This is a genomic window from Dyella subtropica (assembly GCF_026283965.1).
GTDB classification, from domain to species: Bacteria; Pseudomonadota; Gammaproteobacteria; order Xanthomonadales; family Rhodanobacteraceae; genus Dyella_D; species Dyella_D subtropica.
Map to the genome: position 1 here is coordinate 1 of NZ_JAPDPD010000021.1, position 57,671 is coordinate 57,671.

Consider the following 57,671-nt stretch of genomic DNA (forward strand, 5'->3'; position numbering starts at 1 on the left):
CAAGCCAAGCTCAACGCCGTGGCTCGACAGTTGAATGCGCGTCCGAGAAAGACCTTACACTTCGAAACACCGGCCGAACGGTTTCATCAATCTGTTGCAACGACCGGCTGAATCCGCAGTCGAAAGCAGACACTCACCCTGCCCCCGATAACGCACTCTAATCGCGCATGGATTCAATAGGCTGCTCGGCCGTTTCCTCAGGTAGCACGTGCCGGCATGGTCGATCATCCTTATCTCGGATGCGCTGCGGAATGGACGGCGCTTCCGAATCTTCAATGTCGTCGACAATTTTCAGCTGCGAAGCGCTAGCCATCGAGGTGGATCTAAATCTGCCGGCGACGCGCCTGAGCCGGGCGGCTGAACGCATCTGAACAATGGCCAAGGACAGAACTTTTCTAGTCCCTCCATTGCTACAGAATTGTTGTGCGCAATGCACGCCCTGTTAGCACTTATGCCTGCAGGACTCGCAGCGCGTTGCGCATCTCCCGCGCGCTGATAGCTCCGAGAGCGCTTCGCGGGCCCCTAACCTGCTGCCTTCAATGCAGCGCCGAGGAAGCGTTCGACGATCTCCGGCAGCATCGGGTCCACGGCGAGCGTGTAGTGCGTGGTGTTCGGCACGATGGCGAGCTGGTTTGCGGGCCGCAGGGAGCCATCGATCCCGGCATCGCGCTGGCCGCCTCCCAACGCCTTCCAGAACTCGACCATGTGTTCGGGCTGGATGGCGTCAGCGTCGGCAAAGACCAGCAGTGTGCGTGCCTGAAGCTTGGCAACGTCGGCGCTCCAGTCGAAGGGGCGTTTGGTCAGGTCACCAACCTTCCTGAAGAGGTTGGTCCAATCGACATTGGGATAGGCCGCCCCTAGCGGCGATGCCTTGACGCCAGGGCCGAACGTGGCAGCGTTGGCCTTCAACTGTTTGAAGGCCGCCACCCCCTCCGGATAAAAGCCGTCCTGCCTCATCGTCGCGGACACGAGCACGAGCCGGTTGACCACGTCCGGATGGCGGATAGCGGTCTGCAGCGCGACGCTGGCGCCCAGCGAGTAACCCATGACGTCGGCCTTGCCGAGGTTCAGATGGCCGATCAGGGCGGCAATGTCGTCGCCCAGCGTTTCACTGCGCAGTGGCCTGTCCGTGTCTGGCGTGCGCCCATGTGCCTGGAGATGGACGGCGATCACCTGCCGGCGCTTGGCCAGTTCGGCCAGATTGCTCCCGAAGCTGTCTGGGTTGATGCCACCGTGGAGAAGAATGAGTGGCTTGCCGGCGCCATGCACGCTGTAAAAGAGATGCTGGCCATTGACGTCGGCAAAATGCTCGTTCGAACTGGTGAGAGTCCCCTTGGCTTGAACGGGAAGGGCCGCAGTCAGCACTGCGGTCGCCATGGCGGTCTTCAGGAAATCGCGTCTGAGCATATCGTCCTCACGTGGCGCCGAATGGGCCAGCGCGGTGGTGATCGTGTGTTGCATCGCCATCCCTTCCATACGGCGGTAGCGGCGGTGTGGTCACGATCCGTCTGCGAGCAACTCATCCAGCTGTGCGAACTGTTCGGGCAGGCCTTCCGCCGAACCGGCGAGGGCTTCGTCGAGGGCCGCTTCTGTGGGGTAGAGTTCGTGAAAGGTGACCAGCGTGTTGCCGGCATTTTCTTCGAACGTTACCGTGGTCAAGGCGCCCTGGTCGCTATCTTCGTTCGTCCATACAAGACGCCTGTGCGGCGTTACTTCTCTGTAGGTGCCGAAGAACGCCATCGGTTGATCGAAGGCCGGATGGCTGAACACGAGGCGATACGTGCCCCCGGTGCGAATATCCATATCGCACGAGACCAGCGACATGCCCACCGACTTCGGAACCCACCACTGCTTGAACAATTCGGGTTTGCTCCACGCTTCGAAGACGATGCGCGCGGGGGCATTGAACGTTCGCCTCACGACGAGTTCGCGGTCGGACTTGCGCTCCACAACGGTGCGGTTCATGGCGGCGGAACTACCTTCTTTTGCTTCTGGCATTTGCCTTCTCCTTGCGTTTCAGGTGTTCGACAAGCTTGTCCAGCGCATCAAAGCGTGCGCTCCATAGTTGGCGGTGCTGCTCGATCCAGGCGGCCTCTTCTTCCAGTCGGCGCTGTCCGAGCTTGCAGGTTCGTACGCGCCCGACCTTCTCCGTAATCACGAGCCCCGCCTGCTCCAAGACGCTGACGTGCTTCTTCATGCCCGTGAGGGTCATGTGAAACCTTTGGGCAAGGTCGGTGATCGAGGCGTCTGAACCCCCGAGCTGCTCCAGCACGCCGCGTCGGGTGACATCGGCGAGTGCGGCGAACGTTGCGTCGAGGCGGGCTTGATAGTGAACCATGTGGTTCACTGTAAGGCGCGCATGGCTGGTTTGCAAGCGGATGACCCCACGGGCGCAAATCGCACGCAGCTGCTCGATCGCTCCGAGCCCAAACTGCGCATGCCGAGCGCGGGCAAAGTTCCGACTGGCGGCTTTGTGGCAGCCAGATCAAGACGTCGGAAGACCCCTCAGGGTTGAAAGCAGTCGCTGGCCCTACCCCCGATAACTCCCTCTAATCACCTGGTTGCTATATGCGACCTTCCCGTCGATCGCGTCGGGCTCCTTCGGCGCCGTCGCGTCTGGTCGCTGCACACGCCCTTCTCAAGTGCCAATCAGAATGATGGCCCCCCTGCCCGGCCTGAGGAGTCATAGTTGGCGCTATGACGAGCAACTCCGGATCGCGGCGAAAGACGCCGGAATTATTTGATGGTCCTTGTGAGACACCACACTTGCCGCTGGTTGTAAGTTTTCAATCAAGAGCTCGGTTTTTTGGATGTCAGCTGCCAAATGGCGTTTTCTATCCTGGCAGCTGACATCCGAATCGAACGTTTTCAGAACGCGTAGGTAAGGCTGAGATGGGCAGCCTGATCGTTGACGCGTGAGGCAAACTGTCCGTTGTAGGTCGCATCCAGCGAGAGGTGGGATGTGGCGAGGAAGCGCAAGCCCGCCGTGATGGCCATGGCGTTACGCGCCACAGGCGTGCCTTGGACGGTGAATGCATTGCTGCCGCTGACCAACTGCATGGTGGCCGCGGGGGTCGTATCACCCCATGCGTGTTGCCAACCCAGGCTGGCATGGGCCTGCACCGCGCCTTGTGGATCAACTTGCACGGCGCCGCGCAAACCCAGCGTGCCGTAGGTTTGCGTGCTGGTGTGCGCATTGCCGCTGAGTGCTGCTGCAGTACCCGATTCGGAGAAGGCATCGGTGTGCAGCCGCTGTGCCGCCAGATCGACAAACGGTGCGAGCGTGCCGCGGCCAAGCGTGAACACGTAGCTTGCATCCACATAGCCTTGCGCCGTGTTGGCGTTATATCGGGTGGTATTGGCGCCGGCCACGTTGCGGAAGTCGACGTGGCGATCGGTGCTCAGGTGCTGCCAGCCGTAGAACGCACCGCTCATCAGTTGAAAGCCCCCCACTTGCAGGCTGCCATAGACACCGGCATGGCGGGTGTGCGCGTGCGCGGTCGAGTCCAGCGAACCGACACTATCGGAAAGATTACCCGTGCCGATCAAGGCGCCTACACGCGCAACGTCGCCGATAGGCGCATCTGCACCCAGCAGCATGCCGCCACCGTTGGCGTCGAGCGTGGACACGTTGCCATCACCTTGATGACTGCTGCCGCGAGCCATCGCCGCCGTCCACACGGAAGTACCGTTGTCCATCCGGCCTGACTGGCCGCCGGTTTCCTGCGTCCAGTCCAGCAGGTGCTCGGTGACGGCGTCGCGCACATCGTGTTCGTCGTCCATGATGGCGGTGCGGACCGAGGCATGGATTTCGCCGCTCATCTGATCGAATGCGATGCGAGCCGTGTTCGCATCCGCCAGTAGTAGCTCGTCGTAGATGGCGTTGCCATAGCTCAGCGTATTGAGGCTCGTGGCCACGGCGATCTGGTTTTGCGTTTGCGCCACGGCGCTGAAGTTGATGTTGTTTCGTTGCAGGGCCAGCGTTACATCGTTGGCGGCGTAACTCAGCGTCGGCGTCAGAAAGGTGAAGTTGCTGCTGGCGGATGCGAACTGCCCACTCACGCCGCCGGCTGCGCTGAGAATGGTGTAGCTGGTGTGCGGCAGCCAGTTGCCGTTGTCGGCCAGCACCAGCGCACTGCCCGCCAGGCTGGCGGTACCGCCCACGCTCAGCAGACTGGCCTGTCCGCCGGGTGTCGCTTCTACCCGCAGCACACCGTTGGCGGCTTGCGTGTAGTTGCCTTGCACGGTGAGCGTACCGATCGAGCCGCCGGCCCATACGGTGCCGCCGTTGGTCACGCTGCCGCCGATGGTGCCATGGCCACGCAAGGTGCCTCCGCCATTCACCGCGACGTTGCCGCCAAGATAGGCCGACGTCGTGGCGGCGTCGCCGACTTCCAGTGTGCCGTTCTGCACCGTGGTGGTGCCGGTGAACGCATTGCTCTGACCATCCAGCACCAGTGTGCCGGTGCCGGCCTGGCCGAGCGAACCACTGCCGGAAATCACGCCCGAGAAGGTCACTGCGTCGCTGCGGTCGAACACCAAGGCAGCGTTGTCGCTGACACCGCCATTGATCCAGCCGCTGGTACCGCCGTTGCCCACCTGCAAGCTGCCTGCGTCGATGGTGGTAGCGCCGGCGTAGCTGTTGGCGCCGGTCAGCGTCAGGTTGCCGGTGCCCTTCTTGGAAAGGGAGCCGTTGCCGGAAATCGCGCCGCTGAAACTCACCGCATCGCTGCGATCAAAAACCAGTGTGCCGTTATTGACGACATCGCCAGTCACCGAACCCGACGTGCCGCCATTGCCGATCTGCAAGGTGCCAGCGTTGATGGTGGTGCCGCCGCCGTAAACGCTGTTGCCGGTGAGCACCAGGGTGCCCGCGCCGGACTTGCTCAGTGCGCCGCTACCGCTCAATGCCTGGGTGGCCGTGAAGGTGTTCGCGGCATCGGTGATATCCAGGTCGCCACCGTGGGTGCCGAGCGCTATCGCGCGTGCCGTTCCGCCGAACGCATGGCCGGTGATGCCCAGCGAGCCGCCGTTGATGGTCAACGCACCTGTTGCTGCACCAAGGTTTGCCTCGCTGGATACCGACAGCGTGCTGTTGTTGATCGTAGTGCCTCCGCCATAGGTATTGGTGCCGGCCAGCGTTACGTTGTCGCTCGACAGCACCAGTCCGCCGTTGCCCGCGATCACGCCGGCAAAGCTGCTGGTGGTGTTGCTCAAGGTCAACGGCTTGCTGCCCAGCACAACCACGCCGTCGCCGCTCAGATGACTCAGCGACACGCCCGTCGTGCTGGCGGATACATCCAGCGTGCCGTGGTCGATGATGTTGCTGGACGTTGTCAGGTCACCCGTCAGCGTCAGCGTGGCGCTGCTGTTGATCGTGGTGGCTCCGGTATAGGCATTGGTGCCTGAGAGTGTCTCGTTGCCGCTCGCCAGGGTGACGCCTCCATTGCCGCTGATGACACCGCTGAAGTTGCCGCTGGCATGGGTCAGGGAAAGCGTCTGACTGCCGAGATTCACGCTACCGCTGCCGCTCAGCGACGTGATCGATGCACCGCTGGAGGTGCCACCGATATCGAACGTCGCACCGCTGGCTACGCTTACGTTGCTGGAATTTGCGATGCTGCCGCTGCCTGACAACGCCAGCTTGCCCGCGTTGATCGTTGTAGTGCCGGAGTAAGGGTTGACGCTCGTGAGCGTCAATGTGCCCGAGCCCATCTGACTGAGCGAACCGCTACCCGAAATCACGCCGCCAAAGCTGACCGCATCGCTGCGGTCGAACACCAGCGAGCCGTTGTTGGTGACGTTGCCGCCGATCCCGCCCGTCGTGCCGCCATTGCCGATTTGCAGGCTGCCAGCGCTGATCGTCGTGCCGCCGGTATAGGTGTTGTTGCCCGTAAGCACCAGGGTGCCGAGATCCGTTTTCACCCATCCATCGTTGCCACTGATGACGTTGCCGATGGTGGCCGTCATGTTGCTGCCGGCACTGCTGCCGTCGCCCACGCGGATCACCGGTGCGCGGCCGTTGCTGCCGATGAGGGCCAGCGAGTCGCCGGTGAGGGTGTAGCCGCCAACATCGAACTGCATGCCGGCAGCGGCGACCTGGCCTGCGCGGTCATCCACCGTCACCGTGCCCGACGTGCCGCCAAACACCGCAAAACCAGGTTGCGGCTGCATCGCTACGCTGGGCACGCTGCCATCGCTGCTGGTCCACACTTGCGACGTGACGGACCATGTGCCGCTGCCGCCGCCCATCTGCGTCGCGGAGGCTTGGCCGTTCGCGTTCCACATGGCGAGCGTGAGGCCACTGGTGTCGACCAGGTTGATCTGCTTGCTCGCGGTGAGGTTCTGCACTTGCAGCGTTTGCCCCGCGGGCGTGCTGCCCAGCGTGATGCCGCCGTTGCTCTCGCTCAGCGTGCCGCCGTAGGTGAACACGTTGTACAGGCCAGGCCCCATGCCGCCGGCATCGGTCACATTGAGGATGGCGCCGTTGAGCGTGAGGTCGCCACCGACCTTCACACTGGTGCCGTTGCCATAGACCTGGAAACTCGGAGCCGGTGCACCGAAGGATTCGTTGAGCACGCTGTTTTGCGCGGCGGCGAAGTTGCCGTTGACGGTCAGTACGCCGAATGCCGTGCCGGGCGTGACGATGCCTCCGGACTGCACGTTGACGTTACCGCCGATCGTGCCGAGGCCAAGTAGCGAAGCGCCGCTGTCGACGATCACATTGCCGCCCAGTGTCGCACCATTACCGGCGGCGCTGCCTACGATCAGGCTGCCGCTTGCCACCGTCGTGGTGCCGGTGAAGGTGCTGCTGTTGCCGTCCAACGTCAAGGCGCCGGTGCCTTGCTGCACGATCGCGCCATGGCCTGAGATCGAACCGGTATAGCTCACCGTATCGCTGCGATTGAACACCAGCGTCGCGTTGTCGGCGATATTGCCGATCAACGAGCCGCTGGTGCCGCCGTTGCCGATCTGCAAAGTGCCGTTGCTGATGGTGGTGACGCCGGTGTAGGTGTTGTTGCCCGTCAGCGTCAACGTGCCGGTGCCGATCTTCGTCAGGCTGTCGCCCGAGCTTTGTCTCGGGTCAATGAGACTGTCGCTGATGACGCCGCCGATGGTGTCGTTCTGGTTCAAGCCGCCAAGGGTCAAGGTCAGCGGAAGAGGATTGCTGTTGGCATCGTCGTTGGTGCCCAGCAGTACGTCGCCGCCACCGGACAGCGAGCCGATCGAGAGTGCGCTGGCGTCGCCGGAGATACCGGTGACAAACACCGCGCTGCCGGCGTTGTTCACCACCGTGGCACTGCTCATGTCATCGTTGCCCAAAAAGCCGAATATGCCGCCCGTATAGGGGAACGGACCGCCGGCCCCGCCCGATCCGATGCTGTTGCTGACGTTGGTCAGCACGGCATTGCCGGAGTTGGCGTCTTCCACCATCACGATGCCACTGTTGTTGATGTGGGCATCGCCGATGGAAGCGCCGCCGATGGTGCCCTGTGCACCGTTTGCCATGTTGAGCGTGGCGGAGCCGAGCGTACTGTTGTTACCGAAACTGATGTTGCCGCGGTTATCGACGGTGATCGTGCGCGAACCCGCGCTGACGATGTTGCCGCTGGTGCCGATAAAGTCGAGTGCGCTGGACGAAGCCACCTCGACACTCCCGCTGCCCAGGGCCCCGGTTGCTTTCACTTCGGCGACGGTCACGCCCCCGTATGCGTTGCCGATCTTGGTGCCGCCCTGATAGTTGTTGTTGCTGTTGGTCAATATCAGGGTGCTGCCGCCAGGGCTCATGAAATTCAGGCTGCCGCTGCCGCTGATTTGGCCGTCCAGTTGCACGCTGTCGTTTGCCTGGGTGGTTATGGTGTTGCTGCCGGCACCCAGCGCCACCGCTGCGGAGACAGCGAGGCTGCTGGCGTTTGATTGCAGCGTGCCGCCGTTGAGATCGAACGCCGCCGTGCTGCCCAGCGCCTGCGCGTTCTCGCCGATCAGCGTGGCTCCGGTATTGATGGTGGTGGTGCCGGTGTAGGTGTTGCTGCCGGAGAGGTGCAGCGTGCCACCGTTCAGCGTGAGATTGCCGGTGCCGTTGATGGCGCCGTTGAACGTGTTGCTGCCGTTGGCATTTGTCAGCGTAAGCGTCTGTCCACCCAGGTTGACGCTGCCGCCGCCTGCAAAGGTGGTGATCGAGGTGCCGCTGTTGGTGGCGCTGATGTCGAACGTGCCGCCGTTGTTGATCGTCACGCCGCGCGGGCTGGTAATGCTGCCGTTGCCCGACAGCGCCAGAGTGCCGCCGTTGATGGTGGTAGAGCCCGCGTACGTCTGGGTGCCGGTCAGTGTTTCGGTGCCGCTCGCCACGGCGAGCGAACCGTTGCCGCCGATCACGCCGCTAAACGTATCGGCCGCGTTGGTCAGCGTCAGCGTTTGCGATGGGGTGCCGGTGTTCACGCTGCCGCTGCCCTGCAGCGAGGCGATCGAGCTGCCGCCGTTGGTGCCGATGATGCTGAAGGTGCCGCCGCTGAGCACCTTGAGCGTGGAGCTGGCGAGGCTGCCGCTATTCAACAGGTCGAGTTCGGCGCCTGCGTCGATCGTGGTCGTTCCGCTGTAGGTGCTGGCGCCGGTGAATTGCGTTATCCCTTTGGCCAGGGTCAGCCCGCCGCCGCTACCTTGGATGACACCGTCGAACCTGCCGGCATCGGTGAGCGTGAGGGTCTGGCTGCCAAGGTTCACCGTGCCGCTGCCTTGCAGCCAGGGAATCGAGACGCCCTGCGTGTCCTTGCTGATGTCGAAGCTGGCGCCGCTGTCCACTTCCACGTAGGGCGTGTTGGCGATGCTGGCACCGTCGGCGAGCGACAGCGTGCCTTGCTGGATGATCGTGTTGCCGGAGTATGTGTTGGCCGCGCCGAGCACCAGGGTGCCGTAGTCGGTCTTGACCAGGCCGGCGCTGCCGATCAGTGCGCTGTTGATGGTTGCCGTGGTGCTCGTGCTGGCCGCGGTGCCGTCGCCCACGTTGATGATGGGCCCAGGGCCGCTCAGGCCGATCAATTGCAGTGCACCACCGCTCACTACATAGCCGTTGCTATAGAACTGCATGCCGGAAGCATTGACGGCGCCAGCGCTATTGTCGACCGTCACGGTGCCTGGCGCGCCGCCGAAGACTGCAAAGCCCGGCTGCGGTTGCATGAGCGCGTTCGGTACGCTGCCATCGCTATTGGTCCACATTGGCGAGGTGACGGACCAGGTGCCGCTGCCGCCGCCCATCTGCGTGGCGGAAGCCCGGCCATTCACGTTCCACATATTGAGCGTGTAGCCGGTGGTGTCGATCAGGTTGATCTGCTTCTGCGCAGTAAGATTCTGCAGTTGCATCGCCTGGCCGGCAGGCACGCTGCCCAGCACGATGCCGCCGTCGCTCTCGTTCAACGTGCCGCCGTAGGTGAAGAGGTTATAGATGCCGGGCCCCATGTTGGAGCTATAGGCATTGAGCGTAAGGCCGTTGAGCGCAAGGTTGCCGTTCACCTGCGCATTGGGGCCGCTGCCGAAGGTCTGGAAGTTGGCGCCGGGTGCGCCGAGAAACAGATTCAGCACACTGCCTTGCGCGGCAGTGAAGTTGCCGTTCACGGTCAGCGTACCGGTCAGGCTGCCCGGCGTGACGTTGCCGCCGGTTTGCACTGTGACGTTGCCGCCGATCGTGCCGAAGCCACCGAGCGTGGCGCCGGCATTCACGATCACATTGCCGCCTAGCGTGGCATTGCTGGCAGGGGAATAGCCCACCTGCAGCGTACCGTTCGCCACCGTGGTGGTACCGGTAAAAGCGCTGCTGTTGCTGCCGGCCAGGACCAGTTTGCCGGCACCTTGCTGGATCAGGTTGCCATTACCGGAGATGGCATTGCTGTACATCACCGCATTGCTTTCGTTGAACACCAGCGTACCGTTATCGACGATGTCGCTGGCGATCGTGCCGTTGCCGCCGCCATTGCCGATCTGCAGGTTGCTGTTATCGATCGTTATACCGCCGCCGAAGCGGTCGGTTCCGGTAAGCAGCAGCGTGCCCGCGCCGGACACGGCAAGGTGACCGTTGTTGTTGATCGACTGGCTCACGGTGAATGCGTTGGCGGCGTCGGCAATGTCGAGCCCGCCGCCGTTGCTCGTGAGGTTGATCGTGCGATTCGTGCCGGTGTACGCGTTGCCGGTGACTTGCAGGGTGCCGCCATCGAGTGTGACGGCGCCCGCCGCGGCGCCGAGGTTGCCGTCGCCGGATACCGACAGGGTGCCGCCGCTGATCGTGGTGCCGCCGCTGTAGAGATTGGCGGCGGTGAGCACCAGCGTGCCGCCGTCGGTTTTCCGCAAGCTGCCGGGCGCGGTGCCGTCGCTGATGACGCCGGTCATGGTGCCGGCCTGGCCATTGGCGACATCGAAGGTGGTCCCGCCACTCAAGGCGAACGTGTTGCCGAGCGACAAGCCGTCCGCAGCGAAGTTGAGTCGGGTGCCGGTCGCCATGCGCGTGCCGCCGGTGCCGAGCGCGTGATTGCTACCTGCGGCCAGTGCGCCGGCATTGATCTGCACGCCGCCGCTGAAGGTGTTATTGCCGCTGAGGGTCAGCGTGCCCGTGCCGATCTTAGCCAGGCTGTCGCCGGCGCTTTGTCGCGCGTTGTAGTTGTCGACAATCGCACCGCTGATGCTGTCGTTCTGGTTCAAGCCGCCCAGGGTGAGCGTAAAGGGAACGGCATTGAAATTGGCGTCGTAGTTGCTGCTGAGATAGACGTTGCCGCTGCCGGACAGCGATCCGATGGATGGCGTGATGGGCGCGTTTTGAAATCCCTGGACGTACACCGCGCCGTTGTTCACGAACGTCGCGTTGGCGGCGTTGCTGGTGCCTTCCAGGGTGATCATTCCGCCGCTATTGGCGGTTACCTTGGCGGAGCCGGCATCCGAGCTATTGAAGATGGTGTTGCCGCCATTGCTGTTGGTGATGGTGGCATTGCCGCCGTTCCCTCCTTGGAAGGAGGCGGAAGTGTAGGTGCCATTATTGACAATGGTCGCATTGCCGGCCGTGGATCCACTGAAGAACATGACGTACGAGCTCTTGCCCGTGTTCGTGATGTGGGCGCTGCCCGCATCGCTGCCCGCGGAGAAAGTAGCGGAGCCACCGCTCAGCAGATTGATGGTGGCAAGGTTCGCTGAGCTGTTCTGGTCAAATTCGAGGAAGCTGGTAGGGGTTGTGAGATTGATCGTCTGCGAACCGGCACTGACTTGGCCTTGGCCATAAGCGTCTAAGAACTGCAGGCTCCCGTTGCGGCCAACGGTCACGCTACCGCTACCCAAAGCGCCAGTCACGGATGCCTGGACGATCATTTGACTGCCACTGGTTGAAACGATTGTCGTGCCGCCCTGGTACGTATTGTTACCGTTATTCAGAACGATGATTTGAGTCTGATTGAGGTTTTCGATCGTCAGAGGGCCATTACCGGTGATCCGCCCTTGGAAAGTCGTGTCGTTTGAACCCGGATTATCGAAGGCGACGGTTCCACCGCCGCCGGAGACGGTGATCGGCAATAAACCAGGCAGGGAGAGACCCATCAGGTGCAGCGTGCCGTTGTCGAAATACAGGCCGTTGCTGTAGCCGAGCGTCGTTGCATTGCTGATGTACAGCGTGGCGCCACCGCCGATCGTCGTTGCGCCACGGTAGGTATTGGCGCCCGTGAGCCTCTCCGTGCCGGCTTCCACTGCAAGGTTGCCGGTGCCACTGAGCACGCCGCTGAAGGTGCCGCTGGCATTCGTGAGGGTGAGCAGCTGACTACCCAGGTTTACGTTGCCGCCGCCATCCAGCGAATCGAACTGTGCATTGCTGGCGCCGCTGACGTCGAGGGTGCCGCCGGCGGCGATGTTGACGTCGCTGGAATGGAAGATGCCGCCCGCCCCCCAGAGCACCAGCGTGCCGGCATTGATGGTGGTTGCGCCAAAGATCGGGTTGTACGCGGTGAGGATTTCCGTGCCGCCGTTGAGTGTCAGCCCGGCTCCGGGGTTGCCGCTGATCGCGCCCGAAAACGTGCCGTTGGCGTTGGTCAGGGTAAGCGTCTGGTTGCCGATGTTTACGCTGCCGCTGCCGGACAGCGAAGTGATCGACGTGCCGCTGTTGGTCCCGCTGATGTCGAAGGTGGTGCCGCTACTGACGTTTACGCCACTGGAATGGGCAATGCTTCCGCTACCCGTCAATGCCAGCGTGCCGCCATCGATGTTGGTGTTGCCGCTGTAGGTGTTGACGGCGGTAAGTACCAGCTGGCCGCCGCTGGTTTTCTCCACCGTGCCCGGCGAGCTGCCATCGGCAATCACGCCGCTGACGGTATCGGTTTGCCCAGTGGCCACGTCGAAGGTGGGGTCGCCGTTCAAGCTGAAAGCGTTGGCGATCGAAAGCCCATTCGCAGCGAACGACAGCGTCGTGCCCGGCGCCATGTTCACCGCGCCGGTGCCGAGCGCCTGGTTGCTGCCTATGGCGAGCGTGCCTGCATTGATCTGTATGCCGCCGGAGCTATTGCTGTTGCCGGAAAGCATTTCCCTGCCACCGGCCAGCACCAGGCTGCCGCTGCCACTGAGCGCGCCGCTGAAGCTGCCGCTGGCGTTGCTAAGCGTGAGCGCCTGGTTGCCCAGGTTGACCGTGCCGCTGCCATCCAGCGTAACGATCGATGCACCATGGGTGGTACCGCTGATGTCGAAGGTGGTCGCAGGCACCATCAGGTTCACATCGCTGGACTGCGCAATGCTGCCGGCGCCTGACAAGGCCAGCGTACCCGTCTCGATGCTGGTGCTGCCGGTGTAAGTATTGGCGCCGCTCAACGTAAGCGTGCCGGTTTGGTTGGTGCCGCCGGTGATGACTAGCGGTGCGCTGCCGGAAACAACACCCGAGATGCCAAGTGCGTTGTCGTTGCTGTTGATCGTCGTCGCGCCGTTGACGATCAACGCGCTATTGCCGAGCGACCCACCGTCGAGATTCAAGCCGCTGGCGCCGGCGATGATCGTTGCGCTCGCATTGCTGGTGACTTCTACGGCACCGTTCAAGACCGAGCCGGCATTCAGCGTGAGCGAGTTGCTGCCGCTGGTGAACAATACGGCGTCGCCATTGCTGCCATTGGCTCCGCTCGTGTTGTAAGCGGCGCCGCCACTGCCACCGCGGCCGCCGCTGATCGTGCCGCTATTGATGAGCGTCAGGTTGCTGCCAGCAACCCCATTACCGCCGCCGCCACCGCCGCCGCCGTTGGTGCCATTGCCGCTTGCGCCATTGACGTAGTAACTGCCACCGCTACCCGCGCCGCCATTGCCACCGTTGCCGCCGCTGATGCTGCCGTTGTTGGTCAGCGTGACATGGTTTGCATTCACGCCCGTACCGCCCGCGCCGCCACCACCGCTGCCGCCGACCCACGTCGAGCCCACGGGGCCTTTGGAGCCGATGCCGCCGTTGCCGCCATTGCCACCGACGATGCTGTTGCCGGTGGCGTTGGTCGTCGACGTGTTGATGGCTTCGCCCAGACCGCCACCACCGCCCCCGCCGCCGCCGCCATTGTTACCGCCGCTGAGGTTGGCCAAGGGGCCCAGCGCGCCGCCGCCACCGCCGCCGCCTTCGGTTGCGGTGGCCGCGCCGCCGCCCGCGCCGCCGGCACCGCCACTGACGTTATTCACCACGAGACCGCCGCTGCCGCCGCTTCCCGCGGGGCCGGATCCATTGGCGCCGCTGTCATTGAAAGCGCCGCCGGCGCCGCCGTCATTGATGCCGCCATTGCTGCCCGCGCCGCCCGGGGCCGTGATGACGTGATTGGTCCAGTACGAACCATCCGTTCCGTTTGCGCCGTTGGCACCTTGCGTGGTGGTGGCCCAAACGTCGGGAGCGGCGAGGCTGGTGCAAAGCGCCAGTACCGCGAGGCACGCGAGCGTCAGCGGGCGCCGGCGCGGCGGCGCGGCTTCGGTGTTGCCGCCGGCGCCGCCATGCGGTGAATGCACCAGCTCCGAAGCTACCTGCAGCGTGCCGAGCGCATGGTTCCAGACCAGGCGGAAAATGCGATTCATGATCAGTCTCTCGATGTTGTTCGCGGCGCCGCGGTGCGGCACACGTGGGGCGAAGAAGAAGGAAGCGGGTGGAATCAGGCGATGCGCATGTGGTGCGCGCACAGGCCATCGATGCGCAGGAACGCAAGTGCAAAAGCACGTTCCTCGATGACGTCGCGGATCACTTTCGGTGCGCGCTGGCGTGGCTCATCGGCGATGAGCGTCCGGTATTTGCGCCAAGTACTGATCTCGCCAGGCGTGTTGCAGGCACCAACGCGAAAACGCGCGCTTGACTGCAACCACACGGCAACCGGGCGCGGCAGGCCCGGGACGAAAAGAATGCGTTTAGCCATGGCCCCTGTATCCGATGGCGACGAAATGTTGTGACTCACATCACGCTTTGTGGCGGCGCGGGAAGCTTAATGGTGTATTTGGCAGATGCAAGTGCCGCTGCCCGTAAGCTGAGACGCCTGGTCAAGCGGACTTTTGATGGAGGCAAAGCTTGCCGCTTTGCGTCGGGTATGCCCGTTCGCAGTGCGACAGCTTGCTGTTGGCTTGGGCCTTGGAGCGTGGCCACGGCCTGGGCTGGCACGGAATGAAGTGGGCACGGCGATCCATGTATCCCCCGGTGGATAGCAATAAGTCGGCTATCGTGAGGACAGCGCGGAACGCTGTATGTAGAACAAAAACGCTACACGTATCGTTGCCAATCGCGCCGCAAAATTACGTTCTTTAGGAATCCTGGACTTTTCATGGAATTACCGGCTGCCGGCCAAGCCGTGCCCCTGATCCACGTGGCCATCGTGGAGGACGACCTGGGTTTCAACAGGGCGCTTACCGAAGCAATCGAGGGGGCGCAAGATATCCGGCTTGCCGCTACCGCTGGCACGCGTGCCGAAGGGTTAAAGCTGTTACAGGGGGCGCCGACCGATGTGTTGCTGGTAGACCTGGGCTTGCCCGACGGCTCCGGCATCGATGTCATCAAAGCCGCCGTGCAGCAATGGAGTAGCTGCAGCATTATGGTCAGCACCAACTTCGGCGATGAAACCCACGTCATCCGCTCGATCGAGGCCGGTGCATCCGGCTATCTGTTGAAGGACAGTTCCCCCGCCAGGATCGTGGACGAGATTCGCAGCCTGGCCAGTGGCGGCAGCCCCATCAGTCCGATCATTGCGCGGCAGGTGCTCGTGCGATTCCGGCAAATCGGCGTAAGGGAAACGGTGCGAAGGGAAACGGAGCGACCGACCACGCCGGACGAAACGCCGCAACTTCTGTCCGCGCGCGAGAAAGAAGTGCTGGAACTCATCACCAAGGGTTTCATGACCCATGAAATCGCCAAGCTGATGGAGCTATCGCCCTTCACGGTGCGCAGCTTCGTGCGACGCATCTATACCAAGCTCAAGGTCACCTCCAAGGCGGAAGCTATCTATGAAGCGAGAAGCCTGGGGTTGTTGACCGATTAGCGAGCGCTATCCGTCCACTGCATGAGATACCGTCCTACGTCCTTACACCTGGCAGCACGCCGCGCTGCCCCTGACCCCGCCCATCGCTTTGTTGCGCCAAGCCTGCACGAAAACAAACGCAACGCTCGTCCACACCACCTGGCTCAGGCTCCCTGTCCCTGCTTTACCCAGTGGCGCGTTGTGCCCGCTCGACGTAATCAGTCAATGGCCGATAACCTGGCTGAAAAGCAATGATCCAAGTGGTCTGCGTAGCCGATCCGTCCTTATCGATACGTCACTCGTCATCTTCCTTCCAATAAATACGGGTCACCTCCGGCCACCGATTGCCGAATCGGTCGTACCCTACCCTCGATAACCCTCTCTAATCACCCGGTTGTTATATCCGACCTTCCTGTCGGTCGCGTCGGGCTCCTTCGGCGCCGTCGCGTCTGGTCGCTGCACACGCCCTTCTCGAGTGCCCATCAGGACGGTGACACCCTTGCCCGGCCTTTCGTCACGAAATCACCACGCGACGGGCGATAAAACGACCGCTCCCCACAATCAACCAAGAACGTTTATTGCGTGTCCGCCCGCTCGCCCGGGCGGCTTGACAGCTTTTGCCTGCCCCTAAGTCGAAACGCCCTCAGTAACACACGTGCAAACCACCATCAGGAGAAATGGTCATGAGTAAGCGCGCATCTCAGAGAGGCACTCGCACTTTTCATTTACTCGGAAGAGTCATCGCCTGCATGGCGTTGGTTGTGCTCTTGTCGGCAGCCTGCGTTCAACCACCGTGGTTCGCAACCTGGTATGCGGCGCCGCAGAACTACAACATCCTCTTTCCCGGCATCACCGTTCCGCCTCAAAGTATCTCGAATCAGTCAGTCCGCCAGATTGTCCACACATCGCATGGCGGGAGCCTGATCCGCGTCAAACTGTCCAATTTCTTCGGAACCACCCCCGTCACCTTCGGAGAGGCCCGGATTGCACGCAGCACGGGCAATGGTGGCGTCGACCTCGCCACCGATCACAGGCTTCGATTCGGCGGCGATAGCTCCGTAACGCTCGCGCCCGGCGAAGAACGATGGAGCGACCCGGTCTACCTGCAGGTACCGACGCAATCGGATCTGGCGATCAGCCTGTACGTACCGCTGAACACGCCCGTCGTCACCACCCACACGATCGGCATGCAAACCAATTACCTCTCCCCGGGCAATCAGGTAGGCGCCGCGACGATGGGCAGTTCCACGCCCAGCGACTCTTACTACTGGCTCAGTGAGGTCGATGCCTCGACGGCTGGTGCCCCGGACGGCGTCACCGACCTGGCAGCGCATCCATACAAGGTCGTCGTGGCGTTCGGTGATTCGATTACCGACGGATACGGCTCCACCCCGAATGCCAACCACCGCTGGCCCAACTACCTCGACAATCGCGTGCAGGCCGCTGCTGATGACCTGGGCCGTGTGAGCGTGGTCAATGCCGCCATCGCCGGCAACCGCTGGATCTACGACGGCGTCGGCCCTGCCGGCGTAACGCGATTCGCCCACGACGTTGCCGGTGTTTCGGGCGCGACCCACGTCTTGATTTTGCTGGGCATCAACGACATCGGCATCGGCGAGCTCATTCCGCAGCAAAACGTTTCCGCCGATCAGATCATCGCGGCCATGCAGGCCACCATCGCCCAGGCGAACGCCAGCGGGATCAAGATATACCTTGCGACAATAACCCCTTACAACGGCGCCTCGTATTACGACGCCGCAGGGGAAATGAAGCGCGAGGCCGTTAACGCCTTCGTGCGCTCGGAGAACGGCGCCGACGGCGTACTCGATTTCGATCGGATCGTGCGAGACCCGTCCAATCCCACCGCCCTATTGCCCGCTTATGACGCCGGCGATCATTTGCATCCCAACGACGTTGGATACCAGGCGATGGCGAACTCCATCGATCTCGGCGTGCTCGAAGACTGATACTCGACAGCAACAAGCGACTGACGATGGAGGGCGGCGCCTGTGTTGGCGGCGACCGCCCTGCTCGCCATAGGTGCGGCCGCCATCGGTCGGCGCGAAGCGCGAAAATAAGGGGGCAGAGACATTTGTTCACGCCATTTTTTCAAAAAAAATATCTCTGACCCCTTATGGCTAGCTATTGCTTGCCGGCCGAGATAGCCGCACCCAATGGCGCTTGCGGGGACGATGGTGTCGGCTCCGCACTGCTGACTTTGGCAGGTCCAGTTGGACGCAGCCGTATTGAATTGACGATGCTATCGAATAGCTTGATGGCTTGATCATCTGTGAGCGTCGGCTGGACGTGTGATCCGCCCCCTTGTCCGTTTCCGGATGAAAACTCCAGATGCAAGGTAGGCTTAAACGAGTCATGTACTGCACCCAAGGCCTCCCACGTGAAATCATGTATCTTGAATCCCTCTTCGGTGGGCAATACGTCCAGCACTTCCTCGCCGGCAAGGCTACCCACCGAGTGCTTACCTTTTCGCAAAGTTCGCATCTTCCCAGCTATCGATGCGAGTTCTGCTGGCAAAGGGTTATTGTCCACACGTTGGATCAAGGTTTTGTCACCGGCCTTACTGACAGTCTGGCTATAAACGGAAACCCACAGATCAGGCCATTCCTTCAAGTTAATTTGAACCCTGGCCTCTTCAAATGGACTGTCTTTACCGTCGTTGGCGACAAAGCCGTCTTTAATGCAAAAACCCGGATCTGATGGAATTTCATCCTGCTGACGGGCGCGTAAATGCGGAAGCAGGTCATGCTGCAGACTTGAGACCACCGAGTCGATATTTTCTGGATCAAAACCGGTTTGCGTCATAGAAAATAGAACATTTTTATCCAACCGATGGGCGTCAAATCCATAACCAAGACTGCCAAACGCGTCTCGCGACGCCAGGAATATCTGCGTATCTGACGATGGTGATATTGTTTTTGTTAACTGATAAATATGCTTCAATTTCTTTGTCTTAATTTCGCTTTCACGCTGCGACATTCTTTCTGAAAAGCCCTTTGCGTCAATTTCCGTGCGCTCAGATTCAATCGGTCCGAACATGAATTCAGATTGCTGCCCCAGCTCTCTTATTTGACTACCTTCCGGTAAATCGATCACGAATCGACCAAAACAGATGCTGGATACTTTATTCATCAAAGGCTCCTTGGCATGAACAGTCAGGATGCAGAAGCCAGCGAGGATTGCGAAGCTGAGTCTGACGAATCGGTGGGGGCGCCGGGAGTGGAACATGTCTCTCCTTTACTTTGAGGTAGGTTTGGAACAGGAATCGCGTCCTGAATAATTTTCCAGGGGTAGGACTCATCGATAGCGGCGATGGCGTCGCCGACTGCAACGCGTTACCCGTTGACGAGGACCACGCTTTGGGCCGAGGCAAGTAGGCATGCCGAAACCGCCCGGGCACGCGCAGTCCTTCCATCAGGGACGCTCGGGTCATGGCTGGCGCTGAGCCATGCTTGCGGGATCGATTTGCAGCAACTGAAGGGTCTGGACAACCACATACCGTTCGCCAACTACGTGGCCCTCATGCGGTCGGGTCTGGAATTGGCCTGGGACCCCGTACTGGCGCTGCACTTCGGCGGGGCATTAGAGATGGCCTAGGCTCAGCTCGCAAAAAAAAAGCCCCATCCATGGGGCCTGCAGTCGTCCGTAACCGCTATGTCCTGAGTCCGGGGCGTCGGCAAGGAAGCCTGACTAGCCGGACCGAAGTAGTTTGGGACTTGCGGCTAGCGATCTGTAGAGGTGAAGAGCGCATCAATGTGTAGGAAAATTCCTACAGGACGTGATCGGGTGGGCGAGGCATCGAAGTCGCCACTAAAGTGCGAGCCATGCATATTCGAGCATTTGTGGAAACCAACTGGCCCCAAGTCTGGCCTATCGTGCGTGACGTCGTACAGGCGCTGGAGACATTCCCCTTCGACCCGGCCATGACCGCGACGCAGGCGCACAGCATCTGGATCGAGGTACCGCCGGGGCTGACCGTCGTCGCGGTGGATGGCGACCGCGTCCTTGGCACCGCCAAGATGGGAACCAACCGCCCCGGCCCGGGATCGCATGTGTCGACCGCCAGCTTTATGGTCGCGGCCGATGCCCGTGGACGCGGCGTGGGCACCGCGCTATGCCGGTTCGCGCTGGACTGGGCGCGGGAATGCGGATATGCGGGAATGCAGTTCAACGCCGTCGTCGAGTCCAATCGCTCGGCCGTCGAACTCTATCAGCGGCTTGGCTTCCACATCGTCGGCACGGTTCCCGGCGCTTTCTCGCACCCCACGTTGGGCCGCGTCGGGCTCCATGTCATGTATTGCGCGTTCTAATTGACACGGAATCAGGGCCAGCCGGCGTTTCAGGTAACCACAATCAGCGAATGTTGTTCTCCACGTAGCGCCTTATTCGCGCCACGTACGATTGGTAGATCCGTTCCATTATCGCCAAGTGCCGTTCGGTAACTTCGCCGACGACACGGCCCGGAATACCCTGGACTATTGATTCGCCGTCCGAGTCAATAGACTCATAAACGCCCTGCTCCGGCCTGGCCGGAGGGCATGCCGTCCCGTCGTGCCATTGATCGCCAGCCGCTGTGTTTCATGCGGCACCAAGATCACGCCAGTCACCGTTCTGGCTGCAGGCCGCGCAGGCGGCCGCCGTCAACATTCCCTGTTTCGAAGCATTGCCACCAGCCGGTCTGCGGGCAGATCGCGCCAGTCGAGATAACCTCACCCAATGGCGCTTACAGGGACGATGGTGTCGGCTCCGCACTACTGACTTTGGCAGGGCCAGTGGGACGCAGCCGTATTGAATTGACGATGCTGTCGAATAATTTGGTAGCTTCGTCATCGCTCAAGGTAGGGCGCCGAGGATGCCCGTTCAGCGGAGTGCCACTTTCGTATTCGAGTACAAGATCGGGCAACAAGACTTTGCCTTTTGTCCCACTTGCCTCCCATCGAAACGAATGTTGCCTGATACCTTCATCTGCCGGCAATAGCTCCAGAATTTCTTCGCCCTTACGGTCACCAACATCATGCTTACCTCGTCGCAGCGTTTTCAGCTGCCATGAGAGTAGTGAATGACCGCCGATTCTCTGCAATAGTGTTTTCTCACCATCTTTATTTACGGTAGAGGTGCTTACCGTAATGACGAGATCGGGCCAGCGCGGGAAAAGAAAGCTCATGCTCGCATTCTCATATTGATCCTGTGATGCATTATCGGAAATGAACCCATCTTTTATACAAAACCCAGGCTCTGATGGGATTTCTCCAGGATGGCGATTCCGCAACCAAGGAAGCAAATCATTCTTGAGTCGACCAGAGACTTCGTTAAGAAACACAGCTTCGTCAAAATTTTTCTGCTTCAGAGAAAACAAGCGATCATGGTCCAATTTATATGCTTCAAAGCCATAATCTTTGTCGCCATAGACATTTTCAAAGGTCACCATGACCCTGCCTGTCGGCCCGACAGAGTAGGCCTCTTCCAACGACCTGCCTTTGTCTGGATTGATAGCTTTGAGCGTGGCCTCACGCTTTTCCATTTGATCCGCAAAGGCTTTCGGATCGATCTGAGTCTTTTCTGACTCAATTCGTCCATATATAAATTCGTTATTTTGACCATTGATTTCAGCGTCTTTCGGCACGTCAACCAAGAAGCGGCCTACACAGTAGGTTTTTGTCTCACTCATCATGGGTTCCTTGGCGTAAGCGGCCAGGAGGCCGAAGCCGGCGAGGATTGCGAATCCGATTCTGGCGAGTCGCTGGCAGGAGCCGGGACGGGAGCTGGACATGTTTCCCCTTTTGTTCTGTGGTAAATCTTTGGCAGGTGCGGCATCCATTCGGTGCGACTGTGATCAGCAAGCCACTGCCATCACGACTTCCATTCCTCGGTGTAGGCAAAGCGCGTGGGTCGCAGCGACATGTATTGCACGACGCGTGGTCGCCGTGAACGATTGGGACTGCTGCCGTGCGGCAGCAGGTGATGCCAGATGATCATGTCGCCGCGCTTTGCGGCAATCGGCTTCATCGTCAAGGTGCGCTGCGCATGATCACGCGCATTCACGCCTTCGGGAATGCTTTTCAGCCACTGCTTCAGCGTGCGATGAAAGCCCGGTACGCAGCTGAATGCCCCCTGGTCTTCATCAACATCGGCGAGATACAGGATGCCCTGCAATTCAAAGCAGTGCGGTTCGGCGAGCGTGGCATCCCAGTGCAAATGCGGTCCGGGAAACCGCCAGTTGTCGCGCTCCGGCGGATTGAATCCGCCTTGGTCGATGGTTACCCAAAGATCCTCGCGCCCCCACAGTTGGGCATGGGCCTTATGAATACGTGGCGCGCGACGATTGGCCACCAGCGCCGGATGCCGCAGTAGCGGCACCCAGATGGAATGGCCCAGCGATTCGCGATACCAGGACTCCGGGTCGTCGCGGTCCATCCCTAAATAATCGTAGACGGCCATCTCCGCGATTTCCGCCGCTTCCGGGCTGATCGCGTTGCGCAGGATGACGTAGCCATGCTCGTGCCAGTGTGCAAGGTCGTCCGCGCTCAGGCCTTCGACGCGGTCGAGATGGCCGACTTCGGCGCCGACGCTCTCGCCTGCCAGCGCACGCCGCAAGCGATTCAGCGAGGCTTCGTTCAATTCGCCGCCATTGCGCTCCCATACCCAGGCTTCGAATTGCGCATAACTCGGCTGCTCCTGATGCAAATAGCGCAGGGTTTCCAGCACGTTAAGACGCAAGCCAGCCAGCAAGGTCTTCACGACATCCTGCGGCAGCCGCGCAGTAGATCCTGGCGCGCACGCGCAAGCCCAGTAGGTGTGCAACTCATCGATACCAAGACTCGTGACCGCCTCGACCATTGCGCTCCTCACTACCTCGAATAATTTCCAGCCCCGGGCGTCTCGGCGACGCTGTACGGAATGATGAGGCGTTTCGTGTCTGCGGGGAAGGTCAGCGCCAGCAGCCACTTTCAGGGGTGGCCCCAGGCCAAAAGCCACGGCGGTTTCTAAACTCAAGTGCATCACTTGAACGGAGCAGCCGATGGGACAGCGCTATGAGCACCTGAGCGCCGAAGAGCGTGGCACGATCATGGCCATGAAGCAGGCCCAAGCCCTTGGCTCAGCCGGAAATATCTCGCTCGAAACCTTGCCCAACGGCCTCAGGAAAAGCTTGCCGACGCCGCCAGAATGCCGCCTCGGGCCACCGCGTCTCCATCGCGTAGAACTGCAAAAGATGATGACGATACGTGCGATGGATGCGGTACAGATGTTCGGCATAGCTCTCCACCGCGCCGCTGTCGCCGCTGTTCGCCGCCATGATGGCGTCAGCCGCCCGCATGCCGGTGTAGAGCGCGTTGGAAATGCCCTTGGACGACAGCGGATCGAAAGCGATCGCGGCGTCGCCAACGGCGAGCCAGCGCGGGCCGACGATGGTGTCGAGCGCACTGCTGCATGCTTCGGCGCCTTTGACTCTTCCGGTCGGCAGGTATGCATGCTCCTCGCACAAGGCATGCAGATGAGGCGCCTGCCTGAGTTTGCTCCAAAGCGCTTCCCCGCTTAGCAATGAGCGACGCAATCCGCTATCGGCGTCGAAAAGGAAACTGATCAATCGCTCGCCCGAAGGCAGCAGCACGCTATACCACCAGCCGTCCTCGACGGCTTCGACCCAGGTGCGGCCATCTCGATCGGATGACGTATCGCTGCGCAGCCGAAGATACAGGGCAAGCAGCCTGTCGTAGTGGATGGGTGAAGCGCCGAACGCCCGCGCGAGGGATGCGCTGCGTCCGCTCGCATCCAATACCCAGCTCGTTTCGATAGGGCGAACATCGCCATCGGCCGTGCACAGTTGCAGCCCATGCGAGTCGTGGGCATGGCGCCGTGCCGCCGCGTGATCGACACGCAATGCGGCCGATTCGATCAGCGTGGCCCCCGCCCTTCCCGCTGCATCACGCAAGCCGGCGTCGAAACGAGCCCGGTCGAGCTGCAGGCCCGAGCCATGCAGTTGAAAGACGAAATCGTTCACATGCGCCGCAGGCTTGCCCCAGAACGCGACGGTACCGTGGCTCTGGCGATGACCCTCCCGCAATACCTGGTCATGCACACCCAGTTCCCGCAACAGATGCCGCGCCGACGGCGGCAGACCTTCACCGACCTGGAATCCGTGCGCCGGAGATTTCTCGTGTTCGCGCCGTGCATCGGCGACCAGTACGCGCAAACCGCTGCGCGCGAGCACGATGGCGGCGGCGGCCCCTGCTGGGCCGCCGCCGGCTATTGCAACGTCGTATCGCGCTGACGACATCGACTTACTTGCGCGGCTTACCCGGCCTTACCGGCAACGGCGCCGCTTGCGCCTCTTCATCGGAAGCAAAATTGGCCGCCCCCGACCACGCTCGCTGCTTGGGATTGACCTGTGCCCCCTTACTGGCCATCGCCGCCTGCGGTGTGTCTGGCTTGGCCGTACTTACCCCAAGCTTGCCGCGCCTTACCGGCAACGGTGCGGCCAGCGCTTCCTCGTGGGACGCAAAATTGGCCGCTTCCAGCGCCATTTCTTCGGAATGAACTCCGGCTGCCCCAGGCACGCGTTTCGCCCCGCGTGTGCTGACGGTTGCACTGGGCGGCACATCGGGGCCGTAACTTGCGACAAGCATCGTGTTGGGAAACAGCGGCTCCATGTCGGGGTTGTGACGCGACTCCAGCAGCCCCATGGAGCCGAAGATCTCCACCATCTTCTCCATCTGCACGGCAGTCGGGGCACCCGCGCCCAGCGGCAAGTTCCAATTCGTGCGACGGCCGAATGCTTCCTTGCGCGCCTTCATGTCCTGTTCGCGATCGACGACGATGGCGTAGTCCCGTTCGCTCAGTACATGATTCGGTACGCGCGCAGGCCAGAACGTTGGCATATACGGGTCGTATTGCCGGTCATAGCCCGAACGGCAATAAGCGGTATCGGCCTGCCATGGCAAACCCATCCAGCGCGTGAGGTCGCCAGGACCTTGCGTATGCAGTGGCCCATCCACAGACAGAATGGTTGCCTGGTCGAGCGTTTTGCCATAGTCGGGCTCAGGCTCTCCAGCGGGGCGGACACGTATCCTGAAAGGCTTGCTGTAGAGCGAAAGATGCCGCATCGGCCACGTCAGCTCGCAACCCGGATGGAAAGCATCGGCCAGCATGAAATCCAGCGCAGCGCGATCGAGCGTGGCCGGCTGCTCGGCCAATCGAACTTCACTCAAGCTGCTGGGCTTTTTCCGGTTTGGATCCCAATCGGGCGTGAAGTCGCCATCCACCCAGCGCCTGAGAACTTCATATTGCGTTGCGCTGACCGAAGCATTCTGGCGTGGGCTCTCGCCTGCGGGCACCTGCATCGCATCGCCATACAGCCATGGCCAAGGCAACTGGTTGCCGTCGGTGGGATACGGCGGACGGAAGTTGAGAAATATCTGGCGGCGCAACGCCTTGTGCGGGTCGTAACCGGGGTCGACAGGTAGCGTGGAAAGCTTTTCGATCAGCTCCGGATTCGCGAAATCAAACATGGTGTCATGGCCGAAATTCTCGGCAAAACCCTGATTGGTCCATTGCAAATCGGTCAGGCGGAACAGTATGGGATAAACGTCATGCGTGAATGAGATGACCCCCGGTGGCTGCAGCCAGCCAGCCTGCACGTAAAGATCGTAGAGCAAGTCGTACATCGTGCGTACCGACTTTACCTGCGGGCCATAGTTCGGCGGCGCCGTGACGACCCAGGCCGCTTCCACCGGAATGTCACGCCCTTCGATGTTTACGTTCGCGGTGACGACGCCGTCGCAGGTGTCGTCGTACCAACCGTCGGCGTTGATGAAGGAATCGGGATCGTCCTTGTCGAAGATCGGCGTTCCCTTGGGTGATGCCGACTCCCCATGCCCGCCGAGCACCTGCAGCCTGCCGGCAGCGTCGGTCTGCAATTCGCCGATCTTTACCGGCACGCCAGTGAAGTGGCCGCTACAAACGATCGGTTGCGCGCTCTTCCCACTGATGTATTGCATGCCCGCGTCGATCACCAGCGTTTCTCGATCAGCAACCTTGGCGTTGCGGCGCGGGAGTACCGTATCGGCGGCCTCGGGGATATCCATGGCAATTTGCCACTGGTACCAGGCGGCCTTGTGGTTCGCCAGGTGCACGCCCCAGGTGATCTTGGCCCAATCCGCCGTCAATTCGCGCACGACCTGGCCTGCGGCGTTGTAGCCGTAGATCCGGAACTGCGCCGCTTCGCGCTTGAGAGCACCGCTGTCATCGCGATAAAAGCCCGATGGTTTGGCGGGCGGATCGATCAGTTCCGGACCGATGTAAAAATCGGTTTCGCTGTCGCCCACGCGGGCAATGCCAATCGCCGGATGAATCGCCGCCCGTACGATGCGCTCGTCTTTCGCGGCCGGGTAATCGACGCCCGGCGCATATTGAGCCGGCCGCGGCTCTGCGGGTTCGGCCAGCGGCACGCCGTTGACGTTGCGCCGATTGCTGGCAGAAGCGCGATAAACCACCTTGCGCGCCTCCGCGATGCTGCCGACGGGCTGGTGTTCTTCCAAGGCATGCCACGTGTTGAAAGCGAGGTTCTCGCCATACACGGATTGATTGCGGGTATCGAGATCCTGTTGCGGCAATTCGAGTATGCCCAATTCGACAGGTTCGCTAAGACGCTCATCCCAGCGCTGGGTGGCCTTGTCGAGCGGCATGTCTCGATCATTGGTTTGGAATTGCACCATGAAGCGAAACCGCGCATACCCCTTGCGCATGCGCGCATGCAGATCGGCACGCAAATAGAACGGATCGTCGTGGTCCGGCGGCTCGTCGGCGGGCGGCGCTTCCACCGGCTCCAATTTGTATTTGACGTAGCGCCCCTCACCAAAGCGCGACGGGAGAACACTCCAATACGGTGTCTGCAACACGGAATCGACCACCTTTTCCATCTCGTTGAGGATGTCGTCGGTGATCTTATGCGCCTCCAAGTATTCCTCGATCTTCCCGTGCAATGCAGCACAGGTGAATTCGCACATGTCCTTGGCGGTATCGACAAAGAACACGTCGTGGTTCTGAAAAATGAAATCGTGTGTCGACGCGTCTTGATCGGGCTCCAGCAGCTTGGGGCCTTCCACGCCGAACAGCTTGATGCCGATGCCGACGGTGCCCTTCAGATCGGGGACGCCGGGTTGCACATCGGACGAGAAGCGCACCCAAGTCTCGTATTCGCCCGGCTTGGCGAAGATGCCTACCTTATATTCTTCATTCAAATTATCCGAAACGATAAAACGCCCATTCGCGACGCCATGCAGGCGAAGAAAGACCGGGCGAGTGGCCGGATCACGGCCGGCCGCCATGGCCCTACCCTGGGAATAATCAACGAATAACTGCTTGAGACCCTCGATCGGATCGTCATCGCAACAACATGGCTCGGGCGGAAGCGTCGGCGGCAGCGTGATCGGGGTTTTCGAAGAGGAAGACTTGCTCTTACCAGACATGCTTTGACTCCTTTTGGCTACGGCATCCGATAGGAAGTACCGCCTGGTTCATGAGAGGCGAACCAGGCCCGTTCTGAAGCACTGGGGAAAGCTGGTAAATGGACGATCCGGTTTGGCGATGACTTTGGAGCGACCCGAATTATTGCGAGCACCGATTATCGCGAGCACCGATTATCGCGAGCACCGATGTGCACGCGATGTGTAGCGGTTACGTTACACAGGAGTCAGAAAGTGGTTGGATCTTTTTGGATAAAACGTCCATCGCATTGGAGTTGATGAGACTGGCAAACGACGTGGGCAACGTTACAGTGCCAACGACGCCAGCACCTCAAGCGCCGGAGTTTTGGCCGCTGACGCAGGAATCGACTTAGGCGCCCCGCCACTGACGCGCCATGCCAAACTGGTACGCACCTCCAGCTTGCCCATGGTGATGTTCACACCAAGCCCTGCCCCCGAAAGCGTTCGGCGATTGGATGCCTTTGCGTCAAACGGGTGCTTGTTGGTCTCGATCGAGCCCATGTCGTAGAACAAGGCTCCCTGTATGCCTGGCCGCAGGAGTTGCCTCAATTCCAGTGTCGCGGTGTAGCCGCTGTCGCCGGTGGCTTCGTCGGTGGGATAGGCGCGAACACCGGTGGGGCCGCCCAGACTGAACTTCTCGGACGAGTCGAGATTCTTGCTGGACAGTTGCCCAGTCAAGGAAGCCAGCAGCCATGTCTCGCTGGCTAGGCGCTGTTGTCGGCTCAATGCATAGGACAGCTTGCTGTATTCGCCCTGGGTCTGCGCCGATGCCGCATCAATCGCTCGCGTAGAAGCAGGCTGGATGCCCAGGTGCCCCAACGTCCATGCCAGATTGAAACGGTTGACCCCGCCCCCGCTGAATCCGTCTTGCCACAGACCGGACAAGGCGAAGCCGACGACTTGAATGTTCTTGCGTGATGCGGTCGATGTGGCGCCTACATCGTCGTCCAGATGTTTGTCTTCGAGTGAAGTGGTCGCGCTGAGATTGCCGGCCGCGCTCCGTATGAGTGGATAGCCCGCATAGAGCGTGGCGCTGCGGGCCGTACCGTGCGCGTCCAGTGCGGCGAACTCCTTCCCCAGTTTGTAGTGGAGATCAAAGTAGGCCACGCCAACACGCAAGCCATCCGCCCCCACCGGCACCTGGTAAGCGAGCCGACCGTATTGCAAGTTTTTGCCGCTGGTAAGACCCGTTGCACTCAACTGATCGCCGATCTTCAGTGGATTGGCCAGAGATACATCGCTGCTCAAGCGGTATTCGCCGACATAGCGGCCACCGTAGTTATCCAGCGATACGTCACCGCCGATGGCCGCCGCGGGAAGAACGTCGATCAGCAGTTCCGATGTGCCGGGGCTGGCACCGGGCTGCAACGTGGCATGCGATGCACTGATGCCGGGTGTGTCCTGCAGCAGCAGCAAGCCGCGTTCGATTCGCGTTGAACGGACCACATCGCCGTCCTGGATGTCACCTAGGTATTTGCTGACGCGCTCGTTCGACAGGGACGATCGATTGTTCAGCACATGGCCGGCAATGTGCCCTTCCACGATAGCGATGGTCACCGTGCCGGCTGTGATGTCTTGCTCCGGCAGATAGGCACGAGCCACGGCGTAACCCTTGCGGCGATAGTAGGCCGTGATACGGCGAGCGGCTGCATCGAGTTGTTCCAGGGACACCGCCGGCCCCTTGGCGCCCTCCACCAAGGTCTGCAATGGGGCCGTTGGCACTTCCTTGTTGCCACTGAGCACGATGGCCTTGACTGCAAACCTGGCCGTCTTGCTCGATCGGGAATCAATGGCAGCATCCACCTGCTGCGAAGGGTCTGTTTGCGGCGTCGGCACCAACGGCGCCTGCGGTATGTCGCGCAATACCTGCCCCGCGTTCGGGATGACGGTTTGAGCCGAAGCCATCGTGCCGGCGCCATACAGAGCCAATCCAAGGGCGCAGAAAACGGGCGTGCGTTTTACAAGCATGCTGATCACAGAGAAAGAGAGAAGAGAAAAAGGGCACCCAATGCCTGGGGTATCCACACGTCTTGTTTTGTATGTCAAATCATGTAAATCACAGATAGAGCCCATGCGGCACGAGGCATGTTTTTGCTCGTCATTCCGGCGAAGGCCGGAATCCAGTAGAAGTGCCGTGCGAAGCACTCAAAACAGTTTTGGTGTGCTTCGCACGGCACTTCTACTGGATTCCTCGCTCCTCAAACCCGAGCACATCCATGTGCTCTCCCCGCGTACCGGCCTTCGCCGGAATGACGGCTCAAAGCGTGGGGATACCTCAGACCCAATGCCCCTGATGTGCTTATTCGCAGCCCGTGGAAATGGCGGACCTCGGCATCCTGACCCCGCAGTTCAGCACGCTGATCGGCGAGCCATCCATCGGCGGAGCGTCATGGGTTGCGCGGGGCACCCGATCCGCAACATCGACCGGGGTCGTGATATTGCCGCCTGCGGACGAAGATGTGCTGGCGACCGCGTGCAATGCACTGCCGTAACCAGACGCTACCGCGACATTGGCAACGCCGTTATCCGCGCCGATGGACGTAAAGATGGTGGCAGTGCTGGTAGCCGTCTTATCGGTGAGCACGTAGTTGCCGGCATCCTTGCCGTTCAAGGCAAAGGTTTCGCTCACTTTCTTGCCGCTACCCAGACTCGCACTATCGAACGTGCCGCTCTCACTCAACGACACGCTGTCGCCGGCAACCACCCCACTCAGGACGCCACCACTGATCGTTGCCGCGGCCGTACCGTCATAGACTTTGTCGGCGGCCTTGGCACCGCTGACCATCAACGGTGCCGCGCTGATATCCGCCGTGGTGACCCCATTGCTGCTCAACACGTAGTTGCCGGCATCTGCACCGCTCAGATAAGCCTTGACGCTCACGGTTTTGCCCGTTGCGACGGTTTTGTCGTTGAACACACCGCTGCTTACCAAATTCACTGCATCGCCCGCGACGGTGCCCGCAAGCACACCATGGGTGATGGCAAGCGTGCTTCCATCGTAGGTCTTGCTGTCGGCGGTCATGCTGCCGCTCACTATTCGCGCGTTGACGTCAGCCGTGGCTACGGCTGTATGGCTGAGCAGTCTGTAGTTGCCGGCGTCGCTACCGCTCAAGCCGAAGGTTTCGGTGACGGTTTTGCCGGTGCCCGCGTTTTTGGTATCGAACGTGCCGGCTTGGCTCAGTGACACGCTATCGCCGCCGATCACGCCGCTCAGTAGGCCGCCACTGATGGCCGCGGCTGTCGTGCCGTCGTAAATCTTGCTGGCTGCACTCGCACCGCTGGCGGTCAAGGTGGCCGCGGTGATGTCGGCAGTCGCCGTGCTGGCGGCCAGCACGTAATTGCCAGCATCCGTACCGCTCAAATGATTGGTGATGAGGACGGTCTTGCCCTTACCCGCGTTCTTGTCACCAAACATGCCGGTCTGGTTCAGCACCACATGGTCGCCCGTGATCACGCCCCCAAGGACGCCCCCGCTGACGACGGCGGCTGTCGTGCTGTCATAGATCTTGTTGGCAGCGGAGAAGCCGCTGACGGTCAGCGTTGCCGCATTGATGTCGGCGGTAGTCCTTCCGCTGGTGCTTGCCAGCACATAGTTGCCGGCATCGCTACCGTTCAAACCAAAGGTTTCGGTGACCGCCTTGCCGGTGCCGACGTTCTTCGTATCAAAGAGGCCGGTCTGGCTCAGAGACACGTTATCCCCACTGATCAGACCATTCAGTACACCGCCGCTGATAGCTGCGGTCGTCGTAGCGTCGTAAATCTTGTTGGTGGCCGTGGCGCCACTGACGGTCAAGGTAGCCGCTGCGATGTTGGCGGTGGTCGTAGCGGTGTTGCTTGCCAGTATGTAATTACCGGCATCGCTGCCGCTCAAGCCGAAGGTTTCGGTGACGTTCTTGCCGACGCCAACGTTCCTGGTATCGAACGCACCGGTCTGACCCAGCAACACGTTGTCGCCACCGATCACGCCACTCAGCACGCCACCGCCGACAGTCGCATTCACGGTGCCGTCGTAAACCTTGTTGGCCGCACTGGCGCCGCTGACAGTCAACGTCGCGGCTCTCACGTTGGCTGTGGTGACCGCGGTGTTGCTTGCGAGTACGTAGTTGCTGGCGTCGCTGCCACCCAAGCCGAAGGTTTCGTTCACCGTCTTGCCCGTACCGACATTCTTGGTGTCGAACGTGCCAGCCTGACTCAGCGACACACTGTCGCCGCCGATCACACCGCTCAGTACGCCGCCACCAATGGTCGCGGCCGTCGTGCCGTCGTAAGTCTTGTTGGCGGCCGTGGCGCCGCTGACGGTCAAGGCAGCCGCCGCGATGTTGGCGGTGGTCGTAGCGGTGTTGCTTGCCAACAGGTAATTGCCGGCATCGCTGCCGCTCAAGCCGAAGGTTTCTGTGACGGTCTTGCCGGCACCGACATTCCTGGTGCCGAACGTACCGGTCTGGCTCAGTGACACGCTGTCGCCGCCGATCACGCCGCTTAGTACGCCGCCACCAATCGTCGCGGCGGTCGTGCCGTCATAAGTCTTGTTGGCGGCCGTGGCGCCGCTGACGGTCAAGGCAGCCGCGGCGATGTTGGCGGTGGTCGTAGCGGTATTGCTTGCCAGTATGTAATTACCGGCATCGCTGCCGTTCAAGCCAAAGCTTTCGGTGACGGTCTTGCCGATGCCAACGTTCCTGGTGTCGAACGCACCGGTCTGGCTCAGCGACACGCTGTCGCCGCCGATCACGCCACTTAGCGCGCCGCCACTGACAGCCGCGTTCGTGGCGCCGTCGTAAATCTTGTTGGCTGCATGGGCACCGCTGGCAGTCAACGTCGCGGCACTCACGTTGGCCGTGGTGACCGCGGTGTTGCTTGCCAGTACGTAGTTGCTGGCATCACTGCCACTCAAGCCGAAGGTTTCGTTCACCGTCTTGCCGGTACCAACGTTCTTGGTGTCGAACGTGCCAGCCTGGCTCAGCGACACGCTGTCGCCGCCGATCACGCCACTCAGTACGCCGCCACCAATGGTCGCAGCCGTCGTGCCGTCGTAAATCTTGTTGGCGGCCGTGGCGCCGCTGACGGTCAAGGCAGCCGCCGCGATGTTGGCGGTGGTCGTGGCGGTGTTGCTTGCCAGTATGTAATTACCGGCATCGCTGCCGCTCAAGCCGAAGGTTTCGGTCACGGTCTTGCCGATGCCAACGTTCCTGGTGTCGAACGCACCGGCCTCACTCAGCGAAACATTGTCGCCACCGATCAAACCGCTCAGCATACCGCCGCCAATAGCCGCGTTCGTCGTGCCGTCGTAAACCTTGTTAGCCGCACTGGCACCGCTGACGGCCAAGGTGGCCGCGGCAATATTGGCGGTGGTCGTAGCGGTGGTGCTTGTCAGTATGTAGTTGCCAGCATCGCTGCCGTTCAAGCCGAAGCTTTCGGTGACGGTCTTGCCGGTGCCAACATTCTTGGTATCGAACGTACCGTTTTGACTCAGCGTCACGGCATCGCCGGCGATCACGCCGCTCAACACGCCGCCGCTGATGGTTGCGGCGGTCGTTCCATCGTAGGTTTTGCTGGCTGCACTGGTGCCGCTGACGGTGAGCATCACGCGCGTGATGTCGGCCTGGGCGGTAACACCGACCACGCCGCCGAACCCACTCCAAAGCGACCCGCCTGACTGCACACCCGTCAAGACGTAGTTGCCGACATCGCTGCCACCTAGGCTGTAGACCTCCAGGATGGACTTGCTGCTTCCGACGTTCTTGTTGGAAAACGATGCGCTCGCGATCAAGCTGACGCTGTCGCCGGCCAATACACCGCTCAGGCTTCCGCCGCTGATGGCCTCATTCTTCGTGCCGTCATAGATTTTGTTGGCGACCGTACCGCCCGTGGCGATCAAGTTCAGCGGGTTGATGTTGGCGGTGGTGGTGCCGGTATTGCTGGCCAACACGTAGTTACCTGCATCGCTGCCGCTCAACCCGAAGGTTTCGCTCACCGTCTTGCCGGCACTCACGTTCTTGTCGCTGAAACTTCCCGACCCGGCAAGCGTGACCGCGTCTCCGGCGATCACACCGCTCAGCGTGCCGGTGACGGTGGCGGCAGTGGTGCCATCGTAGGTTTTGCTGGCGGCGCTGGCGCTCACGCCAAGCGTCGCCTTGGCGATGGGGAGGCTCGCATCGGCATAGCCGATGTCGTAGCCCTGCTGATTGGAATAGAGGCCCGAGAAAATCAAGGTACCCGCATTGCTGTCGTAGCTGCCGGCCTTGGCTGAGCTGGTGGTGTACGTAAGGCCGCTGCCTAGCAGCGTGGCGCTGCTGTTCGATACCGTATAGCTGGTGCTGCCGCTGGCGACCGTGCCGTCATAGGTCTTGCCCGCGGAGACGCCGGTGGCGGTTACGCTGACTGGCGTAAGAAAGCTGCGCAGCAGCGGTGCGGTGTTACCGTCGTAGATGCGCCACACGCTGCTGGAACCGTCCGTCGTCGATACATCCCAGCCGGCGCTGACGTAAATGGATGCTTGCGGCATCTGCGCAGTGGTGAGGCCGGTGCCGTACGAGCCGAAGGCCAAGCCCGAAGTGTCCTTATTCCAGAAGCTGTTGCTGACGACACTGCCGGGGCCACCAATGCCCACCAGTCCTTCAACGTTGCTGCCTCCCGTCACCGTGCCATTGGCATAACTGTTGCTGACGCTGCCGCGGTTCGCGCCGACCAGCCCGCCGACATAGCCCGCGGTAGTCGTTACCGCTGCCAGCGAATAGGTGTTGCTGACGCTGCCGATGTTTTCGCCCACCAGGCCGCCGACATAGCTGCCTCCCATGCCACGGTTGGAAATCACCGTTCCGGTGACGTAACTATTAGTGATGCTGCCGGCGTTGTAACCCGCCAGTGCGGCCACATGATCCACGCCGGAAACGCTGGCATTGACCATGCCGACATCACTGGCCGCGCCGCCGGCACCGATGTAGCCGAACAACCCCGCATAGTCGATGGCAGGCTGGCCGGCAACGCTGGAAGGTTCGTTGATGCTGAGTCCGCTGATCAGCTGGCTATTGCCTTCCAGGCTGCCAGTGAACGCATACGCGCTGTGACCTACCGGCATGAAGCCCGATGTGCTCCACATGCCGCTGGCGTTGCTGCCACTGGTTTCGCTGGCGTCGATGCCGTTGCCGAGCGCGTAGTTGGCGGCCGGATTCACCGCCATCAGCTGCAACTGGTGCACGTTGCGAATGTAGGCGCTGTATTCGCTGTAAAGGAAAGGCCGGCTCGAACCTTCGGCCATGGCCCAGGTGTGATCGCTGGTGACCCATACGCCCGAGCCGATGGCGGTTTCGGTCCAAGTGCCCAGGTTGACGTAGCTGCCGTGGTTGTAGCGGCTGGATGCGCCGACGGCGTTGACGTTGGTCACCGTGCCGTGGTCGTTGTAACCGATCGTGCCCCCCTGCCCCGTGCTGTCGCTGTCCCAGTAGGTATTGGTGAGCTTGGAGTTTACGGACATGTAGCCTACGAGCCCGCCGACGAAGGTGGGGCCCGATACCGCACCGCTGGCCCAGCTCTGGTTCACGACGCCGTAGTTGGGTGAATAACCCACCAACCCGCCGACGTTCGTTTGGCCCGTTACCTTACCGGTGGCATAGCCGCGGGTGATGGTGCCGTTGTTTTCCCCGACCAAGCCGCCGCTGGACTGATAGATGTCGACCGAACCGGTGGCATAACTGTCGCTGATGGTGCCCCCGTTTTCGCCCACCAGGCCGCCACCGTCACTGGGATAGCCATGTACCGCAACCGCCGCGTAGCTGTTGCTGATGTTGCTGGCATTTCTGCCCACCAGCCCGCCGACGTAGCCCTCGCCGCGCACCTTGCCGGTGGCGTAGCTGTTGCTGATGCTGCCGCTGTTGAAACCCACCAGCAGGCCCGTGAGATTGCTGCCGCCTTCGATATCGCCATTGACTATGCCGATATCGCGAACGACGCTGCCGGTGTTGGTCCATGCGAACAAGCCCGCGTTGTTGCCTCCGTTCACGGTGCCGATCGAAAGGTTGCTGAACTGGTGCCCCAGTCCGGCGAACGTACCGCTGAAGCCGCCGGAGCCGCCGATCAGGGATTGGGTGAAGGTAGTGCCGTTGTAATCCTGATCCTGCGCCAGCGCGTAGCGACCGGAGAGGTTGTTGTTGATCGCGGCCAGATCGCTGATGGTGTGTACCAGCGTGTAACTCGTGCCGTCGATCGACAGGCTCGCACTGGCGCCGCTCAAGCTGATCGGCGCCTTCACGTTGTAATCGGTGCCGGCGCTCGCGCTGCCGGCCGATGCATAGTTGCCGTAGTTCAGCACCAGGCCGGCCGATGCACCGCTCGCGGTGATGGCGGCGTTGACGTTGATGTTGTGGTACGCGTTGAGCGTCAGCGTGGTGTTGGCGCTCCAGCTCACCGCTGCGTTGACGTTAATGTCGCCGCTGTCGCTGCCAGCACTCGTGTCGGTGGCCAGCGCGACATTGGTGGTGGCCAGGTTGTTCGCCAGCGTGGTCGCGCCGATGCCGCTGTTGGTCGCTGCCGCGCTGCCGCTGCTGATAGTGAAATCGGTCGGGTCGATCAGCCAGGTGCCGGTCTTGCCGCTGTCCGAGCGCGTGCTGACCGTCGCGCCATTGGCTACCTGCACGTGCGCGCCGCTGGTTTCGATCGTGCCGCCGTTGTTGCTGCCGCTGGCCGAGGCATCCAGGGTGCCGCCCACTCGGACGGTGCCGTTGTCCATGTCGCCCAGCAGCAGGATGCGGCCAGCCTTGTTTGCAACCGTGCGCGCTTCGATCATGCCGGTGTTGTTCACGGCCGCGCTGGCCAGCGCATCGGCAGCACGCGCCGAGAGCAGTACGCGGCCGCCATCGGCCTGGATCAGCTGGCCATTCTCGACCAGTGCGGCTACCGCGCCTTGGTCGATGGTGTAACCGAGCAAGCTGTTGCCATCCAGGTCGAGCGTGACCTTGTTGCCTGCGGCCAGCGCGGCCGTGCCCAGGCGGGCACTGATGACGCCTTCGTTGCGTACCTGTGGCGCCAGCAGTGCGATGTAACCACCCGGTGCCGCACGCAAGCTGCCCTGGTTCACCACGGCGCCGCTGCCATCTGCAGCCTTGGTGAAGGTCGTTCCACCCGCCATGAAGTCGGCGTTGCTCAGGCCGAGCGTGGAGGCCACCAGACCACCCACATTCGTTTGGCTGCCGGCGCCGAACAGCACGCCGTTCGGGTTGAGGATGAAGACCTGGCCGTTGGCGCTAAGGCTGCCCTGCAGCACGGTGGGACTGCTGCCGACGATGCGGTTCAGCACAATGGCCTGGGCGTTGGGCTGGTTGAAGACCAGCGCTTCGTTGCGGCTGGTGGACAGCGTTGTCCAATCGATGACCGCCCGCTGGCTGCGCTGGTCGATGGTCGTGGTCGTGCCACTGGTGCTGACGCTTGCCGTACCCGCGGTGACGGTGGCATGGGAGGCATCGGCCGCTTGGGCATCGGTAACCACCAGCCATACCAACGCCACCACGGCCACAGCGCCGCGGCCCCCGGTTCGCGCACCGCCGCTCTTCCCGCGTGCCTTGGCGTTTTCCGTAACAGCCACCCACAGTTGTAGAGCGGCGTTCCAAACCAGCCGGTAGATACGATTCACGATTTGCCCCTGTGCGAAGTGGAAGCCCGCAACCACAACCTATTATTGTATGACGCTTATGGCGTTGTCGTCCGTAGTCAAATGGGCTACACCCCGTGCTTCGCAGGGGTTGCAAAACGACGTGCTCTTGAACGTGCTCTTTAAACCGCCAGGAACCTTCATGCCATCACCGGCCAGCGGCCAAACACCCGCGCTCATTCACGTGGCTATCGTGGAAGACGACCCTGTTTTCAGGCAGGCGCTGGCTGGGGCGATCGAGGGGACGCAAGATCTGAAGTTGGCCGGGGCAGCCGGCACGCGCGCCGAAGGTTTGGCCATGCTGGAAGGGCCTGCAGCCGATGTGCTGCTGGTGGACCTGGGCTTGCCAGACGGCTCCGGCATCGACGTCATCCATGCCGCCGTGCAGCGATGGACCCGCTGCAGCGTGATGGTCAGTACCAACTTCGGCGATGAAACCCACGTGATCCGCTCGATCGAGGCCGGTGCATCGGGTTATCTGCTGAAAGACAGTTCCCCCGCCAGGATCGTGGACGAGATTCGCAGCCTGGCCAGTGGCGGCAGCCCCATCAGTCCGATCATTGCGCGACAGGTGCTGGCTCGTTTTCGGCAAACCAAAGTAAGCGCCGCGAGCCAGCCGATGGCATCAAACGAAGCGCCGCCGCTGTCCGCCCGCGAGAAAGAAGTACTGGAACTCATCACCAAGGGTTTCATGACCAACGAAATCGCCAAGCTGATGGAGCTGTCGCCCTTCACGGTGCGCAGCTTCGTACGACGCATCTATACCAAGCTCAAGGTCACCTCCAAGGCGGAAGCCATCTATGAAGCGAGGAACCTGGGGCTGTTGACCAATTAGCGAGCGCTATCCAAGCACTGCATGAAATACCGTCCTACGCCCTTTTTTGCCAACGCGGTGTTGGTTCTCTCCCTGCTGTTGCTGGTTATCGTGGGCATCTTCTATTCGGGTGCCGGTAGCAAGCAATCATCGGCGGCAAGCCCGCATCTGACGCAAGCGGACTGGCAGGTTGACGATGCGCAGGGTTTCAGTGCGCCGCCGCCCGTGCTGGACAGCGCATCCTTGCCGAACACCTGGCAGCACTCTGCGCTGCCCCTGGCCCCGCCCATCGCTTTGTTGCGCCAGGCCAGCACGAAAACAAACGCAACGCTCGTCCACACCACCTGGCTCAGGCTCTCCGTCCCTGCTCTGCCCAACCATGACAGCCCCTTGGCGCTATACGGCGCACGCATCAAGACGGACGGCACCATCGCGGTCTATGTCAACGGCCGGCTGGTGTATCGCGCACAGGAACAAGGACCGCTGTGGAACGGTACGCGCACCCCATTGTGGGTCGTGCTGGACAGACCGGCCAACAGCGCGCCGTTGAGCGAGATCCTTATCCGCCTGGAGCACACCCAAGGCACGCGGGTGGCGGTGTCCTCGCTATGGCTGGGCCCGGTCGAGACGCTGAAGGTGCGCTATCACCTGCGCCAATGGCTGCAGCAGGAACTGCCTGCGATATTGAGCATGGCGTTCCTGACCATCGGCATTTTTGCACTGTTTGTGTGGTTCAGGCGCCGCCACGAAACCAGCTATCTGCTCTTTTTCAATCTGGCCGTCACTTCGTTCCTGCGCAGCCTGCACTTCTATATGGGCGTGCCGATTGCCAACGACTGGTTCGCCTGGCTGACGGTCAACTCGCTGTTGTGGCTGGTCCTCGTTGTGCACTTCTTTCTCTGTCAATTGCACGGCCGCCAGCTCACATGGTTCACCCGCGCACTGGTCGGGGTTACCGGCATGGTTGGCGTGTTGACCTTGCCGGTGCTGGCGGTACTGCCGAACACGCCCAAAGTCACCCCGCTGATCTATCCGATTGCGGCGCTCATGGGCGCATCGGTCGGATGGGTGGGAGGCGTCAACGCCTGGCGCCGCCGCTCCAACGAAGGGGTCTTGGTGGCGATCGGTGTCGGCATCTGCACCTTGTTGGGCGTGTCGGACTGGCTGCTGCAGAACAATTTCGTCAGCCCGGAAGGCTGGTATTTCGGGGCTTACAGCAATGCCATCACGTTCGGCATCTTCGGGACCCTGATGTACCGGCGTTACGTGAATGCCATCGCCGAGGTGGAGCGGGCCAACGCCAACCTCGCACAGCGCCTGCAGCAGCGGGAAGCCGAACTGGAGCAAAGCCATCAGCAGTTGCGTGAAATCGAACAACGGCAGCTGTTGAGTGACGAACGCCAACGCCTGATGCAGGACATGCATGACGGACTCGGCTCCACCCTGATCAGCGCCATACGCTCGGTGGAGCAAGGCGGCATGCGCGGGGCCGACGTATCGCAGCTGCTCAAGGACTGCATGGATGACCTGAAACTGGCGATCGACTCCATGGAGCCCGTCGAAGCCGACCTGTTGCTATTGCTGGCCACGCTGCGCTTCCGGCTGGAGCCACGCATGGAAAGCGCGGATGTTGCCTTGCTGTGGGAGGTGAAGGAGCTGCCGGCGCTGGACTGGCTGGACCCTTCGAGCGCACTGAATATTCTGCGCATCGTGCAGGAATGCATCGCCAACACGTTGCGCCATACACGCGCCACCCGCATCCGGGTCGCCACGGCCATGGAAGAGGCTGGCGTGCAGGTCATCATCGAAGACAACGGCCAGGGCTTCGACGTAGCAGCCACCCTCGAACGCGCCAACGGGCGCGGACTGCGCAATCAGCAACGTCGGGCTCAGGCTATCGGCGGAAAGGTGACATGGCGATCAGGAGCAACCGGCACCCAGTTCGCGCTGTGGTTGCCTTTGAGGCGTGATTGTTAGGGTCAAAGGTAGTCCTGCCATACCCTGGATAGCCCTGAATGCCCCTGCCCCCGCCGTCAATTGGCCAGCCTGCTTACGACCATATCCAGCAGCACCCTGAGCCTTGGGAGCCGGCGCATGTCGCGGTGATAGCCCATCCAGATCTCACGCACAGGCGGCTCTTCGCCCAGATCGATGCGATGGAGCTGCTCGATGGCGTCGCCCAATGGCCGTGGCAACACGGCGATCCCCGCGCCCTCGCCGCACATACGCGCCTGCACCGAGCGCGAGTTGCTGCGAAAGACGATGCGCGCGTTCGGCAGCATGCGCTGCAACCACGTGACTTCGGGCATGCCGCCAAAGGCAAGATTCATCACCAGCAACGATGCGCCCTCGCCATCGCCGGGCACGGGGCGCGGATGGACCGCCGACACATAGACGCCGTAAGGCATGCGGAGCAGTTTGCGGGAAACGACATCGGGCTCGTCGAACGGCTGGATGCGAAACGCCAGGTCGGCTTCCTGGCGCGACAGGCTGAAAAGCCGCGAATCGGTCAGCAGTTCGACGCTCACGCACGGATACCGCCTGGAGAACTGGGCGGTGACGGGCGTCAACACATACTCGGCAAACCAGTCCGCCGAGGTGATGCGCAACATACCGTCGAGTTGCTGTTCCTTCCCGGCGAGCCGGCGCTGAAAGGCGAGCGCCTCTTCCTCCATGCGCTCGGCATGACCGAGCACCGCCGAGCCTTCGTCCGTCAGCACGAAACCATCCTTGGTGCGCTGTAACAGCCGCTGCCCGAGCGCCTGTTCCAGCGCCTGCAATCGTCGCCCCATGGTGGGCTGGGTCTGTCCCAGTTTGCGCGCGGCACCGCCCAGTGTTCCTTCGCGGGCAACAGCAAGGAATACGCGCAGATCACTCCATTCCATCCACACAACCTCAATCGAACTCACGGGCTCGTCGCCAAGAACGGCCACGACACCCATGCAATTGTGTATGAAGCCCGCACAATTCAATCAATCAACATGCAGAAATATTTGGCGTAGCTCACGCAGCCACGCTCGGGCCAGCCGGATTGGGTTGTGTATCGTCCATTACGAGAGCAAGAAGCCAAGTCCACAAAGGCCAGCTCAAGTAACGAACGGCCCTCGCTGCCGTCCAATCTCCCAGGACACGCCGCCGCGTACCGTCGCAGCGAGCTGCTGACCCAGTCGCTGTTCGATAATCTGAAGGTTATCCGGCCAGCCCCGATTCACTCTGTCGCTGCCTCCAAGGCTAGCCGGACAAAAGTCAGATTCGCTCGTCGACCATCCGAAGTGAATCTGACTTTATTTCTGCACCTCAGGCAGCTTCGCCTTCCAGCAGGAAATCCAGCACCGTGCGTACGTAGGTGTCCGGATGCTCAACGTTGGGAAAATGGACGGTCGGCAGGATCACCAAGCGCGCACCCGGCACGGTCGCAGCGATGTGCTCGCCATGGCTTGCGAGCGTGATGGTGTCATCCCTACCCGCAATCACCAACGTGGGGCGATTGATGAGCGCGATCGTTCGCCGCATGTCGTTGTCGCGCACCGCGGCGAAGGAGCCTGCCAGCCCTTGCGGGTTGGTGGAAAGCAACATGTCGCGGAACGGCTCAATGGCCGAGTGCTCTGGTTCAAACATGTGGGCCGGGAACCAGTTGGCCAGGAATCCCTGCGCTACGGCGGTCATGTCGGGCGATATCTTCAATGCGTTGATGCGTGCATCGAACTCGTCGACTGGCCCCAAGTGGGCTGAAGTATTGCTCAGGATGAGCAGGTCGACGCGATCCGGCGCATAGATGCCCAGCCACTGTCCCACGAAACCACCGAGCGACAAACCAAGAAAGTGGGCGCGTTCGATACCCAGCGCATCGAGCAACTCGATGACGTCGCGACCTAGCCGATCCATCGAATAGGCGCCTTCGGGTGAATCCGATTCGCCGTGGCCGCGGCCGTCGTAGCGCAGCACGCGAAAGTGCTCGGTCAGCGCGGCTATCTGGCCATCCCACATGTGCAGCGTGGTGCCGATGGAATTTGAAAGGGCAAGCACCGGCTTGTTGGCGTCACCGTCAAGGCGGTAGGCCAGGCGGCATCCGTCGCCGGTGGTGATGAAAGTGGTGTCATTCATGGCACTTTGCTTCTCGGGGTTGGGGGTTGGGTTGGAGCCTGTACGGGTGGAGATGCTGGATGCTGCCGCCACAGGTAAGAGATTTTCAAAGGTGAGCGTGCGCCCCCTTTTTTGTGTACGAAATTCTCTTTGCAGCAGAAGAGCGCAGATCTCGAATTGAGCGGTAAGGCGATTAAGTTCTTCCGCCTCAGCGCCGTGCTTGACATGTTATATAAGCGCTTATATACATGTCTACATGATGCCCGGACTTGGAACCCAACTACGCCATTTGGTCGAGCTGCTCGACGGAGCAGTGGAAGAGGCTTATGCCTTGGCGGGGCTGCGCTATCGACCGCGCTTCACGCCGGTGATGCGTGCCTTGATGGTGTGCGAGCCTTCCACGATCGGACAGATTGCGGAGGCCGCAAAGATCACTCAGCCTGCGGCGACACAGACGGTTGCCTTGATGATCAAGGAGGGGCTGCTCGCCTCCGAACCTGGGCCGCTCGATGGTCGCCAACGACTGATCCGTCTATCAGCGAGCGGTCGCGCGATGCTGCCGCGACTGCGCGAATGCTGGAAGGTAACGCAGTTGGCCGCTGAGAGCCTCGATGCGTCGCTACCGCACCCCCTATCGACGTTACTTGACGAGGCGATCGCGGCACTGGGCGTGGAATCGTTCGGCAAGCGGATGGCGAAAGCACGTACGCAACTGCCCGGTGCGGAGCCTCCATCCAGTAAGAGTGCTGCGGGGAAACGTAATTCAGGCGCAGGGAAGAATGCCGCGAAGAAGAAACGGGCTGGTGATGCATGACTGCCGGCCTTGCGCAAGCAAGGCACCTCGCGAACAACGGCAAGAGATACACGAAGATCGCTTCATTCCATCGACAGCTCCGCGGTCGAACTCACGGGCTCGTCGCCATGAACTGCCGCGACACCCATGCAATTGTGCATGAAGCTCATGCATGTCTTTCGATCAACATGTAGAAATATTTGGCGTAGCTTACGCAGCCACCTCCCGGACGGCCGCGCACGCAAGCAGACACCGCCTGACCCGAACGCCTTGGGACGCCAAGCCCTCCCCCACCGAGATACCCATGAACAGCTCTGCGATCGACATCCCGGGCTATACGTACGGAACACCTGAGGTTGCGCTCTCTCCCGCCACACTCGCTGATCTTGAGCGACTAAAGGTGTCAACAGGATTCACGAAAGAAGACGAATACTACCTGCACATGGCGGGTGTCGTGCTCGACGCGCAGGTCGAGACCATCGTGAATCACTGGCGAGCCAACATCATCGCGGGCATCCCGCACCTGGCCAAGCACTCGCGCAACCTGGATGGCACGCCAGCCCCGGACTATCTGGCGCGGAGCAATCAGCGGTTTCAGCAGTGGATCCGCGATACGTGCCTGCGCCCATACGACCAGGACTGGCTCAATTACCAGCATGAAATCGCTCTCAGACACACTAGCTTAAAAAAGAACCAGACGGATGGCGTCACATCGACGCCCTACGTGCCTTACGGCGACATCATCGCCTTCGTTGCGGTGCTCAACGAAACCATGCACTCGTATCTCGCTGCCAATGGCCATGACGCCGCCGCCGTTTCCGGCATGCACAAAGCCTGGTGCAAATCGATGCATATCCAGATCGCGCTCTGGGCCGGGGCCTACATGGACACTGAGGCTGCTGGCAAGGAATCGTAACAACCGGCTCGAGGGGCATCGCGAGTTCGCGACCCGTTTGGCGGCTTTTGTAGATCACCCGGCCATGCGCCCTCACCCGTTTGCCGTGAGCCGGCGAACCGGGCGCGGGTCCTCCCCCTCCCTATCAACAAACGAGGTACGAACATGTCGACCATCAGAACCGCAACAACGTGGCAAAGGGCTCTTTCGCTTGCTTTGATAGGAGCATGGGCCGGATCGGCATTGAGCGAGGAGAGTGTTGTCGACAAGGTCAATGCCGAAGCCGCCAAGGGGGTTATCGTTACGCATGCGCTGCGCGCCAACGTTGCGGAGCTGGAAGGGTCTGGCGGCAACATCACGGTTTTGAGCGGCCCCGATGGCAAGTTTCTGGTCGACTCCGGCATCGGCTTGTCCAAGGCTGCCATGCAGGCAAGCCTGGCCAAGCTTGGTTCATCGCCTGTCAAATACGTCGCGAATACCCATTGGCATTGGGATCACTCGGACGGTGACGCATGGCTTCAACAGGCAGGTGCCACGGTCATCGCCACTCCGCAAACGGTAAGCCACCTCACCCAGGCCTCACGCGTCTCGGATTGGAACCACACGTTCCCACCCGTCTCCGCGGATGGTGTGCCATCGGTCCGACTGACGGCCGACAAGACTTACACGATGAATGGCGAATCCGTTGTCGTGCATCCGCTTATGGCGAGTCACACTGACGGCGATATCTCGGTCTACTTCAAGCATGCCGATGTGCTCGCAACAGGCGATACGTTTTGGAATGGCGTTTACCCGTACATCGATGATGAACATGGCGGTGGCATCAATGGAACCATCGCTGCGGTCGACTCCTATCTGAAATTCGTTACCGACAAAACGATCATCGTTCCAGGACATGGCGCGGCGGCGGACCGCAAACAGCTACTCGAGTATCGCGATATGCTCGTCGCGGTCCGCGACCGCGTCGCGGCACTCAAACATCAGGGAAAGACGCTGTCCGAGGTTGTCGCGGCCAAGCCCACCGCACCGTTCGACGCCAAGTGGGGCAAATTCATCGTGACGCCGGAGCTGTTTACGAAGCTCGTCTACGAAGGCGTGTAAGCGGATCTTGATGGATAGCCACCCGCGCTCAGACGACAGGCGGCCATTGGCAGACATGCCCGTGGCCGACATGGATGAGACGGGCGTTCAAGAAGGCGCCTCTCCCCGTCGTAAACCAAAGCTTCAGTCGGCAAGGCGTGCGCGATAGTGCTCTGGCAGAAGCGCTGGACGAATGGACTTGTTTCATGGACTAACTGAATTCAAACCCGCCGTCGGCATTCGCATACTGGGTCACTATGCAAGCATTGCCTAAGGACCTGATCCATGAACATTGCCGTTTTCGATACTCACGTCGTCCGCCCCGACGGTCGCAAGATGCATTTCGACATTCTCGTGCGCGATCGCGCCAACGATAAGGAACAAAGTATCGTGCTGGAACACGGTCGTCGCTATCTCGCGGCCAAGGGGATTCCCGCCAGCCATCTGACCGCATCGGAATGCCGCTTCTGTCATATCGAAACGGCCTCGCCCCAGGTCGAGGCGGAAATCAACGAGACCGGGTTTGCCATCATCGAGTTGAAGAACTGCGATTGAGCAAAATCGGGATCAAGTTCACTTTCTGGGAGCATACCTAGCGGTACTGCACCGATCTGTCGGCAGCGCTGGCCAACGCAGTGCCGTCAATGGACGGACTGCACGCTCATACGACTGGGTGGCATGGGTGAGTGGTAGCATCCGTCGCCAACCTGAGAACATATCTATGGCAAGACATTGTTGCGAAGACATGGCTCGACACGTAGAGAAGCCGTGCATTGAGCATACCCAGCCCTTGGACTGTCCAGATCGAGTGATCAAGTACTCACCCGTGTTCGATGAGTACGGCCTCATCATCCATGATGGCGGCTCGGCATCCTACAGCATCCTGTATTGCCCCTTCTGTGGCATGAAGTTACCAGCGAGCAAACGAGATCGCTGGTTCGACGAACTAGAGGCAAGTGGATTCGACAACCCATCATTGGATGATGACATTCCCGAGATTTACAGAAGTGACGCTTGGTATCGCAGGGATCGTGGCGCGCACTAGGAAACGCGACCCTATAGCCAATATCAATCGACCACCCGCTTTCTCAACAGCCTGCCAGGGCGCCAGGAGGGTCGCGGCAGGATGCACCCCTGTATCAAACACAGCGACGGTGGGTGCGTCGGGCGGAGGGCTTCGTTCGAACGTGCTCTGGGCTACCCGTGTCTGATGGGCTCCATAGTTCCTGGTTCGTCGACGCCCAGAACTATCGCTTAGAATGGAACCGGCTTTCCCGCACAGGAAAGGCCTCTGCTCCCCTTGCACACGAAAATCCCGACACGTCCCTCGAAGAGACACTCCCTTGCAAGATATGACTGGTCGGTTGATGCAGCACAAGCGAAGCCTATGGAGAGGTGCGCTCATTTCTCCCTGGGTGGTGCCCGTAGGTCTGGCGCTTCTCCTCGGGGTCATCTGGCTCGTCGGGAGCCTTGTCGGTGCAGGCGACCACGACCCGGAGCCACCGGGCGCCGTTGCGGGATTCCTTCTGTTGATCATTCTTTTCGGTGTGCCATTCACCTATCTGGTCACGTTCGTGTGCGTTGTCCCGATGGCACTCTTGCTTCGGGCTCGGCAAGCGCTTTCAACAGCAAGGCTATGCCTTTGGTGTGCTCTCTTGGGGCCGGTGACCATGTATGCCTATGCGCGGTTTATGAATGGCCAGCCCGACCAAGTCCTGAAACCTTTCGGCATCGCAATGGGAGCGAGCTATGGCCTGATCTCCGGCGCGGCCTTCTGTCTGGCCTCCGGCGTGCGGCTATTCGCCGGTCGCCGGGGTGCGTAACAGGTACGGGCAGGACGATAGGCGCGGCGCCATCCTGACGACCTGACGATCTCATGCGAAGCGACGGGACGCATGGTCCATTCCGGCCTTGAAGGCGAAGTGGTCTGGCATAGACTTTTCATTTGGGCAATGAGAGTCAGCGGATTGCATGGTTCTTCGGGCAACCCAAGCACGGCCTGTAGTCACTCCAGCGCCCGTGCTTCTCGGCACCAAGTAAACAGCCGCAAACGTAGCACGTATCCCCTCCCCCCCTACTCCAGCGCCAAAGTCGAACACACTGGAAGAGCATCATCAGAACAGTGACGACAAGCCCTGCAAGAAAAACATAATCAGGCCACTGCGAGTCGACCGGTCGACCACCAAGACTTCCTGGTAAGTCGTAGATGGTGTCCAGCACCCAAGAAGTTAGAGCACCGAACAACAACGGCATGAGACAAGGAAGCAGCATTCGAAGCTGCATCTTGGTTGTGTACGACATGGAACCCCTCCCTGCGTAATGGCTACTGGCCGTAGCCTGTAACGCTTCCGTCTCATAACTTGAGATCTCTGCCGGCAGGTTGTTTAGTCATCGTGATGATTATGTGATGACCGATTTGACGCCATGACAAAGGCCATGGAAACCCATGACGAGTGGCTGGTAGAGGAATGCCTTGATTCGAATGGACTATCTATTAATCGTCCTTCGAGCCAACGGGTGGCCGGCAGGAATAAGTGCCGTCGCTCAAGGTGCGCCGAGTTGATCATGCGCTTTGACGACGCGCACTTGGTCACAGAAAAAAATCGAAACATGCTCAGACTTTATTCGCCGAGTTAATCACTGCAACTTCCCTGTCAAACCGGTCTGGCATTTTTTCCATCGGCCCATGACATCGGCGACGCAATGTGGCATATGTTGCCGGCCGAGAGTCACGTCGGCGGAGAATTACGTTGGTTTGTAGTGCGGAATCGCGAGTCTCTATTGAAGAGGGATATTCATGAGCAGTCCGTTCGACGACGACAGCGGCCATTTCCTCATACTCGTCAATGCTGAAAACCAGCATTCGCTATGGCCGGACTTCGCGGACATTCCAGCGGGCTGGCGTGCGGCCTGCCTGGCATATGTGGAGAGAACCTGGACCAACATGCGTCCCGGTCGTTTGATCGCGGTGATGTAAACCCCCGTTACTTGACAGTGATGATCGGCCGCCATGCGGCTGATGCGGGTTGGGCCCGTGCGCCGCAGAGGCAGGGGCTGGTACGTCGAATGGCAGAGCCGGCAAAGGATTTCGAGACCTACGTCTTTAATCTTTAAGGAGGGTGGCTTGAGCGATATTCAGTCTGCGCGTGCGCCGATGCGCACCACGGGGGCGTCCTCATGATTCCCTTGTCCTACGCCCAGCAGCGTCTCTGGTTCCTGCAGCAGCTAGAGGGCCCTAGTGCGTTGTTCAATGTCCCGCTGGTGCTGCATCTGCGCGGCCCGCTGGATACGGAAGCCCTGCGTGCAGCGCTGGACGACGTGGTGTGCCGCCACGAAAGCCTGCGTACGGTATTTGCCGACATCGATGGCATTGGCCGGCAGATCGTGCGCGAGATGGGCGAAGTGCGGGTCCCGTTCGAACTGCGGGACAGCGATCCCGACATGGTGGAAGCCGCTCAGCGAATCGTGGCGGCACATGCCTTCGATCTCGCTCAGGACATACCCGTACGCGCAACGGTATTCCGGCTGGGTCCGGATGAGCACGTGCTCCTGCTGTTGCTCCATCACATCGCCAGCGATGGTGGTTCGCTGGCGCCGCTCACCGATGACTTGGCGGCGGCCTACGCAGCGCGCAGGCAGGGCCACGCACCTGCCTGGGCACCCTTGCCGGTGCAGTATGCGGACTACAGTTTGTGGCAGCGCGAATGGATGGACCAGGCGCGCGATCCCGACAGCGACGTCGCGCAGCACCTGGCCTATTGGCGGTCGACGCTGGCCGGCCTGCCGGAGCAGCTCAACCTGGTTACCGACCGGCCGCGACCCGCGCATGCCAGCCACCGTGGCGCGGGTATCGAGCTGAAGATTCCCGCACCGTTGCATGGCCGTCTGCGCGAACTGGCGCGCGAGACCCAGTCGAGCCTGTTCATGGTGCTGCACGCCGCGGTCGCTGCGCTGCTTTCGCTGCATGGCGCCGGCGAGGACCTGCCGATCGGCACCTCGGTGGCCGGCCGCGACGATGAGGCCATGGACGCGATGGTCGGCCTGTTCGTCAATCTGCTGGTGCTGCGCACAGACACCTCCGGCCATCCGAGCTTCCGCGATTTGATCGGCCGCGTGCGCGCGGTAGACCTGGCCGCCCTGGCTCACCAGGCACTGCCGTTCGAGCGCGTGGTCGACACCGTCAATCCGGTGCGTACGCAAGCCGCGCACCCGCTGTTTCAGGTTGCGTTGATGCTGGACAACAACGTTGCCGCGACGCCCGCCGTTGCCGGGCTGGACGCCACTTGGCGCTACGCCGACACCGCCACGGCGAAGTACGACCTGTGGTTTGGCTTCGTCGAGGAAACCAGCCCGGACGGCTCGCCAGCGGGTCTGCTCGCTACATTGGAGTACGCCAGCGATCTGTATGACCACACCACCGCACAACGTTTCGCCGACAGGCTCCTGCGCCTGCTGTCGGGAGTGACCCAACATCCCGATGTGCCCCTGAGCGAGATGGATCTGCTCGAGGCATCAGAGCGCAAACGGCTGCTCGTGGATTGGAACGCAACGGCGCATACCACCCCCGCCGGAAACCTGGCCGATGCCTTCGCCGCCGTCGCCGCACGCCAGCCCGATGCCATCGCAGCCCGTGCCGGCGAGCGAACGCTGACCTATCGCGAGCTCGACGGTAACGCCAACCGCCTTGCCCATCACCTGCAATCGCTTGGCGTCGGACCCGACGTCTTGGTCGGGCTGTGCCTGGAGCGCTCACTTGAGCTGTTGACAGCCACCCTGGCGATCCTCAAGGCGGGCGCGGCCTATCTGCCGCTGGACCCGGACTATCCCGTCGAGCGCCTCGCGCACATGCTCGGTGAAACCATGGCGCCGGTCGTGGTCACCCGGGCCGATCTGGTTGAACGTCTCCCCGCACACTGGGGAGCGCTGGTGGTGCTGGACGAAGAGGCCGAGGCTATCGCGAAGCAAGAGGCGACTGCGCCGCTGCATGCGCTGCAGCCGGAGCATCTGGCCTACGTGATGTACACCTCCGGCTCCACCGGCATACCCAAAGGTATTGCGATCACGCATCGCAACGTATTGGAACTGGCGCTGGATCGCCGCTGGCAGGGTGACAGCCAGGAGCGGGTACTGCTGCATTCGCCGCAGGTGTTCGATGCCTCGACGTATGAGATCTGGGTGCCCTTGCTGGGCGGCCGGCAGATCGTGGTCGCACCGCCTGGCAAGACGGATGTGGAGGTGCTCGCGCGCAGCATCGTCGAAGGGCGGGTCACCGCGTTGTTCCTGACCACGGCGTTGTTCCGCCTGCTTGCCGAAGCGCCGGCCTGCTTCGCCGCTGTGCGCACGATATGGAGCGGCGGCGAGGCAGCATCCCCGCAGGCGTTTCAGCGGGTCATCGAAGCCTGCCCGCAGGCCACGGTCGTGCATGTCTATGGCCCCACCGAAACGACGACATTCGTGACCTGCTATCCGATGCATTCGCCCTTTCGCATAGACGCTGGCGTGCCGATCGGCGCGCCGATGGACAACACGCGCGCCTATGTTCTGGATGCCCGGCTGCGACCGTCGCCGACCGGTGTGCCCGGTGAGTTGTATATCGGCGGCTCGGGGTTGGCGCGTGGTTACCTGCATCGCCCTGCCCTCACCGCCGAACGCTTCGTGGCCGATCCATATGGCCCGCCCGGCAGCCGCCTGTACCGCACCGGCGATCTGGTGCGCTGGCGCGCCGATGGCCAGCTCGATTTTGTCGGGCGCGTCGACGATCAGGTCAAGATCCGCGGCTTTCGCATCGAGCCGGGCGAGATCGAGGCCGCATTGCGCGAACTGCCCGGTGTGGCACAGGCCGCCGTCATGGCCCGTGAGGACCAGCCGGGCCACAAGCGCCTGGTGGGGTACGTGGTTGCCGCGCCGGAGCATGCGATAGACCCTGCGATGCTGCGCCGCCTGCTCGGCAACCGGCTTCCCGAATATATGGTGCCTGCCGCGATCGTGCCGCTCGACGCGCTGCCGCTCACCAACAACGGAAAGCTCGACCGCAAGTCGCTGCCGGCACCGGATTTTGCACCGGCCGTGTGCCGTGAGCCGCGCACGCCGCAGGAAACCTTACTCGCAAAACTGTTTGCCGAGATTCTCGGCCTGGAAAAAATAGGTATCGACGAGAGTTTCTTCGACCTTGGCGGCGACTCGATTCTGGCGATCCAGCTCAAGGTGCGCGCGCAGCATGCCGGCATCGCTTTCGAGTTGGCTGGCCTGTTCGATCACCAAAGTGTCGCCGAGCTGGCGACCATCGCCGGTTTCACGGCAGGCTCCGCCACCCGCGCAGTGCAGGCCTTCGAGCTGATCTCGCCCGACGACCGTCAGCGTATTCCCGACCACATCGAGGACGCCTATCCGCTCGGCCGGGTGCAGGCAGGCATGGTGTTCTACAACCGCTACGACACCGACTCTGCGCTCTATCACGTGGTGTTCTGCGCGCTGATACGCATGCCGTTCGACGAGTCGTTGATGCGTGAGGCGCTGGGCGAGCTGAGCCGGCGCCACGAGGTGCTGCGCACCAGCTACGACTTCAGCAGCTACAGCGTGCCGCTGCAGCTGGTGCATCGCACTGCCAGCATGCCACTGATAGTTGAGGATCTTCGCGCTTTGGACGAGGCGGAGAAAAATGCGACGTTCGAACGCTGGTGCAGGCAGGAGGCGCGCCGGTCTTTCGATATCTCCGTGGCGCCGCTGCTGCGCGTTTTCGTGCACCAGATGACTGATGCACAGTTCCGCTTCACGCTCAGCTTCAACCACGCGGTGCTGGATGGATGGAGCGATGCCAGCCTCGTCACCGAGCTGCTGCAGCGCTACCAGGCCCGGCTCGGTGGCCGTGCGATGCCCGTCGAGCCGCTGTCGATCAAGTATCGTGACTTCATCGCGCTGGAGCTGGAGGCGATCGCCTCGGAGAGTACCCGTGCGTTCTGGCGGGACATGCTGGCGGGTTATCGGCCGGTGGAGCCGCAACGCAGCCTCGCGATACAGCCGCAAGCGGCGTGGGAGAACCGGCGCCCGGAAGACTTCGCGGTCATCGCGATTACCGAACGCACCACCCAGGGCCTGATCGACCTGGCCCGTCAGGTCCAGGTGCCGCTCAAGACGGTGCTGCTGTCCGCGCATCTGGCCGCACTAAGCGTATTGACGGGCAGTCGCGATGTGGTGACGGCGATCGTCAGCCACGGTCGTCCCGAAGCGGTTGATGCGGAAAAGCTGATCGGGCTGCTGCTCAACGGCGTGCTGCTGCGTCTGCGTATCGGCAACACCCACTGGAAGGGCCTTATTCGTCAGGTGCTGGAGGCCGAGAGTGGCATGTTTCCGCATCGCCGCTACCCCTTGCCGACCATCCTCGGCGACAACGGCCTGCAAAATTCGGTCGGCGTCATTTTCAACTACATCCACTTCCACGTGTATGAGCAACTGAGCGAGCTGGGAGAAAAGCTCGACGTCGGTGGCGGCGAGAGCCATTCGGCTTTCCCGCTCGGCATGGATTTCCAACTCAGCGCCAAGGGTCTCGAAGGCACGGTCACGGGTCATACCCATCTCTACGACCCCGCCACCTTGCAGCGCTACGCGGATTGCTATGCCGACATCCTGCGGACCATGGCGGAAACACCCGATGCGCCGGTACACGTTCGCAGTCTGCTCGGCGAAGAGGAAGCGAAACGCATCCTGGTCGACTGGAATGCCACCGTGCGCTCGATACCGGGTGCCTCGATGCCGCCGGGCATGTCGGCCGAGGGTGTTCGTGCCTACATCCTCGACGGCACGCTTCAGCCGGTACCGCCTGGCGTGGCGGGTGAGCTGTATCTCGCTGGGGATGGCGTTGCGCATGGGCACCTGGACCAGCCTGGATCGACAGCGCAACGCTTCGTCGCCCATCCCTTCGCTGAAGGACTGCGCATGTACCGGACCGGCGATCTGGCGCACTGGTCGCCGGACGGATCGATTGTGCTCGTAGACCAGGCTGGCCGTGGCCCGCGTCACGGCGATGCCGGCATCGATATCGACGGCATCGATGCTGTGCTGCGCGCACATCCGGCCATTGCACAAGCGGCCAGCATTCTGCGCGAGGACGAACCGGGGCGTAAGCAGTTGGTGTCCTACGTCGTCGCGCGGCCTGGACAGACACTGGATACGGAAGAGCTACGGCAGAGCCTGGGCAAGCATCTGCCGCCACACGTCGTCCCAGCCATTGTCATTGCGCCGGATTCGCATGCTGTCTCGCTGCAAACACGCTTGGACAAGGAGACCGCCATGTTGTGGTAGCGAGACTTTCTCAGCGATCGATGGGTCATGGGGTGTGCCCGAATGCGCACACACCGCAGGGTCGGATCTTCAACTTGAAACAAGCGTCAGCCGATGAGGGAAACGCAATGAACAAGTTCAGCCGTTACTGCCGATCTATTCTCTTCACGCCAGCGCTGGTGACCGAACGTTCGGTCAAGGCGACGACATCACATGCGGATATCTCGCTGATCGATCTCGAGGATTCCGTCGCGGCAGCCCGCAAGGCCGAGGCCAGGGCACGCGCCGTGGAGTTCTTTTCCAGGCGCGCCGAAACGCCGTGTCGCCGCGCCGTACGCATTAACAACCTCGGCAGCCCCGATGGCCTGCTAGACCTGCTGGCTTTGCGTGAGTGTCTGCACGGGCCGGAAGTGGTGATGATTCCGAAAGTGGAATCGCCGCGCGACGTGGAGATCGCCGGCCAACTGCTGGGCAGCCAGGTCGAATTGATCGTGATCATCGAAACGTCTCGCGGCGTGGAAAATCTTTCCGCCACCCTCGCCGCGAATGCCCACCTGACCGCTACGATTTTCGGTGCCGCCGATTTCGCGCTGAGCACCGGCTCATCGCTCGACTGGCACTCGCTCTACCACGCGCGTGCGCGCCTGGTCACAGCCACCCGTGCCGCAGGCCTGCATCCGCTCGACTCGCCCTGGTTCGACGTAGTCGACACCGCCGGCCTGGAAACCGCCGCCAAGCGCGCCCGCGACCTGGGCTATGGCGGCATGGGGGCGGTGCATCCGCGCCAGGTGCCGATCATCAACGCGGTGTTTTCCCCCAGCACGACGGACATCGAGCACGCGCGCCGCATCACGGTGGCCAGTCACAGCGACGGCAGCGGCATGTGTCTTGTCGATGGTGTTGCCACGGGGGCGCCATTCATCGAGGCGGCGCAGCGGCTGCTGCATGAGTTCGATGCCCGATAGCTCACACGACTGACCCCTGGAAAACATACGGAGCATCATGCAACAGGCCCATCGAATCCCGCTTCCCGAAAGCAGCTTATCGACCCCACCCTACGTGGTCTCCGATATCGCTCCGCTCCGGCGTGTGGTCGTGAACTCGCCCTCGCCGACGGATTATCACCTCGAAGTCGCCACCGGCAATTTCCTGCATTACAACCCGCCCCCCGAAGATGCGGCGCGGCAGCACGCGGAGTTCGAGCGACTGTTGCGAGCTGCCGGTGCCGAAGTGCTCTCGATCGAACAACTGCTGGACGAGGCCATCGAGGCGGCCCGTGCAAGCGGACAGTTCACGACATGGTTGCGCGCCGCCCTGCCCAGGCTCGCAAGCCTGGCCGATACGGTCACCGGCGCCACCCTGCTGACGCGGACCGCACAGGTGCAGTTCCAGACGGATGCCGAGGGCGTCTATCGGCACATCGTCGATCATCGTCTTGGCCTCGCGTTCACCCGGGACGTGGCGGTCATGACGCCGCGCGGCCTGGTGCTCGGCAACTTCGTGTCGCCTTCCCGCCGCAGTGAGGCGTTGCTGATGCGTTTCGCCACGCAGTTCGCGCCCTCGCTGCGCGACTACCCCGTGGTATTCGACGGCGCAGAGGAAGGGCTTTTCCTGGTCGGCGGAGACCTGCAGGTAGTCGACGAACACACCCTCATGATCGGCGTCGGGCACTTTACTGACCCTCGTGTCGCGCCACGGCTGGCCAAACGGCTCGGCATGGACGTCATCGCCGTGCAGATGCGCAAGAGCGAGGTGGCGCGCTGGAAGCCGGATTACGACCTCCTGATGCATCTGTTCCTGCATCTCGATACCTGCTTCACCCGTGTCGACGACAAGCTTGCCGTCGCCCTGCCTTATTTCCTGGAGGCGGAGTACGCGGACAACGACCCCCTGACCCGTTTCCTGAAAGGGTTGGTGCTGGAGCCCACCGTGGACATGGAGCAAGCCAGGGCCGCCATCGCCTGCCTGGCGGACATCGGATGGGTCCGCCGCTTTCGGGCGGGCAGCGGCGAGGAGGACCTCAGCATCGGAAAATTGAAGCTGGTGGATCTGGTCCGCCAATGGGGATGGCAGGTGAGCTTCGTCGGCGGATCGCCCGATGGTCTCGACATGGAACATTTCTTCCGTGTCGTGCTCGCCGAGCACCACAAGCAGGCGGCGAACCTGGTCGCTACGGCTCCGGGCAAGGTGCTTGCCTACGAAGGCGCCTCACGCACCAAGGCGGCGCTCGAAGCCTGCGGCGCGAAGGTGCAGGCCTTCAACGGGCGGGACCTCTGGCCTTGGTGGGGCGGCCCGCACTGCCTGACCCTGCCCCTCGAACGCGGATGAACGGTGTTCGCATCCCACATTCTTCGACACATGCAGCACGTATCGACAGCGACGACATCCATTCCCATGGGAGAGTGCAATGAACGACAGCGTTCTTAATGACAGCGTTCTTAGTGAGATCACTGGCCCGCATCGCTATCGCAATGCGGAAGCGATGCTCGCCCACGGCGAGCGGGTCTGGCTGCGCGCGGCCGAAAGCGGGCTGCTGAACATCCAGGTCGATCACGAATCCAACGACCGCCTCATAGTTCGCGAGACCGGCCATGAGTTCAGCCTGTTGTGTTCCTGCTCCTACCTTGGCCTCAACCACCACCCGAAGATCATCGAAGGCGCAGTGAGCGCGTTGCGCAAGGCGGGCACCACCGGTCTGTCGATCGCGGAAATACGCGTCCGGCTGAATCTGCTGGTGGAACTGGAGGAAAGCCTGCGTGACCTGTACGGGGCTCCCGCACTGCCGGGGGTGAGCTGCAGCGTGCTTACCGCGGGCATCCTGCCGCTGGTGGCTTCTGGACACATCGGCGGCGGCGGGCCGCGAGTCATGGTCTTCGACCGTTTCTGCCACTTCTCGATGGCCTACATCAAACCCATCTGCGGCGACGAGAGCCTGGTGCTCAGTTGCCCGCACAACGACCTGAACTATCTCGAAGACATCTGCAAGAAGTATCCGCGCGTGGCCTATGTCGCCGATGGTGCCTATTCGATGGGCGGGCGTACGGCGCTCGAGGGCCTGCTCGAACTGCAGAACCGTTACGGCTTGTTCCTGTACTTCGACGACTCGCACGCGCTCTCGATCGAGGGGCCGCGTGGCGAGGGCTATGTCCGCTCCAACATCGAGATGAACCCGCTGACCCTCATCGTCGGCTCGTTGGCGAAGGGCTTCGGCGCCTCGGGTGGCGTCGCCATGCTTGGCAGCGAAAAGGACTTCCAATTCCTGTATCGCAACGCGGGGCCGGTGACCTGGTCGCAGAACATGGATGTGCCCGCCATTGGCGCCTGCCTGGCCAGCGCGGATTTGCACCGCACGCCCGAACTCGGGCAATTGCAGGCAAAACTACGTCACAACATCGACGTCTTCGACCAGCGCTTCCCCACGCGCTTCTCGGGCAATGGGCTCCCCATCCGCTTGATCGAGGTGGGCGACGAAGACCTGGCGGTGCGCCTGTCGGAACAACTCTTCCGCGCCGGCTACTACTGTTCCGCAGTCTTCTTCCCCATCGTCGCGCGCGGCGCCGCCGGTGTTCGCGTGATGCTGCGTGCGGATTTCGCTCCCGAACGCCTGGACAACTTCTGCGACGTCGTCGAGTCGCTGATGGTGAGTGCCTGATGTCCGCGCTTCCTGGCGCAACCGGCGCCTTGGTGGCGCCGGACCACCATGACACCGTGGAGAGAGTGAGCATGGATCACGAGGATCGCTTATGGGGTTACAAGCTCGTCGGCGAGAACCGTTACCGCGAGGTGATCGGGTTCTGCTACGACGACTTCCGCCTCGGGGATGTCTTCGAGCATCGACCCGGGCGCACCTTGAGCGAATCGGACAACCTGCTGATGGCGGGCTTCAGCATGAATCCCTCGCCGCTGCACATCGATGCCGAGTACTGCGCGCACACGCCATGGAAACGGCCGCTGATGTCCAGCCTGGTGACTTTCAGCATCGTCTGCGGCATGAGCGTGCGCAGCACCAGTGGCCGCGCCCTGGCCAACCTCGGCTGGGACAAGGTTCGACTCACGCACCCGGTATTCGCCGGGGACACCATTTACGCGGAGAGCCACATCCTGGCCAAGCGCCTGTCGGAGACGCGCCCCGGCGCCGGCATCATCACCTGCGAGACGCGCGGCCTGCTGTCGGGCGGCGAGGTGTTCCTGACCTACGAGCGTAGTTTCCTCGTGCCCACGCGTGGCAACGATACCGAACGTTTGGCGAGGTACTGACGCGATGGACGCGATGAAGGCAGTCGTTTACGAAGGCAAGGGTGGGCCCGAAGTTATCGTCACGCGCGAGTTGCCCATGCCGGTCTGCACACCGGATTCGCTACTCGTCAAAGTGCACGCGAGTGCGCTCAATCGTGGCGACGTACTGCAACGCGAAGGCGAATACGACATACCAGCGGGGCAATCCACCATCCCCGGCATCGAGATTGCCGGCACCGTGGAGGCCTGGGGCGAGAACGTCCGCGGCTTCACCGAGGGGCAACGCGTCTATGGCGTTGTCGAAGGCGGCGGCTTTGCGGAGTTCTGCCTGCTCGATCGGGGCATGGCCAATCTGATTCCCGAAACGATCGGTTTCGAAGAGGCAGCGGCTACCGCCGAATCCTTCCTGACCTGCAACGAGACCTTGTTCGAGCTTGGCGGATTGGCGCCCGGCGACCATGTACTGATCCACGCCGGTGCCAGCGCCATTGGCACCACCGCCATGCGGATGACCCTGCATGCCGGTGCCCGGCCGATCTGCACCGTTGGCTCGCCACGCAAGGCCGAAGCCCTGCATGCGTTCGGCGCGTCGGCGGTTATCGAGTACAAGACCCAGGACTTCCTCGCCGAAGTCTTGCGCCTGACCGGCGGCGAAGGCGTTCCGCTGGTGCTGGATTTCGTGGGCGGCGCCTATCTGGAACGCAATCTGCGTGCCTTGCGCCTGGGTGGTTGCCTGGTGGTCGCCGGCCTGCTGGACGGGCTGTCGGCAGAGATCGATCTGCTGCTCGTGGTCGAACGCCGCCTGCGCATCAAGGGTTCCTCGTTACGGTTGCGCCCGATGCGAGAAAAGCGAGAGGTGAACAAACGGTTCCGCAGTCGTTGGAT

The 57,671-nt window shown here is 61.6% G+C and carries 32 protein-coding genes and 1 pseudogene (1 of these 33 running past the window's edge); 19 read left to right on the top strand and 14 right to left on the bottom strand.

Annotated features, from left to right (window positions below):
- Positions 1-217: 217 nt before the first annotated feature.
- A pseudogene (locus tag OUZ45_RS16965) lies at positions 218-368 on the top strand (IS3 family transposase); the annotation flags it as partial.
- A 154-nt stretch (positions 369-522) separates the two neighbouring features.
- On the opposite strand, the gene OUZ45_RS16970 reads toward OUZ45_RS16965, so the two are convergent.
- The 5 genes from OUZ45_RS16970 to OUZ45_RS16990 all read right to left on the bottom strand — a co-directional run bounded on the left by OUZ45_RS16970 (position 523) and on the right by OUZ45_RS16990 (position 14,378).
- Positions 523-1,461 (bottom strand): alpha/beta fold hydrolase, encoded by a 939-nt coding sequence (locus tag OUZ45_RS16970; protein ID WP_266171345.1) that lies wholly within the window; start codon positions 1,459-1,461, stop codon positions 523-525.
- 36 nt (positions 1,462-1,497) lie between these two features.
- Entirely contained in the window at positions 1,498-1,998 is a 501-nt protein-coding gene (locus OUZ45_RS16975; RefSeq protein WP_266171346.1) for an SRPBCC family protein, read from the bottom strand.
- Positions 1,976-2,338, bottom strand: coding sequence for an ArsR/SmtB family transcription factor (locus tag OUZ45_RS16980; protein ID WP_266171347.1), 363 nt, complete (start codon positions 2,336-2,338; stop codon positions 1,976-1,978). The genes OUZ45_RS16975 and OUZ45_RS16980 overlap by 23 nt, the downstream gene beginning before the upstream one ends.
- Before the next feature lie 530 nt (positions 2,339-2,868).
- On the bottom strand, positions 2,869-14,046 hold the full coding sequence (locus OUZ45_RS16985; RefSeq protein WP_266171348.1) for an autotransporter-associated beta strand repeat-containing protein: 11,178 nt from the start codon (positions 14,044-14,046) through the stop codon (positions 2,869-2,871).
- Positions 14,047-14,120: 74 nt separating this feature from the next.
- Positions 14,121-14,378: a hypothetical protein gene (locus tag OUZ45_RS16990; RefSeq protein ID WP_266171349.1), complete on the bottom strand. Its 258-nt coding sequence runs from the start codon at positions 14,376-14,378 to the stop codon at positions 14,121-14,123.
- Positions 14,379-14,777: 399 nt separating this feature from the next.
- On the opposite strand from OUZ45_RS16990, the gene OUZ45_RS16995 reads away from it, so the two are divergent.
- Together OUZ45_RS16995 and OUZ45_RS17000 are read left to right on the top strand one after the other, a co-directional pair.
- Positions 14,778-15,488, top strand: a complete 711-nt coding sequence (locus tag OUZ45_RS16995) for a response regulator (protein WP_266171350.1) — start codon at positions 14,778-14,780, stop codon at positions 15,486-15,488.
- Positions 15,489-16,150: 662 nt separating this feature from the next.
- Positions 16,151-17,434 carry an SGNH/GDSL hydrolase family protein gene (locus OUZ45_RS17000; protein ID WP_266171351.1) on the top strand — a complete coding sequence of 428 codons (1,284 nt, stop codon included), beginning with the start codon at positions 16,151-16,153 and terminating at the stop codon, positions 17,432-17,434.
- A 175-nt stretch (positions 17,435-17,609) separates the two neighbouring features.
- Here the strand turns inward: OUZ45_RS17000 and OUZ45_RS17005 are convergent, their stop codons facing one another.
- Entirely contained in the window at positions 17,610-18,617 is a 1,008-nt protein-coding gene (locus tag OUZ45_RS17005; protein ID WP_266171352.1) for a T6SS immunity protein Tli4 family protein, read from the bottom strand.
- Positions 18,618-19,309: 692 nt separating this feature from the next.
- Here OUZ45_RS17005 and OUZ45_RS17010 point away from each other — a divergent pair.
- Positions 19,310-19,795 carry a GNAT family N-acetyltransferase gene (locus tag OUZ45_RS17010; RefSeq protein ID WP_266171354.1) on the top strand — a complete coding sequence of 162 codons (486 nt, stop codon included), beginning with the start codon at positions 19,310-19,312 and terminating at the stop codon, positions 19,793-19,795.
- Between the two features lie 413 nt (positions 19,796-20,208).
- Here the strand turns inward: OUZ45_RS17010 and OUZ45_RS17015 are convergent, their stop codons facing one another.
- The 6 genes from OUZ45_RS17015 to OUZ45_RS17040 all read right to left on the bottom strand — a co-directional run bounded on the left by OUZ45_RS17015 (position 20,209) and on the right by OUZ45_RS17040 (position 36,590).
- Entirely contained in the window at positions 20,209-21,255 is a 1,047-nt protein-coding gene (locus tag OUZ45_RS17015) for a T6SS immunity protein Tli4 family protein (protein ID WP_266171355.1), read from the bottom strand.
- A gap of 80 nt (positions 21,256-21,335) precedes the next feature.
- Positions 21,336-22,322, bottom strand: coding sequence for a phytanoyl-CoA dioxygenase family protein (locus OUZ45_RS17020; protein WP_266171357.1), 987 nt, complete (start codon positions 22,320-22,322; stop codon positions 21,336-21,338).
- 259 nt (positions 22,323-22,581) lie between these two features.
- Positions 22,582-23,760: a tryptophan 7-halogenase gene (locus OUZ45_RS17025; RefSeq protein ID WP_266171358.1), complete on the bottom strand. Its 1,179-nt coding sequence runs from the start codon at positions 23,758-23,760 to the stop codon at positions 22,582-22,584.
- A gap of 4 nt (positions 23,761-23,764) precedes the next feature.
- The gene (locus tag OUZ45_RS17030; RefSeq protein ID WP_266171359.1) at positions 23,765-26,809 is read right to left on the bottom strand and encodes a LodA/GoxA family CTQ-dependent oxidase; all 3,045 of its coding nucleotides are present in this window, start codon (positions 26,807-26,809) and stop codon (positions 23,765-23,767) included.
- A 444-nt stretch (positions 26,810-27,253) separates the two neighbouring features.
- Positions 27,254-28,873 (bottom strand): ShlB/FhaC/HecB family hemolysin secretion/activation protein, encoded by a 1,620-nt coding sequence (locus OUZ45_RS17035; protein WP_266171360.1) that lies wholly within the window; start codon positions 28,871-28,873, stop codon positions 27,254-27,256.
- A 394-nt stretch (positions 28,874-29,267) separates the two neighbouring features.
- The gene (locus OUZ45_RS17040) at positions 29,268-36,590 is read right to left on the bottom strand and encodes a YDG domain-containing protein (protein WP_266171361.1); all 7,323 of its coding nucleotides are present in this window, start codon (positions 36,588-36,590) and stop codon (positions 29,268-29,270) included.
- Between the two features lie 160 nt (positions 36,591-36,750).
- Here OUZ45_RS17040 and OUZ45_RS17045 point away from each other — a divergent pair, with 160 nt between their 5' ends.
- Both OUZ45_RS17045 and OUZ45_RS17050 read left to right on the top strand, forming a co-directional pair.
- Entirely contained in the window at positions 36,751-37,443 is a 693-nt protein-coding gene (locus OUZ45_RS17045) for a response regulator transcription factor (RefSeq protein ID WP_266171362.1), read from the top strand.
- Positions 37,444-37,464: 21 nt separating this feature from the next.
- Positions 37,465-39,399, top strand: a complete 1,935-nt coding sequence (locus OUZ45_RS17050) for a sensor histidine kinase (RefSeq protein ID WP_266171363.1) — start codon at positions 37,465-37,467, stop codon at positions 39,397-39,399.
- 56 nt (positions 39,400-39,455) lie between these two features.
- Here OUZ45_RS17050 and OUZ45_RS17055 read toward each other — a convergent pair whose 3' ends face one another.
- Both OUZ45_RS17055 and pcaD read right to left on the bottom strand, forming a co-directional pair.
- Positions 39,456-40,307 carry a LysR family transcriptional regulator gene (locus OUZ45_RS17055; RefSeq protein WP_266171364.1) on the bottom strand — a complete coding sequence of 284 codons (852 nt, stop codon included), beginning with the start codon at positions 40,305-40,307 and terminating at the stop codon, positions 39,456-39,458.
- A 412-nt stretch (positions 40,308-40,719) separates the two neighbouring features.
- Positions 40,720-41,526, bottom strand: coding sequence for a 3-oxoadipate enol-lactonase (gene pcaD, locus OUZ45_RS17060; protein WP_266171365.1), 807 nt, complete (start codon positions 41,524-41,526; stop codon positions 40,720-40,722).
- A 268-nt stretch (positions 41,527-41,794) separates the two neighbouring features.
- On the opposite strand from pcaD, the gene OUZ45_RS17065 reads away from it, so the two are divergent.
- The 13 genes from OUZ45_RS17065 to OUZ45_RS17120 all read left to right on the top strand — a co-directional run.
- The gene (locus tag OUZ45_RS17065) at positions 41,795-42,319 is read left to right on the top strand and encodes a MarR family winged helix-turn-helix transcriptional regulator (RefSeq protein ID WP_266171366.1); all 525 of its coding nucleotides are present in this window, start codon (positions 41,795-41,797) and stop codon (positions 42,317-42,319) included.
- A gap of 151 nt (positions 42,320-42,470) precedes the next feature.
- The gene (locus OUZ45_RS17070; RefSeq protein WP_266171367.1) at positions 42,471-43,214 is read left to right on the top strand and encodes a protoglobin domain-containing protein; all 744 of its coding nucleotides are present in this window, start codon (positions 42,471-42,473) and stop codon (positions 43,212-43,214) included.
- 144 nt (positions 43,215-43,358) lie between these two features.
- Positions 43,359-44,294, top strand: a complete 936-nt coding sequence (locus OUZ45_RS17075) for an MBL fold metallo-hydrolase (RefSeq protein ID WP_266171368.1) — start codon at positions 43,359-43,361, stop codon at positions 44,292-44,294.
- A 264-nt stretch (positions 44,295-44,558) separates the two neighbouring features.
- Positions 44,559-44,828, top strand: coding sequence for a DUF2024 family protein (locus OUZ45_RS17080; RefSeq protein WP_266171369.1), 270 nt, complete (start codon positions 44,559-44,561; stop codon positions 44,826-44,828).
- Positions 44,829-44,994: 166 nt separating this feature from the next.
- Positions 44,995-45,318, top strand: a complete 324-nt coding sequence (locus OUZ45_RS20900; RefSeq protein WP_425601704.1) for a DUF6980 family protein — start codon at positions 44,995-44,997, stop codon at positions 45,316-45,318.
- Positions 45,319-45,616: 298 nt separating this feature from the next.
- Entirely contained in the window at positions 45,617-46,096 is a 480-nt protein-coding gene (locus tag OUZ45_RS17085; RefSeq protein ID WP_266171370.1) for a hypothetical protein, read from the top strand.
- 974 nt (positions 46,097-47,070) lie between these two features.
- Positions 47,071-47,250 (top strand): MbtH family protein, encoded by a 180-nt coding sequence (locus tag OUZ45_RS17090; RefSeq protein ID WP_266171371.1) that lies wholly within the window; start codon positions 47,071-47,073, stop codon positions 47,248-47,250.
- A gap of 200 nt (positions 47,251-47,450) precedes the next feature.
- Positions 47,451-52,571 (top strand): non-ribosomal peptide synthetase, encoded by a 5,121-nt coding sequence (locus OUZ45_RS17095; RefSeq protein ID WP_266171372.1) that lies wholly within the window; start codon positions 47,451-47,453, stop codon positions 52,569-52,571.
- A 107-nt stretch (positions 52,572-52,678) separates the two neighbouring features.
- A complete protein-coding gene (locus OUZ45_RS17100; protein WP_266171373.1) occupies positions 52,679-53,515 on the top strand; it encodes an HpcH/HpaI aldolase/citrate lyase family protein in 837 nt (278 codons plus the stop codon).
- A 37-nt stretch (positions 53,516-53,552) separates the two neighbouring features.
- Complete coding sequence (locus OUZ45_RS17105) at positions 53,553-54,878, top strand: arginine deiminase family protein (RefSeq protein ID WP_266171374.1); 1,326 nt, start codon at positions 53,553-53,555, stop codon at positions 54,876-54,878.
- Positions 54,879-54,957: 79 nt separating this feature from the next.
- Positions 54,958-56,202: an aminotransferase class I/II-fold pyridoxal phosphate-dependent enzyme gene (locus tag OUZ45_RS17110; RefSeq protein ID WP_266171375.1), complete on the top strand. Its 1,245-nt coding sequence runs from the start codon at positions 54,958-54,960 to the stop codon at positions 56,200-56,202.
- A complete protein-coding gene (locus OUZ45_RS17115; protein ID WP_266171376.1) occupies positions 56,202-56,807 on the top strand; it encodes a MaoC family dehydratase in 606 nt (201 codons plus the stop codon). The genes OUZ45_RS17110 and OUZ45_RS17115 overlap by 1 nt, the downstream gene beginning before the upstream one ends.
- Positions 56,808-56,820: 13 nt before the next feature.
- Positions 56,821-57,671 carry the 5' portion of an NAD(P)H-quinone oxidoreductase gene (locus OUZ45_RS17120; protein WP_266171377.1) on the top strand. The gene runs 154 nt beyond the window's last position, so the window shows 851 of its 1,005 coding nt (coding positions 1-851); it begins with the start codon at positions 56,821-56,823; the stop codon falls past the right edge of the window.

What these genes read in the sequence shown, in the direction of transcription:
- OUZ45_RS16970 (WP_266171345.1), bottom strand. Translation starts at nt 1,461, where the DNA reads ATGCAACACACGATCACCACCGCGCTGGCCCATTCGGCGCCACGTGAG.
- OUZ45_RS16975 (WP_266171346.1), bottom strand. Translation starts at nt 1,998, where the DNA reads ATGCCAGAAGCAAAAGAAGGTAGTTCCGCCGCCATGAACCGCACCGTT.
- OUZ45_RS16980 (WP_266171347.1), bottom strand. Translation starts at nt 2,338, where the DNA reads ATGGTTCACTATCAAGCCCGCCTCGACGCAACGTTCGCCGCACTCGCC.
- OUZ45_RS16985 (WP_266171348.1), bottom strand. Translation starts at nt 14,046, where the DNA reads ATGAATCGCATTTTCCGCCTGGTCTGGAACCATGCGCTCGGCACGCTG.
- OUZ45_RS16990 (WP_266171349.1), bottom strand. Translation starts at nt 14,378, where the DNA reads ATGGCTAAACGCATTCTTTTCGTCCCGGGCCTGCCGCGCCCGGTTGCC.
- OUZ45_RS16995 (WP_266171350.1), top strand. Translation starts at nt 14,778, where the DNA reads ATGGAATTACCGGCTGCCGGCCAAGCCGTGCCCCTGATCCACGTGGCC.
- OUZ45_RS17000 (WP_266171351.1), top strand. Translation starts at nt 16,151, where the DNA reads ATGAGTAAGCGCGCATCTCAGAGAGGCACTCGCACTTTTCATTTACTC.
- OUZ45_RS17005 (WP_266171352.1), bottom strand. Translation starts at nt 18,617, where the DNA reads ATGAATAAAGTATCCAGCATCTGTTTTGGTCGATTCGTGATCGATTTA.
- OUZ45_RS17010 (WP_266171354.1), top strand. Translation starts at nt 19,310, where the DNA reads ATGCATATTCGAGCATTTGTGGAAACCAACTGGCCCCAAGTCTGGCCT.
- OUZ45_RS17015 (WP_266171355.1), bottom strand. Translation starts at nt 21,255, where the DNA reads ATGTCCAGCTCCCGTCCCGGCTCCTGCCAGCGACTCGCCAGAATCGGA.
- OUZ45_RS17020 (WP_266171357.1), bottom strand. Translation starts at nt 22,322, where the DNA reads ATGGTCGAGGCGGTCACGAGTCTTGGTATCGATGAGTTGCACACCTAC.
- OUZ45_RS17025 (WP_266171358.1), bottom strand. Translation starts at nt 23,760, where the DNA reads ATGTCGTCAGCGCGATACGACGTTGCAATAGCCGGCGGCGGCCCAGCA.
- OUZ45_RS17030 (WP_266171359.1), bottom strand. Translation starts at nt 26,809, where the DNA reads ATGGCGGCCGGCCGTGATCCGGCCACTCGCCCGGTCTTTCTTCGCCTG.
- OUZ45_RS17035 (WP_266171360.1), bottom strand. Translation starts at nt 28,873, where the DNA reads ATGGCTTCGGCTCAAACCGTCATCCCGAACGCGGGGCAGGTATTGCGC.
- OUZ45_RS17045 (WP_266171362.1), top strand. Translation starts at nt 36,751, where the DNA reads ATGCCATCACCGGCCAGCGGCCAAACACCCGCGCTCATTCACGTGGCT.
- OUZ45_RS17050 (WP_266171363.1), top strand. Translation starts at nt 37,465, where the DNA reads ATGAAATACCGTCCTACGCCCTTTTTTGCCAACGCGGTGTTGGTTCTC.
- OUZ45_RS17055 (WP_266171364.1), bottom strand. Translation starts at nt 40,307, where the DNA reads ATGGAATGGAGTGATCTGCGCGTATTCCTTGCTGTTGCCCGCGAAGGA.
- pcaD (WP_266171365.1), bottom strand. Translation starts at nt 41,526, where the DNA reads ATGAATGACACCACTTTCATCACCACCGGCGACGGATGCCGCCTGGCC.
- OUZ45_RS17070 (WP_266171367.1), top strand. Translation starts at nt 42,471, where the DNA reads ATGTCTTTCGATCAACATGTAGAAATATTTGGCGTAGCTTACGCAGCC.
- OUZ45_RS17075 (WP_266171368.1), top strand. Translation starts at nt 43,359, where the DNA reads ATGTCGACCATCAGAACCGCAACAACGTGGCAAAGGGCTCTTTCGCTT.
- OUZ45_RS17080 (WP_266171369.1), top strand. Translation starts at nt 44,559, where the DNA reads ATGAACATTGCCGTTTTCGATACTCACGTCGTCCGCCCCGACGGTCGC.
- OUZ45_RS20900 (WP_425601704.1), top strand. Translation starts at nt 44,995, where the DNA reads ATGGCAAGACATTGTTGCGAAGACATGGCTCGACACGTAGAGAAGCCG.
- OUZ45_RS17090 (WP_266171371.1), top strand. Translation starts at nt 47,071, where the DNA reads ATGAGCAGTCCGTTCGACGACGACAGCGGCCATTTCCTCATACTCGTC.
- OUZ45_RS17095 (WP_266171372.1), top strand. Translation starts at nt 47,451, where the DNA reads ATGATTCCCTTGTCCTACGCCCAGCAGCGTCTCTGGTTCCTGCAGCAG.
- OUZ45_RS17100 (WP_266171373.1), top strand. Translation starts at nt 52,679, where the DNA reads ATGAACAAGTTCAGCCGTTACTGCCGATCTATTCTCTTCACGCCAGCG.
- OUZ45_RS17105 (WP_266171374.1), top strand. Translation starts at nt 53,553, where the DNA reads ATGCAACAGGCCCATCGAATCCCGCTTCCCGAAAGCAGCTTATCGACC.
- OUZ45_RS17110 (WP_266171375.1), top strand. Translation starts at nt 54,958, where the DNA reads ATGAACGACAGCGTTCTTAATGACAGCGTTCTTAGTGAGATCACTGGC.
- OUZ45_RS17115 (WP_266171376.1), top strand. Translation starts at nt 56,202, where the DNA reads ATGTCCGCGCTTCCTGGCGCAACCGGCGCCTTGGTGGCGCCGGACCAC.